The sequence below is a fragment of the Blautia sp. HCN-1074 genome, assembly GCF_037890165.1.
In the GTDB taxonomy this organism is placed as follows: Bacteria; Bacillota; Clostridia; order Lachnospirales; family Lachnospiraceae; genus Blautia_A.
Genome location: NZ_JBBKBP010000013.1, coordinates 1 through 57,671, shown reverse-complemented (window position 1 = coordinate 57,671; position 57,671 = coordinate 1). Strand labels below are relative to the sequence as shown.

The window sequence follows — 57,671 nt, the reverse complement described above, 5'->3', positions numbered from 1 at the left end:
TTGTTCTTTCAGTTCGTATCCGCTGAAAGTGTGGGAGAAAAGATCAGATGAGTACGTAGAAGCCCTTTGCAAAGAAGTAAGAGAAACGGCTCTTATGATGAAGGGCAGAAAACTGGATACCATTTATATAGGAGGTGGTACTCCGACCACATTACTTCCGCATCAGATCCGGAAACTTCTGGATACTGTTGGAGAAGCTTTTGGTTACGAGGGGCTGGCTGAATTTACTGTAGAAGCCGGCAGACCAGATAGTATCACACGAGAGAAACTGATGGCAATTCGGGAATATCCGGTGACCAGAATTTCTGTAAATCCGCAGACAATGAATCCGGAGACCTTGGAGATTATCGGGCGTAAACATACAGTAGACCAGACAAAGGAAGCCTTTCATCTGGCAAGAGAACTGGGATTTGATAACATTAATATGGATCTGATCGTAGGTCTTCCTGGAGAGGACATTCATATGGTAGAACGTACTCTTGAACAGATCCGTGAACTGGATCCGGACAGCATGACGGTACATTCTCTGGCAGTTAAGCGTGCAGCACGGTTAAATATTTTCAAAGAAAAATATCAGGAAATGTCTTTTGAGAACAATCAGGAGATCATGGATCTCACGATGAAAACAGCATATGAGATGGAAATGGGCCCTTATTATCTGTACAGACAGAAGAATATGAAGGGAAATTTTGAAAATGTTGGCTATGCAAAGGTTGACAAAGCTGGAATTTACAATATACTGATTATGGAGGAAAAACAGCCGATCATTGCACTGGGTGCAGGTGGTTCTTCCAAGCTGGTCTTTGACCATGGCAAAAGGATCGAACGTGTGGAGAATGTAAAGGATGTTTCCAATTATATTTCACGCATTGATGAGATGATTGAGAGAAAACGGACAGCAATAGCTACCTGGCTGTAGGATGTGGAGGTAACACTTTGAATACAGTACAAAAGACAGCAGTGGGTTCGCAGGAGAGGATTCTGGAGTTTGACCTTGCTTCTGAACTGCATCATGGGATGATGGTAAGTAATCTTGCTTATGCACTTGCGGAAGAGATGGGATTGCCGCATGAACAGTGCTATGAACTTGCGATTGCGGGAATGCTCCATGATATAGGAAAGCTGAAGCTGACAAGTTATATCAACGGACAGGAACAGGATCCTCTTGTGATTGAGGAACTGAAGTATGTCCGTATGCATTCAACATTGGGATATGAGGAACTGAAAGGACAGGGATATTCGGACTTTGTATTGGAGAGTATCCTGTACCATCATGAGAATTATGATGGCAGCGGATATCCGGCCAATAAGGCAGGGGAGGACATTCCGATAGGTGCCCGGATTCTCAGAGTCTGCGATGTATATGCGGCATTGATTTCAGACAGACCGTACAGAAAAGCCTTTGACATTTCTGCGGTTATGGAACTGATGATCGATGAGGTCAAGAATTTTGATATGCAGGTTTTTCTGGCATTTCAGAGAGTGGTTCATAATGGAGACGGACAGAGTTTCCGAAAATGAAACAGGGCTGATATATTACTGAGGAGATAAAGAAGGAATCAGTAATGTTGAATACGATAAAAGAGGAGGACAACATGGCATTAAAGAAGAAACCGGTAACCGGTATGAAAGACATTTTACCAAAAGAGATGGAGATTCGTAACTATGTGATGAACATGATTCGTGAGACATACGGAACTTTTGGATTTTCATCTATAGAGACACCATGTGTAGAACACATTGAGAATCTTTCCAGTAAACAGGGCGGAGAGAATGAAAAACTGATTTTCAAGATCCTGAAACGTGGAGAAAAACTAAAACTTACAGAAGCTGAGGCAGAGAGTGATCTGGTTGATTCCGGACTTCGCTATGACCTGACTGTACCGCTTTCCAGATACTATTCAAACAATGCAAACGAGCTTCCGGCTCCGTTTAAGGCACTTCAGATGGGAAATGTATGGAGAGCAGACAGACCGCAGAGAGGACGTTTCCGTCAGTTTATGCAGTGTGATATCGATATTCTGGGGGAGCCTACTTACCTGGCTGAGATTGAACTGGTTCTGGCTACTACAACTTTGCTTGGAAAGCTGGATTTCCACAACTTTACCATCCGTATCAATGACAGAAAGATTTTAAAGGCAATGGCCCAGTACAGTGGATTCCCGCAGGAGAGCTTTGACACAGTATTTATCATTTTGGACAAGATGGATAAGATTGGTATTGAAGGTGTTGCAGAAGAACTGGAGAAAGAAGGATTTGCCAAAGAAAGTATTGACACTTATCTTGGACTTTTCAAAGAAATCACTTCTGATATCGAAGGTGTTCGCTACTGTAAAGAGAAATTAAAAGATGTTCTGGATTCAAAGGTAGCTGAGGACCTTGAAACAATCATTTCTACTGTAGATTCTGTCAAGACAGCAGATTTTAAGATGTCTTTCGATCCGACTTTGGTACGTGGAATGTCTTATTATACAGGACCGATTTTTGAAATCTCTATGGATGAGTTTGGCGGCAGCGTAGGCGGCGGTGGACGCTATGATGAGATGATCGGTAAATTTACAGGAAACAATACATCTGCCTGCGGATTTTCAATTGGATTCGAGAGAATCGTAATGCTTCTTCTTGAGAGAAATTATGAAATCCCGACAAAGAATGGTAAGAAAGCATATCTTATCGAGAAGAATATGCCGGCAGACAAGATGCTGACGATTCTGAAACAGGCTCAGGAAGAGCGTAATGTCGGAACACAGATCAATATTTCTATTATGAAGAAGAATAAGAAATTCCAGAAAGATCAGATGACAGCAGAGGGCTATACAGAGTTTGTAGAATTCTTTAAAGACAGAATGTAATAATTCGTAACTGTTCAGCAACATTGCGGGATAGCAGACTGCTGGATAGTTACAACAATTCTTATAATATAGAAAGCATGAAAAGAGGAAAGAAACATGGCTGAAAGTATGCAGGGACTGCACAGAACATGCCGATGTGCAGAAGTAACAAAGGAAATGATCGGCAAAGAAGTTGTCCTTATGGGATGGGTTCAGAAAGCCCGCGATAAAGGCGGAATTATTTTCGTAGATTTAAGAGACCGTTCCGGTATCATGCAGCTGATTTTTGAAAATGGCAGCATTGATGAAGAAGGTTTTGCAAAAGCAGGTAAACTGAGAAGTGAATTCGTAATCGCTGTTACCGGTGTGGTAGAAGAAAGAGGCGGCGCTGTTAATAAGAATCTTGCAACAGGTGAAATTGAGCTTCGCGTAAAATCCCTTCGTGTTCTGTCTGAAGCAGAGGTACCTCCGTTCCCAATTGAAGAGAACAGCAAGACAAAAGATGAAATCCGTCTGAAATATCGTTATCTTGACTTAAGAAGACCTGACCTTCAGAAGAACATTATGCTTAAGAGCAAAGTCATGATGCTTACAAGACAGTTCTTCGCAAAAGAAGGATTCCTTGAAATTGAAACTCCGATGCTTGGTAAGAGTACACCGGAAGGTGCAAGAGATTATCTGGTACCGTCTCGTGTTCATCCGGGACATTTCTATGGTCTGCCACAGTCTCCGCAGCTGTACAAACAGCTTCTGATGTGCTCTGGTTATGACCGTTATATCCAGATTGCAAGATGTTTCCGTGACGAAGACCTTCGTGCGGACAGACAGCCGGAATTTACTCAGATCGATATGGAACTCTCTTTTGTAGATGTTGATGACGTAATCGATGTAAATGAGAGATTCCTTGCTTATCTGTTCAAGGAAGTACTTGATATTGATGTAAAACTTCCAATCCAGCGTATCACATGGCAGGAAGCTATGGACAGATTTGGTTCTGATAAACCGGATATGCGTTTCGGAATGGAACTTCATGATGTAAGTGATGTAGTTAAAAACTGTGGATTCAGCGTGTTTACTTCTGCGTTGGAAAATGGCGGCAGTGTTCGTGGTATCAATGCAGAAGGACAGGGCGCTATGCCACGTAAGAAAATTGACAAACTGGTTGAGTTTGCTAAAGGTTACGGTGCAAAAGGCCTTGCATACATTGCAATCGCTGAAGATGGCACAAGAAAATCTTCTTTTGCTAAATTCATGACAGATGAAGAAATGGATGCTCTGGTAACAGCTATGGATGGTAAAGCAGGAGACTTACTTCTGTTTGCAGCAGATAAGAAGAAACTGGTTTATGATGTACTTGGCGCACTTCGTCTGGAACTTGCAAAGCAGATGGATCTTCTTGATAAGAATGAGTATCGTTTCGTATGGGTAACAGAGTTCCCGCTTCTTGAATGGAGTGAAGAAGAGAATCGTTTCACAGCAATGCATCATCCATTTACCATGCTTATGGAAGAGGACCTTCCACTTCTGGATACAGATCCTGGAAAAGTTCGTGCAAAAGCATATGATATCGTATTAAACGGTAATGAAATTGGTGGAGGAAGTGTCAGAATCCATCAGGATGATATTCAGGAGAGAATGTTTGAAGCACTTGGATTCACAAAAGAAGCTGCTCACGAGCAGTTCGGATTCCTTCTGGACGCATTCAAATATGGAGTTCCGCCTCACGCCGGACTGGCATACGGACTTGACCGTCTGGTAATGCTTATGGCGAAAGTTGACAGCATCCGTGACGTAATCGCATTCCCGAAAGTTAAAGATGCTTCCTGTCTGATGACTCAGTCTCCGAGCCGCGTAAGCGAGGAGCAGTTAAAAGAACTGGAACTGGAAGTAAGACCGGAGGAAGTAACTGAATAAGGATGGAGCTTACAATTCAGACGTTTTTGATTGTATGCCCGTTGGTATTCCTTGCAGGATTAGTTGATTCTATCGCAGGCGGGGGTGGTTTGATCTCCCTGCCTGCGTATCTGCTTGCAGGGGTTCCGATGCACAATGCGATAGCAACGAATAAATTATCCTCGGCAACTGGGACAGCGATTTCAACAGCACGTTTATGTAAGAATAAATTTGTGGACTGGGGAGTTGCACTGCCATGTATTTCCATGGCTCTTGTCGGTTCTTTTGCAGGCGCTCATATTGCGCTTCTTGCCAGTGATAAGATATTAAAATGGATGCTGATTCCGGTACTTCCTATTGTTGCGTTTTATGTAATGAAGAAGAAAAATCTGGATGATAACAGCAATGTAGAGATTTCCAGAAAGAAACAGTGGATTTTGTGTGCGGTGTGTTCTCTGGCTGTTGGCTGCTACGATGGCTTTTATGGGCCGGGAACTGGTACGTTTCTGCTTATTTTATATACAGGAGTAGCAAAACTTCCCGTAGCGAAAGCTTCCGGAACTATGAAACTTGCAAATCTTTCTTCTAATATAATGGCATTAGTTGTTTTTTTATTTAGTGGAAAGATTGTCATATATCTTGGACTTGCAGCTTCTGTTTTTTCCATTGCAGGGCATTATGTAGGATCTGGAATGGTAATGAAAAATGGAAATAAAATCGTAAGACCGATTATTCTGATAGTTCTGGTTTTACTGTTTATCAAAATTATAACGGGGATGTAAAAAGAATAAGACAAAGATTAAAAAGACCACCATATCATAGAATGATTCAGAAAAGGAATATTTCTGTGATATGATGGCCTTTTTAGTTATTTGGTGTAGAGCCACGTAGCGAAAGCGGATTGCGAATATCCGATTGACTAATCGTTAATTGGAACTGCTTTCAGTAGAAGTATTATCATCTGTCTGCTTATCTGTATCGGCAGAAATATTTTCATCCTCAGAATCAGAAGTCTCGAGAGGAGAATCTGTCAAAGTACCGAAAATAGCATTTCCCAAAGTATTTCCCTCATCCTGAAGTTTCCAGGATACCCCATCATTGATTAGAACAAAATCTACATCGTTGACGGTAGTAACGGTATTATCATTGATGCTGTTCAGAAGAATTTCGAAAGATTTTTCGTATCGTTTCTGAGAGCCATCGATAACTGCTTCAGCAGAAGCCAGATATTTATCAAGCTTTTCCTGATAATCAGCCAGGATCGAATCACTGTCAAAGGTTGTAATTTCAGTTGTAACAGTGGCATTGTATCCATTTTCACTGCTGGATTTAATGACATAATTAAAATTTTTATGAATCTGTTCGGCAAGTGCTGAGGCAATGGAATTTTTTGCAGTATCGGATGTATTCATGATATTTACTACACCCAGATAAGATGTCATTTCTTTCAGATTCAGTTTCTGTAGAGTGTCAAGATAGACAGTCAGGGTATCTTCCGGTGAAAGAATATCCGGATCAGCCAGATTGGCTATGAGACCGCCGACGAGCTCATCTTCAAGGGAACTTGTACGCTGAATCTCCCATTTTTCTTTTTTATCACTGCCGGTATTAATAAGCTGAATGGAACAGTCTGTTTCAGTTGAATCATATTTGTTCGTATCCAAAAGATGATTCAGAATCAGATAATGTGCCTCAAGTGATTTGGAAGAATCTTTGATATTTCCAGTCTGGGCCTGTGCAGCTTCTGTGATTTCGGTCCGAAGCAGTTCTGCTGCGAAATCTCTGGCAAGAGGCTTGGCATCGATTGTAGTAAGTTTCACAGAAGCAGTGGCTGAATTATTTGCCGTGTCGACGCTGATATCCAGAATTTTGTAATCAAATTTCTGGAAAAAGAGAGAAAATACTTCATTGATTTCATCGGATAATGCAGTGTTTTCTGTAGCATCGGGGAACAGCTCTTTATACGGTATATATTTTTGAGTTGTTTCTGAATTAAGATTCTTTAACTGATCCAACTCATTTCTGACAACATTTTTTACATTTGACCCGCTTTTATGTGAACAGCCGCTGTTCATAAATACAGCGAAAAAAACAAATAAAATATAAAGCAAAGGAGCCAGACGTTTCTTTGTGTTCATGCGTATTCTTTCCTTTCACAATACTTTCTGAGTATTTTACCAGATTTTGCGGTGACTGTCAAAAAAACGAAAAACATGAACGAATTTCATAAAATAAACGTGAAAAAATTGTGAAAAATGACATCATTTAGATGCAAAGCTTTTTTTTTAAGATAGAATCTGATATGATAGGGAAGTGAAAGTTACAGGAAAACGTAACTATATAAATACGAAGTAAAAAAATAGTAGTGTATAATAGATGTCGACATCAAAAATGCGATAATATCAAGGAGGCAACTATGAAAAAACGTATTATCATCGTTTTGGGAATCCTGATTGCTGCGGGTGGTATTGGAAGTGGCGTATGGTATCATTTTAATGGAAGTGGTCAGAGTGGCTCCGGGGATACAGTAGTTTATGTATCTAAAGTGAGTGTGATCACAGGAGCTGAAACAGCTGCGACCAACCGCTTTGCAGGTGTAGTGGAACCACAGGAAACTGTAAACGTTAAGATAGAAAGCGGACGTAAAGTAAAAGAGGTTCAGGTAAAGACCGGTGAAGAGGTAAAAAAAGGTCAGCTTCTTTTTGAATATGATCTTAGCAGTATCGAGGATGACTTAAAGCAGGCACAGCTTGATCTGGATAGATTAAAGAATGAGCAGATCAGCCTGACAGAACAGATTTCTACTTTGGAAGCTGAGAAGAAAAAGGCAAAAGCGGAAGATCAGCTTTCATACACGATTGAGATTGAAACAAATAAAATGAATCTCAAGAAAAATGAATATAGCCAGAAGAGTAAACAGTCTGAAATTGATAAGCTTCAGAGTGCCACACAGAATACAGAAGTCAGAAGTGAGATTGATGGTGTGATTCAGAAAATTGACACCTCCAAGATGACAAGTGATGACGGAGATTCTGTGGATGACAGTAGCGCAATGGATAGCACCTCATCAAGTGACAGCAGTTCAGACAGCTCTGCATTTATTACAATTCTCAGTACCGGGGCTTATCGGGTAAAGGGAAAAGTTAATGAACAGAATAGAGATTCGATTGTGCCTGGTGAAGCTGTAATTATCAGATCCAGAGTAGATAGCAGTAAGACGTGGAAGGGAACAATGGGATCTATTGATGTTAATAATGGAACATCAGATGATAGCAGCAATGATATGTATTTTGGAATGTCGAGCACAAGTTCTGATGATCAGACGACATCTACTTCATATCCTTTTTATGTTGAACTGGATTCTTCAGAGAATCTGATGCTTGGACAGCATGTATACATAGAGCGTGATATCGGGCAGGATGATCAGAAAGATGGACTGTGGCTCAGTGACTATTATATTCTGGACACAGACACCAATGAGCCGTATGTATGGGCTGCCAATGACAAGAACAGACTGGAGAAGCGTTATGTAACTTTAGGAAAGCATGATGATGATCTGGGCGAATATGAAATTGTTGATGGTCTGACAAAGAAAGACGCGATTGCATTCCCGACAGAAGCTTTGGAAGAAGGGGAGAAAACAGAAGTTGGAGATCTGGCACAGACAATGAGCGGTGGTGCTGACGGAATTACAGATATGGATGATGATTCCTATGGAGCGGATGGATCTGTCAGTGATATGACAGATATGGAATCATCTGCGGATGATTTTACAGAGCCGGATATGGATGAAAGCTCAACAGACACAACAGACAATAGTTCTGATACAGATGATGTAATTGATCCGAATGAAGAACTTGTACCAATCGATGAGGCACCGGGTATGAGCGCAGACGGAGATGTGGAGGGGATTGAATGATACTGGAATTAAAAGGTATTTATAAAGAATATCTGCAGGGTAAAATGAAAGTCCCGGTATTAAAAGACGTAAATTTTTCTATGGAAGAAGGAGAATATGTAGCAATCATGGGTCCTTCCGGTTCCGGAAAAACTACATTGATGAATATTATCGGATGCCTGGATAAACAGACAGAGGGGACTTTCTTTCTGGATGGTCAGGATATTAAAGCATGTTCGGAGAACGCAATGTCAGATATCCGGCTCAATAAAATAGGATTTGTATTTCAGAGTTTTCATCTGCTTCCGAAACAGAGTGCATTGGCAAATGTGGAAATGCCGTTAAATTATGCGAAGGTGCCAAAGAAAGAAAGAAGGGAAAGAGCTCTGAGAGCTCTTGACAGAGTGGGCTTGTCAGACCGAGTTGATTTTAAACCCAATCAGTTATCTGGTGGTCAGATGCAGCGAGTTGCCATTGCGAGAGCTATTGTCAATAACCCAAAGCTTCTTCTGGCAGATGAGCCAACAGGTGCTCTTGACAGTAAGTCCGGGGCACAGGTTATGGAACTTTTCCAGAAACTGAACGATGAAGGTGTATCCGTATTAATGATCACTCATGATGCAGATATCGCAGCACATGCAAAGAGAGTGGTTACGATCAAAGATGGAATCCTTCAGGAAAAGAGGTGATCTTCATGGGTAAAGTAAAGAAAATCCTCGCCGGAGTGTTGGTGGTGGCAGTTGCCGGATGTGGAATCTCCGCCGGTCTGATGCAGCTGCGAAAAAGCAGCCAGAAGACGGTAAATGTCACACCTGTCAGTGGATTATTACAGGAATTCTATACTCCGACCACCACACTTGACGGAACGGTGACATCCAGTGCGACGCAGACAGTAAATGGAGATAAAGATCTGATCATAGATCAGATTTATGTAACAAAAGGTGATACTGTAAATAAAGGTGATCCGTTGATTTCATTTGACACCACTTTGGTGGAGATGGAATTAAATATAGCAAAACTGAAAAAGCAGAAACAGGAACAGGATTTGAATAAGGCTGTAAACCGACTTACCAGCCTCCAAAACGGTGGTCCGATAGAAGAGTCGGATGCCAGTACAGATGCCGATGACCTGAGTACTACGAAGAGAAGCCGTGATACCGGTACAGGCGATGATGATATGACTCCGGATGATACCATGTCATCAGCCGCAGATATGTCAGGCAGTTATCTGGCTGCGGCAATACATCCGCTTCTGTTGTCTGCATTTACGGATGGTGGAGCAGCAGACAATAGTTCAGGTGCTGCTTCAACAGATACTGAAAATACAGCTGACAAAAAGAATCAGAGTGCAGATAACACTTCTGATACAACTGAAACCGACAATACTGCCAATGCTCCGGTGTATACAGATTCTTCTGCAAACGATTTTGGTGACGGCAGTGATGATTCTTTTAATCCGGGAAAAGATGATACCCCGGAGTTATCGCCGACACCAACTCCATCACTGGATGACCATACCACATATTTTGATCCTTATTATCAGAAAGGTGATCCGAATATTACAGACGGTGATGAGCCATTTTATCAGAAGCTGGATGCGAATTCGATTCCATTTACAGGAAGTGGTACAAAGGATGATCCATATGTATATTTGTGCAGCAGTGCAAAAGAAAAGGTAACAGTTATGGGTTCATTCTTTAATAAACTTGCCGGATACAGCGCTGATGGAACAAAAGTTGTGCATCAGGGTGGATACTGGTATCAGCTTGAATTTCACCAGAATGATACCATATCAGATTATGAGGATCGAAAAAGCTCTTGTACAGGATATTATCTGATAAATGGAAGCCTTCTGGAGAAACCGGTATATGAATTTGTGGAGATGGAATTTACTCTGGCAGATGCAGATAAATATGATATACTTCCAGATGATGGAGGTGACACAGACGGAGGAGATGATGCAGAGCCGACAGGACCACCAGTTTCCAGGGAGGATGCGATTAAGTATCAGAAGAGAAAGATCTCAAGTCTGAAACTGGATATTCAGGAAAGTGATATTAAAATATCCCAGCTTGAAAAGAAGGCGAATAAAAAACTTATCAGCGCAAAATTGTCAGGTACGGTTACATACGTTGGAGATGGCGGCAGCGGTGAGACAACCGATGGCAAAGCCTTGCTTAAGGTAAAGAGCAGTGATGGTTTTTATGTAGTAGGTTCTGTCAACGAACTGATGCTGGATGATATCAAAGAGGGAACAATTCTTAACTGTACAAGCTATACAAGTGGTTCATTTGAAGCAGAAGTTATGGATGTTTCTGAATATCCTGTAAGTGGTAACAGCTACTATGGAAGCAGTAATCCTAACGTTTCTTACTATGCATTTACCGCGGTAGTGACAGATAAGACGCTTCAGCTTGAGGATCAGGACTGGGTTACGATTAACTACGAAGCTTCTTCTTCCGAGGGCAGTATGGTCATTCAGAAAGCGTTTGTCAGAAGTGACAGCAGCACGAATTATGTTTATAAAGATGACAATGGAATTCTGAAGAAACAGGAAATTTCTGTGGGAGCAACGGTAGACAGCGGTTATAGTGTAATTGTTAAGGGCGGACTTAGTGAAGATGATTTGATTGCTTTCCCTTATGGAAAAGATGTCAAAGAGGGAGCAAAAACAAGAGAAGTTACCTTAGACCAGATGTATGGATCTTGATAAGAAAGGAGACATTTTATGCTTGAGAATATACGCCTGGCATTTCAGGGAATATGGTCACATATGATGCGATCCTTCCTGACAATGCTTGGTATCATCATTGGTATTGCATCTATCATTGCGATTGTTTCTACGATCAAGGGAACCAGTGAGCAGATTAAAGAGGATCTGATCGGTGCCGGATCCAATACAGTAAATATTTATCTTTATGACGGAGATAATCGGTATGATTCAGAATACGGAAATTCTTCAAAGGCACCGGTTCTGACAGATGATGTCAAAGAAGAAGTACGCGACCTTGATCATGTGGAGAATGCAACTTTTTATTATAACAGCACAAGTGCTTCCATTTATAACAATAACAACAGCCTTGAAGGCGGAAGCGTTTATGGGATTGATGTAAATTATCTGGCTACCTGTGGGTATGTGATTCAGTCAGGCAGAGGCTTTGTAAGTGATGATTACAAAAACTATAACAAAGTTGCCCTGATTGATGACAATGCAGCACAGAATCTGTTTCCGTCACAGAATCCGGTGGGACAGACAGTAGAGATTAATCAGGAACCATATACGATAGTTGGTGTGATTCGTCAGGATGAGAATTATCAGCCAACGATTAACAGTATTGATGAGTATTATACTTATTACCAGTCAATTGTGGGAAGCGTGATGATTCCGGACAGCTGTTGGCCGATATCCTTTAGATTTGATGTGCCGCAGAATGTGATCGTAAAAGCGGACAGTACAGATACGATGAGTTCTGTGGGAAATTCTACGGCAGATGCGTTGAATAATTCCATCACATCGTTGAATACAAACGGTAGTACCACTATGAAATATAAAGCAGAAGATATCATGGAGCAGGTTAAGAGCATGCAGAAACTCAGTGAGAGTACAAATAATCAGCTGATCTGGATTGCAAGTATCTCCCTGCTTGTAGGTGGTATCGGTGTTATGAACATCATGCTGGTTTCCGTTACAGAGCGTACCAAGGAGATCGGTCTGAAAAAGGCAATCGGAGCCCGTAAGAAGACGATTCTTGGACAGTTTCTGACGGAAGCTTCAGTGCTTACCAGCATTGGAGGTATTATCGGTGTAGTAACCGGTATTGGTTTGTCGAAAGTTGTGGGAAAAGTAACCGGATCTCCTACCGCGATCAGTGTACCGTCAATTGTGATTGCAGTACTGTTTTCGACAGTAATCGGTGTGGTATTTGGTTTGCTTCCATCTGTGAAAGCGGCTAATCTGAATCCAATCGATGCACTTAGAAGCGAATAAAGAATAAACAGAAATAGAAAAATAAGAAGAAAACAAAAAGTGGGCACTGAATCTGACGAGAGATTAGATTCAGTGCTCATTTACATGTGTATAAAATCTGATAATGAAAGACTGTGTTTTAGTAGATTTTGACATAGGATAGAACTTAAGACGGTGAAAATGTCAAAAAAAGTGCTTAAATTTTGTACAAAAAGTAAAAAAGGATGGAAGTATGGAGACGGATTGTGCTATAATGGGTTATCTCAAAAAGAAGTATGTATACAGGAGGAGGTTTGTGGATGGTATCATTTACGTATGTTATCAAAGATAAACTTGGAATACATGCAAGGCCTGGTCTGCTTCTTGTGCAGGAAGCTGGCAAGCTCACAAGCGACATTACCATTTTTAAAGGCACAAAGAGTGGTGATGCGAAGCACATGTTCTGTGTTATGAATCTTGCGGCAAAGCAAGGCGACCAGATTATGGTGCAGGTGGAAGGCGACAATGAAGTGGCAGATGCCGAAGTGATGAGGAACTTTTTGGAAGATAATCTGTAATAAGGAGAGTTGGAGTAATGAGAGTATTAGAAGGTAAGTCCGTATTTTCCGGAATCGCAATTGGAAAGATTTCTATTTTGCAGAAGGCAGATACAAGCGTGAAGCGTACAAGGGTAGAAGATCCAGAAGCTGAGATCGCCCGCGTGCAGGAAGCAAAGGAGAAAGCAGTTGCCCAGCTTCAGAAACTGTATGATAAGGCACTTCAGGAAGTTGGAGAGTCAGGTGCAGCTATTTTTGAAGTACATCAGATGATGCTGGACGATGAGGACTATCTTGATTCTATTGACAATATTATCCGCACAGAGAATGTAAATGCAGAGTATGCAGTGGCAACAACAGGTGATAACTTTGCAGATATGTTTGCACAGATGGATGATGACTATATGAAGGCAAGAGCTGCTGACGTAAAAGATATCTCAGATCGTCTGGTACGTGTATTATCTGGACATGACGATGGGGATATGGATGCAGCAGAACCATCTATTATCGTGGCAGAGGATCTGGCTCCAAGTGAGACAGTACAGATGGATAAGAGCAGAGTACTTGCATTTGTTACAAGAAAAGGTTCTTCTAATTCCCATACAGCGATTCTTGCAAGAACAATGAATATTCCGGCACTGATCAACATTGAATATGATGACAGCATGGATGGAAAGATGGCAATCGTGGATGGTAAGTCGGGTTCTCTTATTGTAGAGCCGGATGCAGATACACTTAAGAAATATCAGGATCAGAAAGATGAAGAACTGCATCAGAGAGCAATGCTCAAAGAATTAAAAGGTAAAACAACCGAGACAAAGAGCGGACATAAGATTCATCTTTATGCGAACATCGGAAGCACAGGAGATGTTGCAAGTGTTCTGGCTAATGATGCAGAAGGTATTGGTCTTTTCAGAAGTGAATTTATTTATCTGGAGAAGGAAAACTATCCGACAGAGGAAGAACAGTTCCAGATTTATAAAGCAGTAGCACAGAACATGGCCGGCAAGAAAGTAATCATCCGTACTTTGGATATCGGTGCAGATAAGCAGATTGATTATTTTGATATGGCACATGAAGAGAACCCGGCAATGGGCTATCGTGCGATTCGTATCTGTCTCGACAGACCGGAAGTGTTTAAAACACAGCTTCGTGCGCTCTTCAGAGCAAGTATGTATGGAAACATTTCCATTATGTACCCGATGATTATCTCTGTGACAGAAGTAAAACAGATCAAAGCTATTGTTGCAGAAGTAAAGAAAGAGTTGACAGAGCAGGGTGTACCGTTTAAGGATGACGTAGAGCAGGGTGTGATGATTGAGACACCGGCAGCCGTTATGATTAGTGATCTTCTTGCAAAAGAAGTTGACTTCTTTAGTATTGGTACAAATGATCTGACTCAGTATACACTGGCAATTGACCGTCAGAATGCAAAACTGGATAATATTTATGACTCTCATCATGAAGCAGTAATCCGTATGATCCAGATGGTAATCGACAATGCACATAAAGAAGGTATCTGGGCAGGTATCTGCGGTGAGCTTGGAGCAGATACAAGTATGACAGAGCGTTTCGTACAGATGGGCATTGATGAACTGTCCGTATCTCCGACATTTGTTCTTCAGGTTCGTAAGATTGTAAGAGAAATGGAATAAGTTTAATCCGATTGAGAAGATCTGTGTGGCTATAAGAGAAAAAGATACTCTCTTCACAGAAAACGGGATTGTGAAAAAGCCTGTTTTCTGGAAGGGAGTATCTTTATGTGGGAAAATGATAAGGGATTTATGAGAGATAACTTTGAGAAGTTAAATCAGCTGTTAGAGCAGGAACAGTGTGAATTTACAGGTATTCCTGATGGATTCTTTTAGGTGAACTCCTTGACGATATAAAATTATTCTATGGAGTTTTGTCAGATATTAAGTGACCAGTACACTGGATTTTAAGATAGAAATGGAAAAATTTATATTCTGGATTGAGATACAAAGAAAAATATGCTACACTAAAGACTGAATGATTACGATGAAATGATATCAGAGTCAAAAGGTCTTATCGGGCAAGTAAGAATGACTTTCAGGTCTTTTGCCTCTGATATCATGAAATTATAATAAAGGAGATATGAATATGGGAAAAATTGCCATTGTCACAGACAGTAACAGCGGCATAACACAGGATCAGGCAAGAGAACTTGGTGTCAGCGTGATTCCGATGCCTTTTTATATTAATGAGAAGCTTTATCTTGAAGGAATCACTCTTTCACAGGAAGATTTTTATGAGCGACTTAAGAATGATGAGACTATTTCCACTTCCCAGCCGGGACCGGCAGATGTGTGCGGGCTTTGGAATACACTTCTTGAAGAGTATGATGAAGTAGTGCATATTCCTATGTCAAGCGGTCTGAGTGCATCCTGTGATACAGCTATGGGACTTGCTCAGGAATATGATGGGAGAGTGCAAGTGGTAGACAATCAGAGAATTTCTGTTACACAGAGACAGTCTGTATTGGATGCACTTACCTTAAGAGATGCAGGCAGAAATGCAGCACAGATCAAACAGGTTCTTGAAGAGCAGAAATTTGATTCCAGTATCTATATTACTCTGGAAACATTGAAGTATCTTAAAAAAGGTGGAAGAATTACTCCGGCGGCAGCAGCAATCGGAACAGTTCTGAACTTAAAACCTGTACTCCAGATTCAGGGAGAGAAATTGGATGCATATTCCAAGACAAGAGGCAAGAAGCAGGCAAAGCGTGTCATGCTTAAGGCTATGCAGAATGACTGGGAGAACCGCTTCGCTGAATATGTGAAACGTGGCGAGATGTGTCTGCAGTCTGCTTATACAGGAAACGAAGAAGAAGCTCTGGAATTTAAGAAAGAGATTGCAGAAGCTTTCCCTGGAATTGAGATTGTACAGAATCCGTTATCATTAAGTGTTGCATGCCATATCGGACATGGTGCTATCGCTGTTGCATGTTCAAGAAAAGTGGTAGTGGATTAATCAGAATATGCCGGATACAGGCAGGGACTTTTGTCTGTCTGATTATAAAAATATAGGAACTGTTTGGCACTTTTGCAGAATAGCAGACTGCTGAATAGTTACAAAGTAAAACAATTTGAGGAGTTAGAGAATGAAGAAACTGATGGAACAGATGGCGGAAGAACTTTCCGCAGCATTTGAAAAAGCAGGATACGATCCGTCCTACGGAAAGGTAACCGTATCCAACAGACCGGACCTTTGCGAATTTCAGTGCAATGGTGCCATGGCGGGTGCAAAAGCATATAAAAAAGCGCCATTTATGATTGCAGATGATGTAGTAGCTTATTTAAAAGACAGCCAGGTTTTCTCTATGGCAGAAGTTGTAAAACCAGGATTCATCAACCTGAAAGTAAAAGGTGAATTTCTTGCAGACTATTTAAAAGAAATGGCAGCAGATGAGAAACTTTCCGTATCTGCAGCAAAAGAGCCAAAGACAATTATCATTGATTACGGCGGACCAAACGTTGCAAAACCTCTCCATGTAGGTCATCTCCGCTCTGCAATCATCGGAGAAAGTATTAAAAGAATCGGCCGTTTTGTAGGTCATAAAGTGATCGGTGATGTACATCTTGGAGACTGGGGTCTGCAGATGGGACTTATCATCACAGAACTGAGACACAGAAAACCAGAGCTTGTCTACTTTGATGATTCTTATACAGGAGAATATCCGGAAGAAGCACCATTTACAATCAGCGAGCTGGAAGAGATTTATCCTTGCGCAAGTGGCAAGTCCAAAGAGGACGAGGCATACAGAAATGAGGCACTGGAGGCAACTCATCTTCTTCAGCAGGGCAAACCGGGATATATGGCTCTCTGGAATCATATCATGAATGTATCTGTTACAGACCTGAAACGCAACTATGACAAGTTAAATGTTTCTTTCGACCTCTGGAAAAAAGAATCTGATGCCCAGCCATATATTCCTGGAATGGTTGAAGAGATGAAAGAAAAAGGATTTGCCTATGTAGATCAGGGTGCTCTTGTAGTAGATGTAAAAGAAGAAAACGATACAAAAGAGATTCCGCCATGTATGCTTTTAAAATCAGACGGTGCTTCTCTTTATACAACTACAGACCTTGCAACGATCGTTGAGCGTATGAAACTGTTCAACCCGGATGAGATTTTATATGTAGTTGATAAACGTCAGGAACTTCATTTCATTCAGGTATTCCGTTGCGCAAGAAAGACAGGTCTTGTAAATGATGATACAAAGCTTTCTTTCCTTGGATTTGGAACAATGAATGGCAAAGACGGCAAACCGTTTAAGACAAGAGAGGGCGGCGTTATGCGTCTGGAAACTCTTATCAAAGACATCAATGAAGAGATGTTTACCAAGATCGTTGAAAACCGCAGCGTAAAGGATAAAGATGCAAGAGAGACTGCTGAGATCGTAGGACTTTCTGCGATTAAATATGGTGATCTTTCCAACCAGGCTACCAAGGATTACATTTTTGATATTGACAGATTTACTTCATTTGAAGGAAATACAGGTCCGTATATTCTTTATACGATCGTTCGTATCAAATCTATCCTGAACCGTTTTACAGAAGAAGGCGGTGACCTTGATGCAGGTGCAATCCTTGACCCTGTAAACGACAGCCAGAAGAATCTGATGCTTCAGCTGACAGGATTCGGCGCAATTGTAGAGAATGCTTTCGAAGAAAAAGCACCACATAAGATCTGTGCATATATTTACGAAGTATCCAATGCATTTAACAGCTTCTACCACGAGACAAAGATTCTCAGTGAAGAAAACGAAGCACAGAAAGCTTCTTTCATTCAGCTGCTGAAACTCACAAAGAAAGTTCTGGAAACATGCATCGATCTTCTTGGATTCTCTGCACCGGACAGAATGTAAAGAGATATCAGTCGATTAAAATTAAGCAGATATTCGAATCTGCTTTAAAAACCGAAACATTAGAGGACAGTATACAAATATTGTACTGTCCTCTGTTTGTTACTGTTCACTGGTAATATCCCGCGAGGTGTTTTGTGTGAGCGAAGGTCACAGAAAACCCGAGACATACCGCGCGAATTTATGCGATTAGCATAAATTCTGTGCATCGCGAAGCGTGTTGCTGTGAACGGAGTGAACAGTAACCTCTGTTTATATTAATGTTCTGAATATAAAAACAGGGCTTTTCAAAAAGAACGAGATGTGCTATTCTATATTTATCTGTTAGCGGTGAAGTTCTTTCATCGTATTTTTCCAATTTTTAAATTTAACCGAATCAAGTAAGTTCCCTGCTTCAATTGCGAATATCCGATTGACTGTAGAATCATGCAACGAAAGTGGATGATTTTATCTGTTTGATAACTGAATAAGGAGGTGCGCCGGTGAATTTATCTGGAACTGTATTAAAAGGGCGTTATTGTATTCTGGAGCCTCTTGGAAAAGGCGGTGGTGGGAAAGTCTATCTTGCCAGAGACCTGGAACTGGGAGTATTGTGGGCGGTAAAAGAAATCCCTGTTTCCGGCAGAAATGAAGCCAGAATGCTTTTGAAGTTGTCTCATCCATCTCTTCCAAAGATGGTAGATTATATAGAAGATGATCAGAAATGTTATCTTGTTATGGAATATGTAAAAGGAAAATCTCTGGGTGAATATATACGAAGCGGGGAACGATTTTCCATAAAAGAGATTATCAAATATGGAATAGAGATTACAGAAATATTTGTATATTTTCATAACCAAAAACCACCGGTATACTATGGTGATCTGAAACCTGATAATCTGATGCTTGGTGAAAACGGCAGATTGTATCTGATCGATCTGGGTGGCGCGGTGAATGGCTATAAATATCAGCATAAAGTATGTACAGGCACAAATGGATTTGCAGCGCCGGAACAGTATGAAGGCAGGATCAATGCGGCAACGGATATCTATACATTTGGAAAAACACTATCTGCCCTGTGTCAAAAATCTGATTTTTTGCTGTTTATACAAAATATGTCACTGTTCTGTCTTATTTTTCGATGTTGTCAGAAAAAGCCGGAAATGCGTTTTCAGAATATGGAGACTGTACAGAAGAAATTAAGCAGAATTCAAAAGAGACAAAGTCAGAGCAAGATAAAAAATATTCTGGCCTTGTCAGGAAGCAGTATTGCATTTGCCATGATCATGATATTTCTTTTATTTGGCTCGAGGTTGGTGTCTGGTTCAAAATCAGATGATTTTTATGAAAAACTGACGGCAATTACTGATCTGTATTATCAGGAAGATTTTCAAAATGGCAGCAGCAAGGTCAAAAAGAAAATATGTGAACAGGCAGACAGAAGGTTAAGAAAATTACAGGGAAAATATACTAAGAAAGAAGAAACCCGAAAAATATTACAGCTTCTTGCGACAAACAGTGAATATCAGGAGAGTTATGAAGATGTCAGGCTATATTATGAACAGATGCTTCATTATGATGAGGCTTATAGAGCCGGATACGGTGAATACGGAATGTTTCTGCTGCGCACCGGACAACAGAAAGCCAGTCAGACACTATGGAGAGAATATGAGTCAAAAGAAGCAATATTGGATAATACAGACAGCAGAAATCTGGAATTATGGAAAACGGAGATGATCAGAATTGAAGAAAAATCATAAATATTTTTTAATGATAGCATCAGTATTTTTGTGTTTGTGTCTGACTGCAACAATCTCTGCCATGCAGATGGGAGGATTTGACATTGATGTGGGAAATGGAGAAAACAGTAGCTGGCAATGGCAGGAAGAACAGTGGTGGAATCAGAGCAGCTGGGAGAATACGTGGGAAAACAGCTGGCAGACGGATAGCAGCACAACAGAAAATACAACTCAGAATAGCCATGTACAGGATAATGAATATCAGTATAATAATGGTACAGGAAACGGAACACAGGATAATATGCAGGACAGTACACAGCCATGGGACAACAACCCGCAGCAGAATAATATTGGAGGGAATGGCAATACTCAATGGGATAACAACTCTCAGCAGAATAATAATTTTCAAGGTAACAATAGTATCCAAGGCGATAATTCACAGTGGAATAGTCAATATCAAATAGATAACAATACACAAAACATATCTCAGACAGATAACGGACTTACTGTTAAAAGACCAGAAGAAATCTCGCCAACGTCAACATCAACACCGATACCGACGCCCAAGCCTGCCAAACACCAGAAGCCAACAAAAACGCCAAAACCAACCCGTATACCGACACCTAAATCAGTAAAGAAAAATAAGAGAACACAAAATAGCACAAAGAAGGAAAGCAAGAACGCAGGTGACTTTAAAAATTCTAAAAATGAAGATGTTCAGGTGTATACAGGTAAATATGCACATACAAAAAATGAACCTGTAGAATTTCAATGTATACAAACCCCAGACAATTCCCATACTCCGCAAATCAAGATAGTATCTCAGGGTTCTGTTCAGATTCTTTCCGTTCGATTTAATGGAATGGAGTGTCCCTGGTATTGGGAAGAGGATAAAATCATCCTGGATATAAAGAAAGATGCTAAGATAAACAAAATAGAATTACTTGTTATTTCTCAGGGAGGGAGACTGATAAAAATGAATTCCTGAATTTTTTCCTCATAGACGTGTCAGAAAAACAATGATATAATCTACCATATTATATCGATATTTACTGAAACAGGAGGAAAACATGTACAAAGTTATTTTGTTTGATTTAGATGGAACATTGACAGAATCCGGAGAGGGTATTACCAAATCTGTCCAGTATGCGCTGGAGAGAATCGGAAAACCGGAAGCTGATCTTGAGAAGTTGAAAGTTTTTGTAGGGCCACCGCTTACGGAGATGTTTATGAAATATGCGCAGGTTGATGAGGAGACTGCAAAGAAAGCAGTAGAAATTTACAGGGAACGCTACTCCGTAACAGGAATCTTCGAGAATGCCGTATATCCTGGAATCGAAGATATGCTGGCACAGTTAAAGAAAAAGGGATATATTCTTGCAGTTGCCTCTTCTAAGCCGGAACTATATGTAAGACAGATTCTGGATCATTTCGGGCTTACCCAGTATTTCACAGAAATTGGCGGAAGTGAGATGGATGGTCGCAGAACTAATAAAACAGAAGTCATTGAGGATGTTCTTTGCCGCCTTAATATGGACAAACACAGAGAACAGGTAATCATGATCGGTGATAAAGAACATGACGTATATGGAGCGCGCAAGGCAGGACTGGAATGTATCGCTGTTTCTTTCGGATATGGAACAAAAGAAGAACTTACCAATGCAGAACCTCTGAAAATCGTTGATTCTGCGGAAGAAATTGTAAATTTTTTCGCCTGAGCCCTCTGCGAAAACAAAGTATTGTTTCTAAAATCTGGAGGGCAGGATATCCCGTAGGAATTCATTTTCTGATTTCGCAGATCGTTGCAGGAACTGCGCTGGCTGTTTTTGCAAGGATATCTGCGAATGCCGCGGAAACCTATTATAATTATACAATTTTCCTTACAGGACTGACAGGAATCCTGGCGATGATATCTGCATTGATTTTTTATCACAGAGATAAGGTAAGAAGAATTGCGGGCGGATTGATACCTGTACAGAAAAAAGTCAGGCTTTCTTTGCCACAGATACTTCTTTTGCTTCTGGCAGGAGCAGGACTGGCGCAGTATGGAAACTTTCTTATGGCAATGTTGCAGTCATTTATCAGCAGCACAACTTATCAGGATAGCATGACCAGGATTACAGAGGGAAAATCCCTTCTTATGATGATTTTCTGGATGGGAATTGTTGCACCGGCAGCAGAGGAAATGATTTTCAGGTGGCTGATCTATCTGCGTTTGCGTGACTGGCTTAAAATGCCTGTGGCAGCAGTGATATCGGGACTGATATTTGGCATTTATCATGGAAACATTGTGCAGGGAATTTATGCAAGTATTCTGGGAACTGCATTTGCATATATTCTGGAAATGAGCGGGAATATCTACAGTAGTATGCTGCTTCATATGGGAGCTAACATCTGGTCGCTGCTGATTACAGAATATGCACTGGATCTGTTTTCGACAAAGTATGGCATGCAGATTTTGATACTGATTTATCTGATTCTGCTATTTAGCGTAGTATATTGCTTTATTCATTTTGAGAAAATGAGCAGCACACGGGAAAAGAAGAGAATGATATGAGTATTAACCGGACGTAAGAGAGATTTCACTTTAAAAATAGATTTTACAGCCGACAGAGTGAAAATAGAACAATAATAGTATGTGGATTGACAGGAGAAAAGAATGGGGAAAGCGATACGTCTCGACAAATTCCTTGCAGATGCAGGAAGCGGCACAAGAAGTGAGGTAAAAAAATATATTCAAAAGGGAAAAGTTCAGGTCAACGGTATAACAGCAAAGAAGCCAGAACTAAAGGTCAGTGAAACAGACGAAGTAATTCTGGATGGAACGGTAGTCTCCAAAGCGCCGGAGTTTGTTTACTATCTTCTGCATAAACCCGCAGGTTATGTCAGTGCAACAGAAGACAAGTGTGACAGAACAGTAATGGAGCTGGTTCCGTCAGACAGAAAAGGTCTGTTCCCGGTAGGAAGACTGGATAAAGACACAGAAGGTCTGCTTCTGATCACAGATGACGGAGCACTGGCACATGAACTTCTTTCTCCGAAGAAACACGTGGACAAAACTTATTATGCTGTCACAGACGGATGCATGACAGATGAGGATGTACAGCAATTTGCACAGGGACTTGAAATTGGAGAAAAAAATCCAACTATGCCCGCAAAACTTGAAATCCTCAGCACAAGAAAAGCTGAAGATACAGAATTGGAACAATATCCGTCCGGCTGGGTTTCAGAAATCCAGCTTACTATCAAAGAGGGTAAGTTCCATCAGGTTAAACGAATGACTGAGGCAGTGGGAAAAAAAGTTACTTATCTGAAAAGAATTTCCATGGGTGTTTTGAGCCTGCCGGATGACTTGGACATAGGCGAATGCCGCCAGTTAACGGTCGAAGAAGAGAAAAAACTAAAAGACAGTGTTGCGGCAAAATAATAGAAAATTTGCAAAAAACCCTCTTTACATGGAGGGTTTTTGTATGCTATACTACAGAAGTTGCGAGTCATGCGCATCTATTGCGTGTGCAAAATATACACGTTCGGAGATTCCCGCGGATGGTGCCCTGCGGTGTGAGGCTGGGTCCCCAGGAAAAAGAACCGGGCGGAAGAAATTAACCAAAAAGGAGAACAAACATGAGCGTTATTTCAATGAAACAGCTTTTAGAAGCAGGCGTACATTTCGGACATCAGACAAGAAGATGGAACCCTAAAATGGCTCCATACATCTACACAGAGAGAAACGGTATCTACATCATCGACTTACAGCAGTCTGTAGGTATGGTTGACGATGCTTACAATGCAATCGCTGATATCGTAGCAGACGGCGGAAGCATCTTATTCGTAGGAACAAAGAAACAGGCTCAGGATGCTATCAAAACAGAAGCAGAGCGTTGCGGACAGTTCTATGTAAACGAGAGATGGTTAGGTGGTATGCTTACAAACTTCAAAACTATCCAGAGCCGTATTGCAAGACTGAAACAGATCGAAGCTATGGAAGCTGATGGAACATTTGACGTTCTTCCTAAAAAAGAAGTTATCGAACTGAAAAAAGAACTCGTTAAGTTACAGAAAAACTTAGGTGGTATCAAAGAAATGAAGAGACTTCCGGATGCAATCTTCATCGTAGATCCTAAGAAAGAAAGAATCTGCGTACAGGAAGCTCATACATTAGGAATCCCGCTTATCGGTATCTGTGATACTAACTGCGATCCAGAAGAACTGGATTATGTAATCCCAGGTAACGATGACGCTATCCGTGCAGTAAAATTAATCGTTTCCAAAATGGCAGACGCTGTTATCGAAGCAAAACAGGGTACTACAGATGTAGACGGTGAAATCGAATCTGAATCTGAAGAGTTCGCAGCTACAGAAGAATAATTTTTTGAACCAGTACAGGAAAGCTGACAGGCTTTCCTGTCATTGAAAAGGAAAAGCCCCTCCGGGCGATTTACGAATATTATTCAGGAGGAAAATGAAATGGCTATCACAGCAGCACAGGTAAAAGAATTAAGAGAAATGACCGGCGCCGGAATGATGGATTGTAAGAAAGCTCTTACAGCTACAGAAGGTGATATGGATAAAGCAGTAGAATTCCTTCGCGAGAAAGGTCTTGCTACAGCACAGAAGAAAGCAAGCCGTGTAGCAGCAGAAGGTCTTTGCAAAACTTTAGTTTCTGAAGACGGAAAGAAAGCAGTTGTTGTAGAAGTTAACGCTGAGACAGACTTCGTAGCTAAGAATGAGAAATTCCAGAACTACGTAGCAGATGTTGCAGCTCAGGCTATGAACACAACAGCAGCAGATATCGACGCTTTCCTTGCAGAAGCATGGGCACTTGACACAACTAAGACTGTTAAAGAAGCTCTTGCAGCTCAGATCGCAGTTATCGGCGAGAACATGAACATCAGAAGATTTGCTCAGGTTACAGAAGAGAACGGTTTCGTTGCTTCTTACACACATATGGGCGGTAAGATCGGTGTTCTTGTAGATGTTGAAACAGACGTAGTTAATGACGCTGTTAAAGAAATGGCTAAGAACGTTGCAATGCAGATTGCAGCTCTGAAACCACAGTACACAAGCGACAGCGAAGTAAGCGCAGAATACATTGAGCATGAGAAAGAAATCCTTATGGCTCAGATCCAGAACGATCCGAAAGAATCCCAGAAACCGGCTAAGGTTATCAAAGGAATGATCACAGGACGTATCAAAAAAGAGCTTAAAGAAATCTGCCTTCTTGACCAGACATACGTTAAAGCTGAAGATGGAAAACAGTCTGTAGCTAAATACGTAGAGCAGGTTGCTAAAGAAAACGGCGCTAAGATTGCAATCAAAGGTTTCGTACGTTACGAGACAGGTGATGGTATCGAAAAGAAAGAAGAGAACTTCGCAGAAGAAGTTGCAAAACAGATGGGAAACTAATTTATCAATCGTAGGACTGGTAAAAAGCGAATTAAATAGCGTATTTAAGCGGTTTCTAGCTATTTTGACAAGTGTTATAAACTACTGTAAAATCTCACAAAATATCGTGCTATTTTGGGTACAGATTGGGTAGGGTATTGGGTAAAGAAATTTACCCAACCTCTTAACGAGGAATTTGTTTGTTGTTTAAAATAGAAAGGGAACGCTGTGAGTGATGAGAGTATATTGCGGAAGTGATATGCTCTCATTTTTTAGAATATTAAAAAGTTGACTTTGAAAAGAATAGATTGGGAGTGACATTAATAGTGAAAAGGATAATAGCAGAAATAATATTTTGGATAGTAAATATCGTATTGATTATAATGTCTTTTATGACGGATAGACCTTTGGCATCATTTGTTACTACGATTATTTGTAGTACACCAATGAATCCTTTGTTATTAAATCGTATACAAAGAAAAATTGATGGCAATAAATTTGATTTTTGGTATTTATTAAAATTGATATTACCATTTTTCACGATTATGTTTGTCTTGTACATTTGTGCTGTGTTTTCCTTAAAAAATAATGCGATACTCAGAGGAATGGAAGATATTAAAGCGTTCATGAGTATTACAATGTATTTATTATTTATAGTGGTGTTATTTTTTTATCGTAAAAATGATAAAAGTAAAAAATATATTGTGTTTGGTGTGTTTTATATTCTTTGCGTTGCTTTAAACTTTTGTTCTGAATCAATGGTGAATATGATAGTATCTTTTTTGAATAGAGTTTCAACACAAAATATATGCTTAGAGTCGTATGAGATGTTATATTTCAATGTATTAACACCAATTAAAGAGGCAATACTTACATATATTATTTTTGATGTAGTGTTTGAAAAAAAAGAGAAGAAAATATTTTCGGTGGATGTAATAGATAAACAATCATTAAAAAAGGAAAATTATGAAATTATTGTGCAGAAATAATTTGAAAGAAAATCTCACAACAGAATAAAGTGCTTGGAAATATTGAAAAGTTCGTTTGAAATCAAGGTTTACAGACATTTTTCTTCAAAGAAAAGGTATCGTAGAATACCGCAAAATATCGTAACAGATTTTTAGAATGGAGTAAAGATTGAAAGAAAATGGAGTAAATATTTCAAAGATGTAATGAGAAATGGCGTAGGTAGTGGAAACATTATTTGCGTCATTTCTCATTTGTAAAATTAAGGGCGGTTTTATTGAATTTGTGATAAAATAGAAAAAACATCTTGACTCTCTAGTAACGTAACGGTTTACGATGAAAGGGAAAGGAGGACTTATGAAAACAGTTAAAGAAGTATCAGAATTGACTGGAATTAGCATAAGAACATTACGATATTATGATGAAATTGATTTGTTAAAACCTGCTAAAGTAACAGAAGCAGGATACCGTTTATATGATGAAAGCTCATTGAAAAAATTACGTCAGATTATGTTTTTTCGAGAACTGGAAGTTCCATTGTCAGAAATAAAAGCAATTATGAAGAATTCTGAAAGTGATAATCGTAAGATTCTTGAAACACAGAAAATGATGCTAGAAATGAAACGGAATCGTTTGAATGGTATTATCGAATTGATTTCTGATGTGTTGAAAGGAGAGGACAAGATGAGTTTTGAAACATTTAATAAAGATGATATTCAAAAAATAATACAACATTCTTTAAAAATTATGAGTGAAGAAGACAAGAAAATAATTATCGAGCATTATGGAGATATTGAGAAGTTTAAAGAATCTGTTGCGGAAGGCTTTAAAGATGAAAAGGCATGTGAGCATTTAATTAAGATATATGGAAGTAAAGAAAAAGCAGTAGAAGCAAGTCTGAAGTCAACAGGAACTAGAGAAGAAGTTACAGAGCAAAAAAATGAGATGGACTTGATTTATAAACAGTTTGCTTGTGCAATGGAAAATTCAGATGAAGATATGTCAATGAAAGCAGTAAAAAGATTGGGGAAAAGTTGTAAAAATCTTTTTAAAATGGATAATGCAAGAGTATTATTATTAGAAATGGCTAAAGATTATTTGAATCATTCTCAGTTGGAAGAAGACACAGATAAACAATACGGAAAAGGTGTTACAAAATACATTGGTTCAGCGATATATCGGTATTATGGTGTAGAAAACTTAGAATAAACAGATGTTACCAAAATGGAAACACAGGAAATACATACTGGTACTTTTATTTTGGGTTCTATCGTTATATGATGTGAATGAAAGAGAGGTATGGAGTATGGCATTAAATGATAACATCAAAAAATTCAGAGAAGAAAAAAATCTCACTCAGCAACAACTTGCAGATAAGTTATATGTTTCAAGGCAGACAGTTTGTCGTTGGGAAAATGGTTCAAGATGTCCAGATTTGATTACGGCAAAAAAACTGGCGTTAGAACTAGATGTAAGTATGGACGAACTTATATCAGATGAAGATGTAAATGATATGCAAGTAAATTATGGAATATGGAAATCTGAAAGAATAAAAGAGAAAAAGCATTTACAGACACTTCAAAAAAAAATATTAGACTTTATACAAATTGTGGGAGCTGTATTTTTAGCAATCACGATTTTGTTACGAGTGCAATTAGATATGAGAGTACCTGGATGGTGTACAATCATTTGCTTTATTATTGTAGCGGTAGCATTTCTTTGTAATTTCATAGTTTCTAAAAAGTTGAGAGAAATGTAGTGAGGTCAAGGAACAAGGCGAAGCCGATACGCCGTAGGGCAGTCCTTGACAGAACGGACACAGCTAACAGCACCATGATACAGCAGAGGACTTGAAAGGTCGGAAACCTTGCAAGTCCTCTTGTTTGTTACTGGGCGTTATGTTTTAAGTAAAGTGCTTCTTTCATCAGTTCTTTTTCAAATGCTTTTATGTGACCGCTCTGTATTCCATTGTCGATATAAAAACAATCGTCAGCCTGTGAGTAGGACAGCGTGGTAACTTTCGGTTCATAAGTCTTTGTATCAATTCCATAATAATAGACGGTGGCAGTCGAAAGTTCCACATTGATACTGTCAAAATCTCTTGTAAAAACGCTGTGCCTGTCTGCGTGGAAAAAATCAGACGGACATTCGTAGAACTCGGAACTATCTTCTCTTAAAAATAAAGGCAGTATATGTACTTCATTTCCGCTTCGGTTGACAAGGACATAAAAGCGTGGAATGAGGGCGGAATACTGTGTTTTCATTGCGATATACATATCATCTAAATCATCAAGAAGATACTCGGAGCAGGAGTTGTTGTAAAAGACGTATTGCAGGGCAGTATCATATTTTTGAGCATTTTCCATAGGTACATTTTCCCCGTAAAGCCAACGCAAATCTACATCTAAAGAGTCGGCAATCAGTTCTAGTTTGTCGGCTTTCGGATTGTACTGTCCCGAAAGATAGGAACTGAACGCTCCTTTGCTGATACCAGTATCTTTGACTATATCTACTTGTTTTTTGTTTTTTGCTTTCATGGCAAATTTAATCCGTTCTGCGATTGTATTCATCTGAAAACCCTCTCTTTCCATATCCTGTTATAACTTTTCATATCTTATCGTCTAAGGACACTATACCACAAGTTCAGAAAAAAGAAAACAAAAAGTTTATAAAAAACTAAACTCCCTATTGCAAAACGAATGTGTCTGTGCTAATATACAATTAAGTTCAGAAATAACTGAACTTAAAACAACGTCGTAATAGGAAAATGAAAATATGAGAAACTGACCTATCGGTTCAACGGGGAGAAAGGAACGTGTATGCAGATTACATTGACAAAAGAACAGGTAAAAGAAGCATTTGGAGAACTTCGTTTTATGGGTGCGGATAACTGCTACCGCTATGATAAAGACAGTAAGAAGAAAACAGAGGAAGTGGAAGCCTTAAAACTTCATCTTGGAAGCATGAAACTTGGGAACAGCGTGGATATTCGCTTGGAAGCAACGGAACTTCCGAAGATTGAGCCTTATGCGGTAGTGGAACTGGAAGAACCAGTTTATGCTCCTTATGTGCAGAGAGGGAATTTCCCTGTATTAGTGGAGAAGATTACCTGTAAGGGTATCCACTCTGTTCCAAATAAAAATATGTAGGCAGTCAAAGTTCCTGTCCTCGTTCTGACGTACCAAACGTCAGGTTGAGGGCAGGGCAATGGCAACGCCGTTGCAGATTGGAGGTTTGATAAATTTGGAAGAAAGAAGCGGAAGTTTTCTTCCAGAACTCCCCTACACTAACAGGGGAGTAATACGGCAGAAAGAAGCATTAAGTGCCTTGATAGACTGGTGTCAGATAACCATTAAGGAAGTTCCGTTAGAAGCAGTTATAGAAGATGTGCTGAGAATACCTTTGGAACTTATGACGGTAACAGGCTATGAAAAAGGGATTGCAGGGCATGAGGTTGTGGCAATATTCGATAATATCAAGGTGCTAAAGCCGACAGGACATTCACAGTATCAAGGCTTTCAGATTTTGATGAGTGGGAAAGGCTGTCGCAACTATGAGAATTTTTTACAACTCAATGAGGAAACATGGTTTGATTTCTTAAACAGAGTTTGTCAGTATCACATCAATTTTCCTCGGATTGATTTGGCGATTGACGACAGAAAACCGTATTTGAGTATTCCCGATTTGATTGTACGGACAAAAGAGGGATTGCTTTCTTCAAAGTTACGGGAGATAGATTTTCACGACTCGGGAGAACTGAAAGAGGAAGTGTTTCAGAGTAAAGGTGGAAGTCTTTATCTCGGCAGTTCAGCCAGTAATTTGAGATTGGTATTTTATGAAAAGGGATATGAACAGAATAAAAAGTATGGAACAGAATTAGACGAAAATTGGAACAGATATGAATTGAGATTTCGGCAGGAAATGGCAGTAAGTGTAGTACAGGAATTATTGAGATATAGAGATGTGGCAGGATTGGCAATGGAAGTATTGAACAGCAAAATACGATTTTTAGAAAAGCCGACAGATAGCATGACAACACGAAAAAGACTTTATCCAACCTATCAAGCGTGGGCAGAACTGATGAAAGACATAGGCACGGTCAAACTTACTATGCAACCACAGAAGAAGAGTTTACAAAAGGTGTGGGAGTGGTTGGAAAAGTATGTTGCTCCGTCTTTGAAACTGTTTGCAGAGGTTGGAAAGATAGAGCAGAGAGATTATATTGGTAATCTTGTAGCAAATGGAGAAATGAATATTACACAGAAACAGTTGTATGATGATTACATAAAAGCAAGAAGATTAGAGGAAAGGGGATAATCGTATAGAAAAAGCATTATTAAATTTAAAGGAAGTAAGTGAGTATCTTGGACTTGGAGAAACAAAGACAAGAGAACTCTTGAAAAGTAGAAACTGTCCGTTTTCCATGAAGATTGGGTATCGGTGGTATGCGAACAGACGATTATTAGATACATGGTTAGAGCAACAGACAAAAAGTTATTGAAGTTCTGATTGAAAAGGAGGCGAACTTATAGTAGTATATGGTTAAAATCACAGAAGTTCCCTTTTTATTTATCAAGATATTTGATTGATAGAAAGGGTAGAGATTATGGGTAAAGATTTAAAAGGAAAAGAATTAGGAACAGGTTTACGTCAAAGAAAGGACGGTAGATACGAAGCAAGAGCAAAGATAAACGGAATAGACATTAACTTGTATGACGTTGATTTGAAGAAATTAAAAGTATTGTTTGAAAAGGCAAAGGAAGAAGCAAGAAACAACATTGATATAAAACGTCAGAAAGTAACGCTGAACGAATGGTTTGAGGAATGGTTTACAAATTATAAAATTCCTAACATCAAGGAAACAAGCGTGTTCCCTATGCGTAGCAAATATTATAATACATTTGGAAAAGCAATAGGAGATATGAAAGTGACAGATATACGGAACTTGGATATTCAGCGTGTCATTAACGATATGAATAAACAGGGGAGAGCGTCTTCCAGTATGCGAGATGCTTTAGGCAGAGTTCGGGAGTGTTTGGAGTCTGCAAAGAATAATCGTATTATAGACATCAATCCATGTTTTGAAATCAATGTACCTTGGGAAAATAAAACAGCAGAAAGACGTTTCTTATCAATGGCAGAGCAAACAAGGTTTTTGCAGGAAGTAGAGCATAACTGGTATAAAGAGATGTTTTACATTATGTTTCTAACAGGTATGCGAATTGGAGAAGTTGGTGGTCTGAAATGGGAAGATATAGACTGGAATAAGAAATGTATTAACATTCAAAGGTCTTTATCCTGCCAATATGAAAATGGAGTAAAGACTATGCGACTAACAAAGCCTAAAACACATAATTCATACAGAAGTATTCCGTTTATGGCAGAAACAGAAGAAACTCTGTTATCTCAAAAAGAAAAACAGAACAGGCAGAAAAAAGCCTATGGAAATCGTTGGCGTTCAAGTGGAGAATTTGATAACTTGGTGTTTACCACTTCTTTAGGAAGTCCAGTTATTCGGAATGTAGCAGAAAAAGAAATTAAGAAAGTAGTAAAAGCAATCAATTTTCAAGAAGCAATAGAAGCGGTAAAGGAAAACAGAGAGCCGATAGAATTTAAAGACCTTTATCCTCATGCAATCCGACATACATTTTGTAGCAGGTGCTTTGAAAAAGGAATGGACGCTAAAGTAGTGCAAATGCTAATGGGACATCAGCATTACAGTACAACGATTGACATATATACTCATGTGACAGAAACAAAATTTGAAGAAGAAATAGCAAAGTTTGGTAGCGTGAGTGAAAAACAGAAAGTTCAGAAAAATAAAAACTCTACCCAGTGTGCATAAAAGAGTACCCAACATAGCAAAATAAGAGAAATTTGCTTTCAACGGGAATGAAAAGTTTCTACCCAAAGGGAAATTAGGTAAAATGGAAGAGCAGAATTGAGGAAAGCGTAGAAAGCCTTATAAAATGGGCATTTGAGAAAACAGTAAGGAAAAGTTGGCAAAGCAGATGGGTAAATAATCTGTAAAGATTAATTTTCTATTTAAATTTAAGTATTTATAGGCCCTGAGAGTCTTATAAACACTCAATGTCATTAACTTAAAGCAGAAGATATTTATTCCAAAAGGATTAGATATCTTCTGCTTTTTTTGATATGCTTATATTGTAAAGAGAAACCATGAACCTGCCGCAGAAAAGGATGTGATGCTCATGAAACATTCTCAAAAACGTACATTCATGGATATAGAAAAAATGAATTCTAATGAATTTAGGGCATTTTGTCGGTCTGGTAACCAAAATCATTTTACCAGAACCAGAAAAATGCCTCTTCAGGATCTTCCTTTCACAATGATAAACAGAAAGGGGCTGACATTGGCATTGGAACTGAGAAATTATATGAAAATTGCTCATCCAGGAACTTTCATTTCCAAACCAGGATATCTGAAACAGCGTATGAAACTTAATCCAGATGCTTTTTTAGAGCTGTATAAATATCATAACCGCAACTTCTATGCGGATTCTTCTTTTTCAACTTATAAAGGTCATTTAATATTAGCAGCAGACGGCTCAGACATTAATATTCCTACCACTGCTGAAACGCTGGAACTGTATGGTTCTGCAAGCCGAAAAAATACAAAACCCCAGGCTCAAATAGGATTAGGCTGTATCTATGATGTAATGAATCGCATGATACTAGAAAGTGATTGTAACAAAGTAAAATTTGATGAGATGCGCCTGGCAGAAAAGCAATTAGAGCGAATACCGGAAACAATAGGAAATATTCCATTTATCATTATCATGGACCGAGGATATCCTTCTACACCTGCGTTTATACATATGATGGATAAAGGTATTAAATTTATCGTACGTTTAAAAAGCAGTGATTATAAAAAAGAACAAAGCAGTCTGTCGGAAAATGATCAATTGGTTAAAATAAAACTTGATAAGTCAAGAATCAGACATTATGAAGGGACGATAGATGGAGAACGTATGAAAGAACTGGGAGAAATTTCATTACGTATGATAAAAATCCCATTAGAAAATGAAAGCTTAGAAGTGTTAGCCACGAATCTCTCAGAAATTGAATTCTCTACAAACGAAATTAAAGAATTATATCATATGAGATGGAATATTATGCCGATATCTGCATAATATTCCATATGCCGATATTTTAGAAATGCCGATAAATTTTCTATAAGATTCCATGCCTGACCTAATGTCAGGCACGGGTAATAAACTATCGGCATTTATTTCAATCCACAAAGCCGCTTGATAGTATCTTCGTCATTGGCATACTTGAACACCACATCATCCTTAAAGATGGAACTGTCACTATCGCTAAGTTTATACCGTGCTTTCATCATCAACATCGCTTATCTCACAGATTGTCTCATCCTCATCAAAGGAAATACTATAATAATGACTGATTACGTCTCTATAGTAAGAAATGCCGATACATTTATAAAGTCCTATAAATCCAATATTTCAGAAAGTTAAAAATCGGCATTTCTAAAATATCGGCATATGGGGAATAGAAACTGCATACGAAACCTTAAAAAGTCGGCTACAATTAGAAAATTTCACAGGGACAAAAGCGATTCTGTTATTACAGGATATATACAGTACCATATATCTGAGTAATTTAGCTGAAGATATCATATTAGACGCAGAACGTGAACTGGATCAGAAAGAGACAGAGAAAAAGCATAAAATGATGATCAATCAGACAGTTAGTATTGGAATCTTAAAAAATGATCTGATCTATATTCTTCTTGAGACGAATGAGAAAAAGAAAAGTATCTTGTTTCAACAGATATATGAAGATATCAGTAAGAATCTTGTTCCGATTCGTCCTGACCGTCATTACAAAAGAACGAAAGGCCAGTTAGCAGGAAAATATTCAAATACTCATAAAAGAGCGTATTAGCTAAAAAGATATGAATAGTAGAAACAAGGGATAAGTATGCCCATATCAAAAGTAAAAAAGCAGGAATCATAATTTATAATAATTACGATTTCTGCTTTTGCTAAAGTTAATGACATTGAATAAAATCAAGGCTTTTGCCGGTTTTTAAAGACACGGTCACTTTTATATAAACGGCGGTATTTTCCTCTGGTAAGTCTTTACGGTGTTTGTTATACTGAGAGTAGTGAAACAATTTACCGATCATATGAAGCATATAGATTATGCAGGAGGTGAGAAATCTATGGGCTTTTACTTGAACAGTGTTCTTCCTTATAAACGATATGAAAAAATGTCAGCTACCAGCTATTTTGTAGATAAAACCAATATCTTAAGGGATCTTTTTGACTGTATTGAGGAGGAAACACAGTATATCTGCATTACCAGACCGCGACGTTTTGGAAAAACAATCATGGCAAATATGATAGGGGCTTTTCTTGGAAAAGGCTGGGACAGTGCTGATGTGTTTGACAATCTGTATATTTCTGACGAAAGCAGATACAGAAAATACCTGAACCATTACAATGTGATCTATATTGATTTTAGCCGTCTTCCGGAAAACTGCACTTCCTATCAGCAGTATATCAGACGTATTTCTGAAGGTCTGAAACATGATTTGCTAGCCGCTTTTCCGGATATTTCCACTACCAATAAAACTGCTGTCTGGGATCTCCTGGCTATAATTTCTGCGAAATATGATACACAGTTTGTATTTGTCATGGATGAATGGGATGCAGTATTTCATCTTTCGTTTATCACGGATGGGGAAAAGGAAGAATATATCCTTTTCCTGAAATCGCTGTTAAAAGATCAGGAATATGTTGCCTTGGCATATATTACTGGAATTCTTCCCATCGCAAAATATTCCAGCGGTTCAGAACTGAATATGTTCACGGAGTTTAAAATGACTTCTATGGAAATGTTCGGGGAATATTTTGGCTTCACGGATGAGGAAGTAGATGTTCTCTATGATAAATATCTCCATCTATGCAAAGATCCGCAGGTTTCCAGAGAGGGGTTACGTGAGTGGTATGATGGATATTTTACTGCCTCCGGCAGGCGTCTCTACAATCCAAGATCTGTGGTAATGGCGCTACGGTTCAATCAGCTGTCGAATTATTGGACAAGCTCCGGACCTTATGATGAAATTTTTTATTATATACGAAATGATATAGAGCACATACGGGATGACCTGGCGCTGATGATTTCAGGAGAGGGAATCGATGCCCGGGTGGAGGAGTTTGCAGCTTCTGCCATGGATCTGCGAACCAAAAACCAGATTTATTCGGCTATGGTGGTCTATGGACTGCTGACTTATACAAAGGGAAAAGTATTTATTCCCAACAGGGAATTAATGTTCAAATACGAAGAACTTCTGCGTAGTGAGAAAAGTCTGGGTTATGTCTATCGTCTGGCTAATATTTCTGACCAGATGCTAAAAGCAACCCTTTCTGGTGACACAGACCGGATGGCTGAGATCCTGCAGCTGGCACACAATACAGAAACACCGATTCTTTCGTATAATAACGAAACGGAACTGGCTGCGGTAGTAAATCTGGTATATTTATCTGCCAGAGACCGATACCGGGTAGAACGTGAAGATAAAGCAGGTAAAGGATTTGTAGATTTTATTTTTTATCCGGAAAACCCGGCAGATACAGGGCTGATCCTGGAATTAAAGGCAGGTCACTCACCGGAAGAAGCAATCCGGCAGATCAGGGAAAAACAGTATGCGCTCCGCTTTAAGGGAAAGCCTGGGGAAAAGGAAAGATACACCGGACAAATCCTGGGTGTGGGAATCAGTTATAGTAAAGACACAAAAGAACATCATTGTAAAATAGAACAACTGTAATAGCAACCATTCATGATACAAACCATCCTGACTATGTACATTATTCATATAGCTGGGATGGTTTTATATGTGGGTAAGGAATTCTATGTTATACAAATTTTAGAATTATTTTATGTGGAGATTATTATCTTTCCGGTTATTTTCGATGGTCAGACCCCTCTAGGCGCTGGGAATGGAATCCGCAAAGAGCCTGGGCTATACCATCGACGGAAAGGATTACCGGATGGTTTATGCAGCACCGTGGATGCCAACGATCACGTTAGACAATATTTTTGAACGCTTTAACATTGACCGCCCGGAAGATTTCCGTGGCCATTCCTTATCGGTAAGTGATGTGATCGTGATAAACAGGGGTGCAGAGATCACAGCCTATTATGTAGATTCTTTTGGATTTCAGGAACTTCCGGAGTTTGTTCAGCAGAGAATGAACATGCTGGAACATAATTCCGTCAGGGCATATCCGCCAGTTTATAAAGGAACATTGGAACAGGCAATGGGAGAACGGGATGTGGATGCTTATCTGGATTCCAGAAAGTTAAACCTGGACTGTAAGAAAGCAATCGAAGAAAGCATCCGGGAGAATTTTGACGGGCTGCACTTAAAGCAAGATGCGGCAAAAGAAGTCGTGGAACGCTTTGGGGAAGAACGTATGAATTTTGTTATGGCAAATACCATCCGGGAACTTTCCAATGATGGAAGATTTTCCAGACAGAACAAAGACTGGGCAGAGCGTATTGAGGTTCCGGAAAATATCAGTCGGGGAAGAAATTTGAATCTGGATTATGTGATCGAAAGCCACCCGGCAGTTTTAGATGGGTTTATCGACATGGCAAGAGCTGAGATCCGGATGCAGAGGATAGAACAGGCGATAGGAGAAAACGAAGTGACGATCACGGCAGAGACAAGAGGGTATGAAGCAGAAGGACATAACGGGACATGGCATACGGTTGCTGAAAAGGAATATGCTGGGGAGAAGTTTTTCTTAATGGAACATGATGAATTTGGCTCCGATGTGGCAGGAATTGTTGTATCGGAAAATGGTCAGCTTGTTGCAGAAGATTTGTGGAATGGGTTTGATGCAGGAGCATTGGAGGCAGTTTCAGAATATTTGCAGGAGAAAGAGGGTGTTGTTGATAATTCCGTACCAGAAATAGAATCAGATGAACTGGCTTATAAGATTGATAATACATATTTTGCAATTCAAAAAACAGAAGGCGGGTATGATTATACGCTTTATGACGTGGATTTTGTTGAGATTGATGGGGGTGTTTATGAAAATCCAGATATTTCTATAAAGCAGGCAATGGAAGATATTCTGGAAGATGAAGACATTTTTATGGAAAATGCAGTCCCATTTGATTATGAAAATTTAATGGAAGAGGTAGAAAAAATAAATGAACGGCAAATGCGAAAACAGCCAGAAGCTACGATTAGTTTTTATGTCGCAGAGTGCATGGAGTTTCCGGTCATGGGAGAGTACCATAACAATCTCACTTTAGAAGAAGCCATTAAAATATATGAGGACATCCCAGCGGAACGGATGCATGGAATCAAAGGAATCGGATTTGATCTGCAAGACGGTGACCAAGATTATTCTGGGGAATATGAGCTGATGAGTGCGGGTAGGATAAATCGTGATCTGATAGATATGATTCCACATTATAAAGAAAGCTCTCTGGTGCAGAAAGCAATCGCAGATATGGAAAAGTATCTGGATGAAAAGAAAGGAAAAGTACAGGAAACAGAACAGCAGACTTCGGAAGTCTATTCTGAGAAAAAATCTGCAAAGCCCAAAAAGGGAGAAATAAAGAAATCTGTGTTGAAATCTTTAAAGGATTTTCAGTTAAAATCAAAAGTACAAGAGCAAAATAGGACAGAGGAGAAGGTTAAGTCATATGAAAAGATAACTGTGGAATTATAAAAAATATCAATAATTTAGATGTAAAAAACTTGAATTAATAAGTGATTAGAATATATAATAAATTCGAGTAACTGAAAATAACGCACAGAAGGAAGATGAATGGAATATACAACAAAACAATTTATTGAAAGTAATCGCTTTCCGCAGATTAAAGTGGTTTATGGCGAAGGGTATCTTGACAAGAGAATTTCTGGAATCCGAATTATAGAAATTCCAGAGATGGTCAAATATCTTGAGGGAGGGGAAATTCTCCTGACCAGTTTGTGGGTCTACAAAGAATGTAGGAATGAAACATTTATAAAATATTTAGAACAATACTCGGAAAAAAAGCTCAGTGGCATTATATTAAAGAAGAGAACATCTGAAAAAGATCTGGAATTAAAAAGAGATCTGTTAAGAAAGTATTGTGCGGATCAGAGAATTCCTTTACTAGAAATGCCGGAAGAATTAGAGTATTGGCCTGTGATTAAGTATGTAATGAATCAGGTATTTGATAAAGACATAGCAAGGCTGAAATATTTTAAATTAACCCATGATAATTTTAATATGTTATCATTTTCACCTAGAAAAATATCGAATCAGGCATCGGAAGTTTTGGATCTTCTTGGTAGTATGATTGAAAATCCAGTCGCTTTGTATTACACAAATGGTAATTGTTGTGCCTCAACAGGAGATAATAGTGATAAACTGGTATTACTTAATAACCTTGAAGATTATACCCCGGACATACTTACTCGATTTTCATATAGCAGACAGCAAGGCGAATTTATTCAATATGTTGTTCGGATTGATATATTTGGAGAAGCAGAAGTCTTTCTTGTAATAACTGAAAAAAATCGAGAACTGTCTGCTCTTGATTATATGGCACTGGAAAATGCAATTATTACGTTGATGTATGGCTTTGTAAGTGAATTTGCCCAGCAGGAAATTGAGAAAAAATATGACCATGATATTGTTCATGCACTCCTTACGAATACTTTAAGCCGTAAAGGGATGGAATCAGCAGTAAGACTGCTTGGACTAAATTATGAGCAGAAATATCAGATTATTGTCTTTCAGACAAAGATGGATGCACATGGACGATATGATAAGGAGTTTCTGCATGAAGTAGGAGTCATAGAAGGCGAACTGAGAGCGTTGTTTCCTGGTGAAATGATATTTCGTAATATGGAACGAATTGTAGCATTACATAGAGTATCTGAAAAGGAAACGCAGATAGCTTTGCAAACAAAATTAGAAGAGTTGCAGCACACGATTCAAAGAGCTATTCAACGCAGAAAATCAGGAAGCAGATTGTTGATCGGAATCGGAAAAGTTGTAAACGGAGTGGAACGTTTAAGCGAATCATATCAGGAAGCTAAAAAGGCACTTACATATATTGATGTAATAAGAGTGGTTTCTGGAAATTCAAATAGAATGGTGGTGAGATATTCCAATCTTGGATTTTTTCAGCTCTTGGGCGATATTGAAGATCCATCAAAACTGTTACAGTATATTCCAGAATCGTTGCGGATTCTACATGATTCAGATTCAAAAAATGAATTAATACAAACTCTTCAAGTATATCTTGATAATAACCAGAGCACAAAGCAGACTTCTGAAACTATGTTTGTCCATTATCAAACAGTAGTACATCGGCTTGGTAAAATAAAAAAAATGACAGGAATGGATTTTAAAAATGCTAATGAAATGTTAGCAGTACGAATAGGTATTGTAATTTATAAAATTATAGATGAGCTAGAATAAAATATAAAAGGGTATCGTGATTTGTGCGGTATCCTTTTTTATGGAACACTTTTTATAAAACGGGGGGGGGTAAAGCATATAAAAATGTTACATTGTTTTTTGCTCAAAAATGGATAGAATAATAGAAAAAGGGATTAAACAAGAAGGTTTCAGTCCTATTTATTGACAATGAAAATAATATAATGAAAAACATCATTGCATTATTATATGTTGCGATATTTTAAAATATATGTGCTGTGCTAGCAGCAAGACGTCCGTATATCTTACGATTACCGTAGATTTTCTCATATCTTGATGAAATTGATGGAAGATTTTTTGTTAGATCAATTTCATAGTCTTATAGAATCTTATAAATAACCAGATGAACAAGTGAAAATGAAACACTGCGGAAAGAAGCAATCTATTATTCTGCCGTGTTTTTTACAGAAATAAAGTAAAACCAATCCAGGTTTAGTTTCAAATCCCAATAATTTTTATCATGCAAATGATAGAACAAAGATAAATAAAGTTTCACGTATTTTTAAATGCGTGCCAAGAAAGCAGAGGAAAAAGTATGCGGTTGACAATTACAACGGATTATGCGATCCGGATTGTTTGTTTTCTTGCGGAACATCAGCAAATGACATCGACAGCAGAATTGGCTAATGAACTTGGTGTACCTGTAAACTATATTCCCAAAATTACAAAACAGTTAAAAAAAGCAAATTTAATAAGCTCGCTGGAAGGAATTAAAGGTGGATATGTACTGGCAAAAAGTCCGGAAAATATTTCACTTATGGATGTAATGTCTTGTACAGAAAGCACTATGGCGATAAATCGGTGTCTGGAAAAGGATGGATATTGCTCTGGAAATCGGATTAACCATTGCAGAGTACATCAGATTCTTCTGGGTATGCAAAATAGTTATAACAGTAAATTGGAACAGATTAAGATCTCCGATATTGTTGGAAAAGATAAAAAAGAGGACTGCGGTGATTACTATTCTGTTTTTAAATTAGAACTGAATACTGGAAAACTGGAATGTCTGTATAGCTACAATAGAGAAATTGAAATTGCATTAAGTGAAAAAACAGAGTTTAAGGTCTTTATAAAAAAATATGTAGAAGATTATGTTGCTCTGGAAGATCGTGAAAAAGTCGGTGAATTTTTGAAACTTGAAGCAATGAAAATATTACCGAATAGCGAAGTGTATGAGGAAAATATCCAATATCGCAGAAAAAATAATGACAAACAGGTATGGATGGAAATAAAAAAATATAAAAATCCTGAAAAAGATATTGTAATCTTATCCGAACATAGATCGAAACTTGTTTCAAGAGCAATGGTTAATATGGAACAGGAATTGCGGAAAAAGGAAGGGGCAGTAACCAGACAATACTGGGATATGGTTCATCTTTTGGTGACGGTATTAAATCATAATAACCTTTCAGAACCTGAAAACCAGGAAAATATATGTTTCTATACCGAACAGGTATATAGAAAACTTTCAGAATTATATCCGAGTCTTGGAATTTCAGAATATGAAATTCAGAATGTTGCCAAATTAGCTCCGATTCATGATATAGGAAAAATTCGAGTTCCTATTGAAATTTTGAATAAAAAAGGAAAGTTAACGCCGGAAGAAATGGAAAAAGTAAAGATTCATCCAATCGCAGGTGCAGAAATGACACTTCGGTTTCCTAAAGGCGTTACGACAGAGCAGCTAAATCAATATAGTTATGATATCTGCCATTGCCACCATGAAAGATACGATGGAAATGGATATCCAGATGGGTTAAAAGGAGATGAAATTCCATTATGTGCACAGGTGATCGGGCTGGTAGATGCTTATGATGCGTTAATAAGCAAACGGCCATATAAAGGAAAATATGAACACGAGGAAGCAATCCGAATGATTATTAACGGGGAATGTGGAGCATTTTCAAAACCACTGATTCGTTGCTTCCTGGCAGCGGCCATGCAGCCGGAATGGATTAAGAAAGCAGAAAGTTAAACGTGGCATAAGATTAGGGGCAGTTATGAGTAAAAAATTTAAGGTTCTTAAACAGATTACAGCAATTATATTGTGTATTTCGCTTTTATCATCGCAGATGACGATTACATATGCAGATGAAACAGAAAATTCTGATATGGAAAATGGTGTAGATGCGTATGAGCAGTCTTATGAAGAGTTTAGCAGCGAAAGCGAAAACAGCGATCCTGCTGAAACAACAGGCTCTACTGAGGTTGATTCAGAGATAGAATCATCCGACAGTGAAGTACCGGATTCTTTTGACGGAGCATCAGAAGAAATTAATGATATTTCGGAAGACGAAGAAACAGGAGATTTTGAGTCTTCGGAAGATCAGGGATTTTCAGACGGAGAAGAATCGAAAGATAATACAGAGGATGTTAAAGAAGATGTCACAGATACATTGGAAGAAACAAAATCTGATTATGCAGATGGAAAAATCTGTATCTACAATTACAGCCAGCTTTTATTAGTCGGAACAGGTACACAAATGTTTACCGGAGATAAAGATGGTAACATTGGAGAGGGTGAAGCAGTCCTTTCAGATAATACAGAGTTAACCTATGCTGCAGATGCGTCTTATTATCTAATGAATGATATTCTTATGGATATGTCAAATGTCTGGAACTTTCCGGAAGGATTTTCCGGAAGTATTTTATCAGCTGCGGAACGGGCTGATAATACTATTTATAATGCCGAAACAGACACTATTTATATTTACAATCGCTATCAGCTTGCTTTACTTGGTCAAGAGGACTCCGATAAGGAACCTGTTATGAATGAGGATTATGTGGCAGAAAAAGTTGGTATGGGTCAGGTGTTTAATCTGGAAGATGGTTCTTATCTTACTTACAGTAAAACACATAATTATATGCTTGCCTCTACATTTACTACCGATACACCGGAATTGCTGGCAAACAAGGCTGTTGCGACAGAAACAACACAAAATATCAGCAGTGCATACCCATCTGATTATGAAGGAAGAAATTATTTCGGACAGGTTGTAAAGAAAATCGGAGATACCGATTATATTCTGATTGGTAATGAAGCCCAGCTTCGTGCGATTGGAACAGATACAGCAGTGACAGAGCCAATCTGGAGAGTGTATGAAACAAGAGAAAAAAAGACTATTGGGCATACAGCCTGGACACCAGCAGAAGATGCGGGAGAGTATAAAACAGAATTGTATTATCCGGGAGATGCAGATGTCGTAAAATTTGATGATACTTATAACTGGTCTGGAACAGAATTGTATGGTAATACGACCGGAGATCATAAATTAAATGATACAGAATATCTGGATGCAGGAAAGTTTGATCCAGCTGGAACGCAGGCTTTAAAGAGATATGTCTATGTGAGCAGTACCATCCAGGATTCAGCTGATATGACAGTTGTTTCGACAGAGAGTGCGAATGATGGATTTACAGCTGTTGAAAGTACTGATGCAGTTGTTTCCAGTGAGAATGAAGAAAATCAGGATACTGCTGATGTGATAGATATGATACCGGCAGAATCCAATGATGTATCAGATGTGGGAAGCAATGATTTTGGATCTGAGACGGAAGTACAAGATGTTGCGGCTCCAGAAGATAGCAGTGATGCAGAAGAGTTTTACAGTGCAGATTCTGAAGAAGATGCAGGAGATGGTTTTACCAGTGATAATGGCGATTCATCTGGAGGACCAGATCTGGCGAGTGTAACAGTTGAGGATGAAAAGACATATGTTCTGACTTATGATGTATCAAAACACAGCAATACGAATATTGCAGGATCAGGATATAAATATAGTAAAGATGCAAACTATATCATATTTAGAGATATTGACCTTTCAAAAGATGGAATAAACTCCAATGGCGAAGATGATAACTGGAATCCGATCAATAACTTCCAGGGAGATATGGAAGGCCGTAAAGGAATGGTCGAAGGACAAAATGTAACAATCAGCAATGTGAAAATTGTGCAGGATGCAAAGATCGACCAGAGTGGAAACTCTAATAATTCATCGAATGCGGAATACGGTGTAGGTTTCTTTAGGAGTTTATCAACACCTTATGACAGCAAACTCCAGATTGCAACAGATCCGGTTGTAGTGAAAAACCTTACATTATCGAATGTGGATGTTTCTACAACGACAAATTCAATCAAAAAAGATTTCAGTTTGATTGCTACGCTTTTGACTCCGGTTTTAGCTCTGCTGGGGTTGTCCAGTGGACTGCAGGATGATCCGAAATCTTTTTCAACAGGTACGTTTGCCGGAGTTATCAAAGGCAATGTGCAGATATCCGGATGTCATGTGGAAAATATTTCCGGCGTATCCAATGTAAATAACTGGACAGGCGGATTTGTAGGATATATTTCCGGTGTCACAAAGTATGAGGTGTTATCAGGACTTCTTGGGGCGGTAACAGATGCACTAAGTACTTTGCTGAATTTAATACCATTGCTGGGACTGGGTGATCTGATCACGATTCTGTTAAATGGCGGAGTTCTTAAAGTTGAGAGCCTGATTCCAATCGGATATGTGAATCCGATTCTTACAGATTGCTCTGCATCTGGTAATGTCATTGTTTCCGGGCAGAAATATACAGGAGGATTTGCCGGAGAGTCCATCGGTGCAGTTATGAAGAACTGCTCCGTAGAAGGAACGGATTCTGTTTCCGGAATTGATTATTCCGGAGGTTTTGCCGGACGTTCTTCCAATGCAGTTGTGGTTGGCCTTCTGAGCAGTCTTGGTATCGAAGTAATGGGAAATTTCCCGGTTAATACTGTAATGCTCGGATGCAAGATCAATGGCCGTGCAAATGTGTCATCCACAGGTGACAGTGCAACGAAAAGTGGCTATGCAGGCGGTTTCATTGGAGAAATGCGAAACAGCTATGCAGTGGATTGTGGCATAGCAGATTTAGGGGCTGTCAATGGAAAAGATTATGTCGGCGGTTTTGCTGGGATGGCAACACTTGGTGATGTGGCAGACATCAATGAGAGTCAGGGACTTCTTGTTATTGTAAAAGATCTTCTTACAGGAATTTTAAATGGTAGTTTTACGAATATGGATATTCTGAATCTGGTTGGTCTGCGTCCTTCCGTTATTACCGGATGCAGCATAGGTGGAACTGATATTTCAATTACAGCCAGTGGAGAGAATGCAGGAGGTCTTGTGGGATATGCAGGAGCAGTTCAGATTTCCAATACGTCAGAACTGGCGGATACATCAAAATCAACAACAACTGCCATTAACCGTATGCTGACAAAAATAGGAGTTTCTTATGAATTTGGAGATCATTCTAACAGCGTGGCAGCAGCTTCATCCATGAATGTTTCAGCAGTAAATTATGCAGGAGGTCTTCTTGGTCAGGCAAAAATGACCAGTGTCAGTGATGTGCTTGGAGGAACTGTAACAGCAGCAGACTATATGCGTTTTGAATTAAAAGACAGTTCTGTAAATGGAGGTACCGACGGACTTACTGTAACGGCTTCAGATAAAGATGCAAGTTATGCAGGTGGAGCTATTGGCCAGGGTACAGGTGGTGAAGTAAGAAAGACCAGTGTTACAAATCTGAATTCCGCAAGTGCAGTAAAGAGAGCAGGGGGATTTGCAGGATATTTTGGAAGTGGAACACTTGCAAATGTAGGTGGAATCAATCTCCTTGGACTGAAACTTCTTAAAATTGACGGGCTTCTTTCCGTAGGCCAGATGATCGAAACATTTACGGTTGACAGTATTGTTTCCGGAATTTCAGCAGGTTTTACAGTAGGAACCAGTGATGAAAGCGGAATCAGCGGAGGATTTATTGGTGAGTGTATCAGTGGAAGAGCCAGAAATACAAAAATCAGTAACCTGAAGTCAGTTACTGCATCCGAAACATCTGGAAAAGCCGGAGGTTTTGTGGGATATGCAAAAGCAGGTGATGCACTTGCCAATGCAGGAGATTCAGTTACTTCATCCGGACTGCCGGCAGGTATTGAAATTGAAAACCTTTTAGGTGTGGTCAGTGCGCTGCGACCGGAATTTAATAATACATCTATTGATTATGTTTCAGCAGGAAAAGATCCACAGGTATCCGCAGATATGGCAGGAGGCTTTGTTGGAGACGGACAGGCAGTAGATGTCAATTATGGAAATAATAATTCCGGATTTACAGAGGATGCAGTTGATTCAACGGATACAGAAGCATTTACCAGTGATACAGATAGTGAGAGTGAAGGCTTTTCTTCTGGAGAGACGTATGCTTCTGATGAATCAGATGGGGTAAAGACAGGTGATGTTGCAACAACTGCGATCACAGGGCTTTCTTATGTTAAGGGAAACAGTTATGCCGGAGGATTTGCCGGAAGGTTGATGCCAGGTGATGTAGCGCAGACTGGCTCTGTGAAACTTCTCGGACTTTTGAATGTGACACAGCTTTTGAGTGTTATGGATGTAGCTTATCCGAGGATTTCCGATTCAGGCATTGAAGGCAATGACCTGAAAGTGACTGCATCTGGAAAGAATGGAGATGTGGCCATTGGAGATGCTGGTGGCTATATTGGTAATGGAAAAGCAGTGATCGTTAAAAATTCTAATGTCACGAATGTGAAAGAAATTACTGCACCTTATCATGCCGGTGGATATATTGGAATCATGTGGTCCGGAAGTGCAGTAGAAGCTGGTGATGCCACAGGAGATCTGTTGAACAGTGTTCTTGGAAAAATATTAAATCTGAAAGAGCTGGCAAGCGTTTTGCAGGCAGCTTCCAGTAAGATCACAAACTGTAAGGTTTCTGGAATAACAAATGGAATGACTGTGACAGCAGAGAGTGGTATGGCGAATGCAGAAGGCTATGCCGGTGGTTTTGCGGGAGAGATGCAAAGCGGCCATGTGGACAATGAAGCAAATGCAGATGGTTCTGGAAAAGGAACGGCCGTAGAAAATCTTCTGAAAGTAGAAGGACTTCGATATGCTGGAGGCTTTGGTGGTTTCGTAAGAGCCGGATCCGTTGCTGAGATTGGAGAAAAATCTTCTATTCTTACAAAAGTGGTAGATCTGACTGGCTTGGTATCTCTTGTAAATGCTTTTGTTCCGGTGATCAGCAATGCAAGTGTTCGTTCTGTTCCGGATGGATTTACAGTAACAGTAACAGGAACACTGGAAAAAGACAGCACGAATGATGCGGATACAGGAAGTGCCGGAGGATTTATCGGATGTGGAACTGGTGTGCAGATCAGTAAATCGGATGTAAATAAACTGAAGCATACCGGTGTCAGCGAACCGAAGAATCTTCAACAGGAAGACGGAAGCAGCTATTACGGAAAAGACAGTACCTATGCAGTAAGCGCATACCGTTATGCTGGCGGCTATATAGGAAAAGCGGCTATGGGAAGTACGGCTGCTATTGGAGGGGCAAGTATTTTGGATAAAGTACTTTCTGCTTCCAATCTGGCATCTGCCTTGACCGTAGTTGCTTCTATCATAGACAGTTCTGATGTATATGGTGCCACAGGAGGTTTTAATATCCTGTCCACCGATGGAGATGGAGATACCGGTAAAGCCGGTGGTTACGCAGGATATCTTCTTGGCGTACAGATCCAGAACAGTAATTCTTATAATTTTGCACATATCATCGGACGGGAAAGTGCCGGAGGATATGTAGGAACCATGGAACCGGGAAGTGCCGCAGATGTTGTTAGTGGATTAAGTGTTCTCGGTGGTCTGGTCAGTGCAGATAATCTTCTTGGAGTATTACAGGCGTTTGTACCTACGATAAAAAACAGCGAAACAACCTGCATCCCATGTGGTGGTGCAGTAAGAGCACAGGCAGACAGCGGCGATAGTGTTTATCGTGGACTGGCCGGAGGTTATGCAGGATATAACTATGGCGGTCAGATATGGGGAAATAATTCCGATAACTGGAAAGGCTCTGCATATGCGGGAACATTGCGGGAATGTGCAGCGTATCGTATTCGTTCCGTATATGGCACTGAATATGCTGGAGGTTATACAGGATTGATGAGGTGTGCCAATGTAGCAGATACCGGAAACCTGAAAGTCCTGTTTGGACTGATTAAACTGGACAATCCACTGACGATTCTTCAGGCTGTATATCCAACCGAAAAAAATACAGCGGTATATGGCCCTTTACGTGGTCTGGATACAGATACATGGAATAAATGGGTCGGAGCTGTTGGTTCCTATGGAAGTTATGGAAATAAATTACAGGCTCTTGGCACTGTCACAGATCAGGGACAGTTAAATGATATCATTTCCCAGTATGCTTATGGATATGCAGTTACTGCCGGAAGAAGTATCTTAGCAAGCCAGGCTACGCAGGGCGGTTCTGCCGGAGGATATGTGGGGCGTATGGAAGGTGGAACGGTTGCAAATGGATATGCCAAAGATCTCCAGCTGGTAGAAGCACTGCGAAGCAGCGGCGGTTTTGCCGGAGAAATGCTGACAGGTTCGGTCGCAAATACAGGAGATGTTTCTCTTGCAGGACTGAAACTTGTTGGAACAGACAGCTTATCTGCGTTAAATACTTTCGTACCGGCGGTAAAACAGTCTTATGTAGAAGGATATCGTTCAGGTGCCAGAATTAAGGCAACAGGAATTGCAGATCAGGATCCGGCAGGACTGGCCGGAGGTTTTGTGGGAAGAATGATCGGTGGTCAGATATGGGGCGATGAAAATACGTCATGTAAGATCACGAATCTTAGAAGGGTTGATGGAACTTCTTATGTAGGAGGTTTTGCAGGAAAAGTAGATTCCGGAAGTGAAGTTGCTGTGGATACAGCGACAAAACAGGGACTTTTAAATAAGTTGCTGGATGCACTGATGGTAAATGCCCCGACAGAAATCATCAAAGTCTTAGGTGCAACTGTTTCTACCATTCGTTATGCAGGAGTTTCCGCATGGGACGACTGGGGAGTGATCATTAATGGAACCTATGCAAATGGAAATAATACCGGATATGCAAAAGCAGCGGGAGGCTTTGCAGGAAGCGTCTGTGGTGCAGTTTTAGGCAAGAAAGATACGGCAGGAAGTGGCATAAGTGCAGAAAAGATTCGTTCGGTAGTTGCAGGTGAATATGCCGGAGGATGTTTTGGAATTGCAGATGTTGCCGGTGCAGCACAGATCAGTGCCGATGGAGAAACTTCTGTTGTTAAGTATCTGCTGAAACTTGGCAGAACCGATGTACTGGATGCTTTTCGAAGCTATGTATATTACGGCAATGTCAGTGGAAGTCCGGACGCAGGTCTTACGATTCGGGCCAATACGGCGGTGAAATTCGGACAGAATAATGAGGTCACTTACAGTGGTACGGCAGGTGGTTTTGGCGGATCACTGTTAAATGGTTCGGTAAAGGACAGCAATGTAACCGGATTAAACAGTGTGACCGGGTTAAACAGTGTCGGAGGCTTCGTAGGTTATTCAGGAAAGAGTGGAGTTGTTGGTGTAGAGAAACTGGATGTTCTAGGTGATAACTTTGGTCAGCTTCTTGGCGGTGCTCTTGGTGTGCTGGATGTATTCGGCTCTCACATTGAGGATAGTGCGGTAACAGGTGTGGATGGTGGCTATACCGTCCAAAGTAAAGGCGGGGAAGAACAGATTTCCGGTGGTTTTATCGGATATGCAAACCTTGCCAGAATTTCCGGATGCAGAGCCGGTAACAGTGCAAATCAGGCAGATGGATTGAAACTGGTGAATTCCGAAGGCACTGCCGGAGGATTTGCAGGAAGAACAAGTTTTGCTTATCTTGCAGATGTAAAACTGGATTCTACATTGGTGGATGCTTTGCTGGCGGTTCTGGATCAGCTTGTACAGGCGTTATATCTGGATAAGATTCAGGATTCTCAGCTTCTGCACATCAACCTTGGGATTATTCAGGTGGATGCTTTATGTGACGGAAATCTGCTCCACGTAAATTTGCTGGGACTGGACATATCGGTAGCCCTTTCAAAAGCATCTTCAGACAATGACCAGCAGACAGACTTTGCGATTATAACCATTGGAGATTCTTCCATTAAGCTGCCATGTGACAGTAATGGAATTATAAGAGATGATGATACAAAATCAAATATCAGCATCAGCCTGATTAAAGCAAACCGGACAAAGATTGCAGACAGTGCAGTTTATGGTATCAGTAATGGATACGATGTATATGCCGGTGGTGCAACAAATGATGAAGATGGAACTGCAAAATATGGACGAAGCGGTGGGTTTGTCGGATACAACGATGAAGGACTTCTGCAGAACAACAATATGTATTATTGTGACGTAGTCCGTGGAAGCGCTGGTTTGGTAGGACCTTTTAGTGGAAAGAGTGATCTGAGTTCTGTATATGATTTTAACACCAAGAAAAATGTGGAAGGTGATAACAATATTTACCGTATTTATCGAAAAGTGGACGTAGCATTTAACGAAATCAAAAAGAACTCCGATATCCTGAATAGCACTTATGCGAAGGAAAATGGATGGAGCATCTTTTCAGTGGAGCACATGCAGAAGGTAGATACTTATGACAAATTGAAAGATGCAGTTATGACAGATGAAGGTTCGTCCGTAACAGCAGAACTGAATGCTTATGTTTCAGATGCAAAGGCAGTTTTGATGTCAGATGCAAAAACAACATTAAATACGGATGATAATACATCACCGGAACCTTCAGATGCACAGGATCCCTGTGATGAATATGTGAATCTGACTGTAAATAAGGTTTGGAAAGACTTTCGGAACATGGATGAGATCAGACCAGATGCTATTACCATTACGATTTCAAGAACCTGGACGGACGCTGATGGAACAGAGCATACGGAAACAGTTCCGGGATATGAAAATTATGAAATTACAGGCAATATATCAAAATCCACATGGCAGAAAGTCTTAGAAGGATTTCCGGCTTATGTGAAAGATGAGGATGGAACAACACATTATTATAAATATTCTGTTACCGAAACAGAGGTAACTGGATATACAACTACCATAAGTACTTCCGATGATGGATTTACCTTTACGGTGACAAACCGGCATTTTGCACTTCTTCCGGATACAGGTGGAAAAGGCATGATGATCGTTATAACGGCAGGAGGTTTGTTATTAGCATTTCTGCTTTATACCGGGTACAGAAAAAAGAGGAAGCAGGCAAAGCCGGAGAGGAGGAGCGTAGGAGTATGAAACAGATATGGCTGCGTGGAGAACTTTCGCCATAAAAATGGCATGTAACCAGAAAACAAAACAATCATTAGAAAGCGAGAAAAAAGACATGAAAAAGATGATTTCAAGATGTTTAGCAGTTCTGATGGCAGTAGCCATGGTACTGACCATGAGCATGACAGCATTTGCAGCAGAAGCTCCAAAAGGCACCCTGACAGTCAACAATACAGTAGCAGGAAAGACTCTGGATCTGTATCAGATTTTTACAGCAACAAAAAGCGGCGAGAATGTAGCATATACACTGAACAGTGCATATGAAGGATTCTTCCAGAGCAAAATTTCTGGTGCTTCTACATTAACAGGTGAAGCATTAAGTGAAAAAGCATATACATATGTTAAAGAACAGGTCGGAACAAATGGAGATGCTGAGACAGCGAAAACATTTGCAAAAGATGTGCTTGGATGGATTTTAGATTCAAATAACAATATTACAGCAACAAAAACAGTTAATACAACAGCAACTTCTACAGTAGTTTCTGATTTAGCATATGGATACTATTTAGTTTATCCAAAAGGAGCAACAGATACCCCCACAGCACCAGGAAATCAGACTTATACATCTGCAGCATCTTTAGTTAGCATTACAGCTGAGACAGCTACAATTAACATGAAGAGCAATTACCCGACAGTAGACAAGAAAATCATTCCGGCACAGAGTGGAAGCGGCATTAAGGTTGATGCGATTGTGGATGGTTCATGGGAAGGCAGTCACCAGATGGAATTAGATGACGAAAATGAGTCTGAGGACGCCATCGCACCACATGGCGCAGCAGATGAAAAGAAAGCCGGAGATTTTGGAATTGGTGATACTGTTACTTACCAGCTGACATCTAAAGTACCGGATATGACAGGATATACTTCTTATACTTTTAAATTTACCGATACATTATCCAAAGGGCTGGATTTAAAAGCAATTTTGTCTGTAAAAGTTGAAAGTACGGAACTTAAAGCGGGTAAAACAGGAGCAAATACATACTCACTTTCTTATGACAAGACTAACCGTATTTTAACAGTTACTTTAAATGATTTCTATAATTCCTATAAGAATCACGTAGGTGATACAATTACAGTTGTCTATACAGCAACCTTGAATAAAGACGCCGTCATCGGTATGAATCCAAATACCAACAAGGCGGTAGTTGAGTACAGTAATAACCCGTCAACAGGTGGAACAGGTACATCCGAACCAAGCATCGTAGATGTACATACTTTCAATTTCACAATCTTCAAATACTATTTAAAAGATGAGACTAAGACTGCACTTGCAAATGCAGAATTTGAGCTTTACAAGGCAAACGCTGCGGGTGATGCAGCAGATACAGATGCTAAGATTAATATTGTAGACGAAGGAAAAGGCGTATACCGTCAGGCAACAGCCGATGAAGCTAAAGCAACAGACTTTACTTCTGCAAAAATTGTATCTGATGCTGATGGTAAAGTTCTTGTAAAAGGTCTTGATGCCGGAACTTACTACTTAAGAGAGACAAAAGCTCCAGATGGCTATAATCTGCTTCTCGACGATGTTAAAGTAGAAATCAAGGCAGTTTATGATGATACAACTGGAAAACTGACAAGCTATTCTGTTGACTATACTTATAATGGAAAGACGACAACAGGTACTGCAATTACAGCAGCAGATAACTCTCCAGAAGTAGCAGTAGAAAATAAGACAGGTGCAGAGCTTCCTTCCACTGGTAGCAAAGGTGCCCTTATGGTAACACTTGCAGGTATTGTTCTTTTTGGAGCATTAACAGCAAGCAAGGCTTTTGGAAAAAAGAAAGCAAACTAAAGAGATCATTCTGAACCCTCAGAATAGATAAAAAGCTCATCTTCCCGGTATCCTGCCGGGAGGATGTCTGCTTTTTCTGAAATATTCAGGGAGACTGGATATTTCAGAAGAAACAGACAGAAGGTGAAGGACATCATGAAGAAAATAATTAAAGTGATAAGAGCGATTGGTTATTTAATAGCATTTTCTCTGATTTTATATCCAGTGGTCAGCAACTATATAAATCAGATGCACAGTACAACCATTGCAACAGATTATGAACAGGAGGTATCTCATTTATCGGAAGAACAGGAAAATGAGATGATCGAAAAAGCTCAGGAATATAATAAGAGTCTGGTTGGAATTAATTCTATTGTAGACCCGTTTTCAGAGAATGGGGAACCCCAGACAGAAGACGATGTTTATAATAATCTTCTTAAAATAGATGATACCGGAATGATGGGCTATATTGATATTCCGAAGATTGATATTGTACTTCCCATCTATCATGGAACATCTGAAAAAGTGCTGCAATCCGGTGTTGGACATCTTAAGAATACATCTCTTCCAGTTGGAGGAGAGAGCAGCCATGCGGTTTTATCCGGACACAGAGGACTGGCAAATGCAAAGATATTCACAGATCTGAATAAGATGGAAATAGGGGATGTTTTCTACATCAAGGTTCTGCATCATACATTTGCTTACCAGGTGGATCAGATTCTTACAGTAGAACCAAGCGATACAGAGGCTTTGCAGATAGAAAAAGGAAAAGACTATGTAACACTGGTAACCTGTACTCCATTTGCAATCAATACGCATCGTTTACTGGTACGTGGAATCCGGATTCCATATAAAGAAGCTAAGAAAGTGGATAATGAAATTGGACTGCATAGAACAATTCCATTCTATATGATTGTATTGATCGGCGGAATCATTGCCGTGATTGTTATTTGGATAATTATTAAGGTACATAGCAGGAGAAAGGAGAACGCACATGAAAAAGAAGAATAAATATAAAACCCTATATGTGTTCATGTTGTGTGTGCTTCTTCTTAGCATATCCGACAATGCTTTTGCACAAAGCAAAGGGAGTGTTCAGTTAAAAGCATCCGTAGATAATAATGGAAATGATTATAAGTTGAGTAACACAAAATTTATTATGTATCAGGTAGGAGTTTATAAAAATGGTACATGGAATTTACAAGCCGATTTTGCAGACTCAGGTGTTACTTTCGATTTTGAAGATTCCTCAATACAGGGAAGTGATGCCCAAAAACTGGAAGAATATGCCGAGGAGAATCAAATACAGGGGACTGCAGAAACAACAAATAGCAATGGCGAAATACTTTTTGATAATTTAGACAGAGGAATTTATCTTTTTGTGCAGCCGGAGAAAACCTATCTGGGAAATCAGGCGTATCAAAGTGAGGCATTTATAGTCTCTGTGCCAGGATATTATGATGGACAGATTATCTGGAATGTTGTTGCTGAACCGAAATTTAAAAATGAATCTATTCCTGTTATTGTAACAAGAACACCACCGGTTTCAGAAGAACCGCCATCCAACGACGAGCCAGAGAATCATACATCAACTGATCATAGTCACACAGGAAAGGTAAAAACAGGAGATGATACAAATATTTTCCAGTGGTTCTTGTTAATGGGAACATCTGCATTAACAGTTCTTCTATATACAAGTCAGAAGAAAAAACAAAAAAATGGCAAAATGTTATGAACAGAGAGGGTCGATGACTGATATTAAAAAAATTGAGATTATTGAGAGAATTACAGATTTTAATGGTGCTGTTATAGAAAATACATTAACGAGCTGGGATCATTTTTATGTAAAAGAATCTGTTGAAGATATTTTTGCATATGAATTGGAAATATATCCCAGAGAAAGAAGAATCAGAAAAAAGCAGAAGGATATTTACTTAACATATTGTGAATTTGAGATCTTATATTTATTAGCCAGAAATCCAGGAAGAGTTTTTGGAAAAGAGCAAATATATGACTGGGTTTGGAGAGAGCCATATACTGGGGATTATAGCGTGATTATGAGACATATCAGAAACATCAGAGAAAAGATTGAAGATAATCCTGGAAAACCGGTATATATTCAAACTTTGCGAAGTGTAGGATATCGTTTTAATCGAGAAATGATAAATAAGAGTAGTAAAATTTAGGAAAAACACTTTCATATCAGTCATACTAACGATATGAAAGTGTTTTTTCTTTAACGTCCTTTTTCCGGTTTAAGCGAATGGGCTATTTCAGAATTTATTGAGGTTTCGTGTGATAGATACCTGTTCATATTATTTTGAAGATATATAAGGTGTTTTTGTTCATTTTGTGAATGATTATATTGAGCAAGCAGTTCTGTTTTCTGCTTAAGCAATGTAGCATACTTTTTTTTGAGCTGGCTGGTTTTCAGAGCATGAATATCAATACCATTTTCGTGAAGAATATGTTCAGCACCAGAGAAAAGGATAATTCTCGATTCATATTTGCGAAAATATCTTTCGGGATCTTTGGATGCTTGATAATGTTCGTATATTCATAATAAGAATACATACCTGAAATCTGAAATTGATAATAAATATACTCCAAGCCGTACTACACCATTATCATATAGTGAGTGAGAGTATGTTGAAAAATTAAAATCTCAACTCAGGAATGAAGCACCAATTGATAAACTTATGGAATCTCTGGAATCTAAAGAAAGTCAATGGGGAGAATCTGATCCACTGGATATGGATGAGAACTTAGTTCACGAAAAAACAACATTTGGAAAGTCTGATACTATCAGTGCATAACTTCTGTTAATTAGAAACATGAACGGAGGTCTTTTTATAAGACTTCCGTACAACCACCTCTCATAGAATCAATTTTATGCTGAGAATCCTTATATATAGCCTTAAATTTCCAACGAAAACCATGCACCCTAACAACTTTACCCTGAAAACATTTGCGTTGAAATTTGATGGTTATTTCATTAATATATTGTGAAGAAACGAGTATAAGATGACTGCTGCCTATTGTATTTTTATACTGATTAGAAAACGAGGATTATTTCATTATCAAAATTTAATAAAATAGGTTGTATTCTAGCTAGAATAAGTATATACTATAGGCAAAGCTATAGATGAAACTATATTATCTTTAGAAAGAGGTGGAGATTATGACAATAGATACAAACACAATGGTATCAATAACAGAAGCTAACCAAAATTTTTCGAAGGTAACAAGAGTTGTAGATGAACATGGAACGGCAGTAATCCTAAAGAATAATGTCCCAAGATATCTTGTAATTGATTTCAGCAAGGCAGAAGCACAGAAAATAGCAGACATAGAAGATGTGACAGCAATTTCAGAACGATTAATTAAACAGAATATGGATGCATATAAGGAGCTTGCTAAATGATAATTCTCAGCAAAGAACAAGTACTGATGATGCACAGGCAGTTAATAACTGCAACTGGTGGAAGTGATGGAATCAGAGATGAAGGAATGCTAGATTCTGCATTGTTGAATCCTTTTCAGTCATTTGGAGGAGAAGAACTTTATCCAAGTATTCAAGCTAAGGCAGCACAATTATGTTTTGGTTTGGTAAAAAATCATGCGATGCTTGATGGAAACAAGAGATTAGGTGCTCATGTAATGCTTGTGTTTTTGATGCTGAATGGTTATGAACTAGCATATGAGCAGAAAGAATTAGTTGACATAATTCTGAAACTGGCAGCGGGCGAAAAAAATGTAGAAGATATTCTGCGGTGGATTATCTCACATCAGAAAGAATAATAATTTGAGGAAATCATATGAACGAATATTTTCCGACAGTAGTACAGGTGATACCATTGGATAACTTTCATGTACAGGTATTCTTTGATGATGGCAAGATTGTAGACTATGATGCTACAGAAGATTTAAAAGCAGAAACATTTAAGCCATTAAGAGATATTAATGCATTTAAAGAAGCTTGTACCGTTATGAATGGTACTCTTGCATGGGATCTTTCTGGGAACAGAGATGAATCCAGTTGTATTGACATTGATCCGTTTACTGTATATGAGTTAGAATCAATTAATAATCTGATTGCTTGAATGACCGCGCGTCGCATTCTCGTTACTTCAGTGATGAGTGATGAGTTAGACGCGCAAATTTTTTACCAAAAGAAAGAACACATGTTTACTTCTGGCACTATATGTGCTAAAATATAGCCATGGGTAATAGAAAAAAACAACAGAATCTGAGAAAAGAGTTATCAGGGAGAAATAAAAATGCAGATAATATCCAGTTATGGTGTAGAATTACGAAAACAGAATATCCCGGTCCACCAGACACTGGAGATCTACCGTTCTGCTGTCAGTTATCTGATTGGGATTTATGTGCAGGTATGGGAAAAATTAGCAGAAATCCCGGATGCAAAGAGGCGTTTTAATGCTGCAGAACATCTGGTACATACTACGAAGAAAAACCATGCCTGTTTTGATTTTGATATCCGGTTCCCAAAGATGCCTTCCTATCTGCGTAGATCTGCCATCCAGCATGCACTGGGGACAGTATCCTCTTATAAAACACGGTTGGATCTATGGGAAAAGACAGACGGAAAGAGTGGGAAACCAAAGCTTGTATATGAAAACCATGCTATGCCGGTCTTCTACCGTGATGTCATGTACCGTGAGGGAGCGGAAAGGAAAGACGAAGCATACCTGAAACTCTATGACGGCCATGACTGGAAATGGTTCTGTGTACGTCTGGAGCATACGGATATGGAATATCTGAGAAAATACTGGTCAGGAAAAAAAGCATCTGCCCCGACACTGGAGAAAAGACACCATAAATATTTCCTGCGTTTTACCTATACAGAAGAAGTAACACTTACCAAAATACCTGTGAAAGAACAGGTCATCTGCAGCGTGGACCTGGGGATCAATACCGATGCAGTCTGTACCATCATGCGGGCAGACGGAACTGTCCTGGGAAGAAAATTCATAGATCATCCCAGTGAAAAAGACCGGATGTACCGCGCACTGGGACGGATCCGCAGATTCCAGAGGAAACATGGTTCTGCGCAGACACAGGGAAGATGGACGTATACGAAACGTCTGAACACAGAACTGGGTAAAAAGATTGCAG

42 protein-coding genes and 2 pseudogenes (1 of these 44 running past the window's edge) are annotated in these 57,671 nt (G+C 39.3%); 42 read left to right on the top strand and 2 right to left on the bottom strand.

Annotation, left to right across the window (positions count from 1 at the left end):
• The 5 genes from hemZ to WKT11_RS11845 all read left to right on the top strand — a co-directional run.
• A protein-coding gene (hemZ, locus tag WKT11_RS11865; RefSeq protein ID WP_340284474.1) for a coproporphyrinogen dehydrogenase HemZ crosses the window boundary here: on the top strand, positions 1 to 919 show its 3' portion. 605 nt of this gene lie to the left of the window's left edge; only the last 919 of its 1,524 coding nucleotides appear in the window; the start codon falls outside the window, past its left edge; the stop codon is at positions 917 to 919.
• Positions 920 to 936: 17 nt separating this feature from the next.
• Positions 937 to 1,521: an HD-GYP domain-containing protein gene (locus WKT11_RS11860; protein ID WP_330489911.1), complete on the top strand. Its 585-nt coding sequence runs from the start codon at positions 937 to 939 to the stop codon at positions 1,519 to 1,521.
• 74 nt (positions 1,522 to 1,595) lie between these two features.
• Positions 1,596 to 2,852, top strand: a complete 1,257-nt coding sequence (hisS, locus tag WKT11_RS11855; RefSeq protein ID WP_117675430.1) for a histidine--tRNA ligase — start codon at positions 1,596 to 1,598, stop codon at positions 2,850 to 2,852.
• Between the two features lie 96 nt (positions 2,853 to 2,948).
• Complete coding sequence (gene aspS / locus WKT11_RS11850) at positions 2,949 to 4,745, top strand: aspartate--tRNA ligase (protein WP_117675428.1); 1,797 nt, start codon at positions 2,949 to 2,951, stop codon at positions 4,743 to 4,745.
• A gap of 2 nt (positions 4,746 to 4,747) precedes the next feature.
• Positions 4,748 to 5,506 carry a sulfite exporter TauE/SafE family protein gene (locus WKT11_RS11845; protein ID WP_008703716.1) on the top strand — a complete coding sequence of 253 codons (759 nt, stop codon included), beginning with the start codon at positions 4,748 to 4,750 and terminating at the stop codon, positions 5,504 to 5,506.
• A gap of 144 nt (positions 5,507 to 5,650) precedes the next feature.
• Here WKT11_RS11845 and WKT11_RS11840 read toward each other — a convergent pair whose 3' ends face one another.
• A complete protein-coding gene (locus WKT11_RS11840) occupies positions 5,651 to 6,862 on the bottom strand; it encodes a hypothetical protein (RefSeq protein ID WP_117675426.1) in 1,212 nt (403 codons plus the stop codon).
• A 278-nt stretch (positions 6,863 to 7,140) separates the two neighbouring features.
• Here WKT11_RS11840 and WKT11_RS11835 point away from each other — a divergent pair, with 278 nt between their 5' ends.
• The 18 genes from WKT11_RS11835 to WKT11_RS11750 all read left to right on the top strand — a co-directional run bounded on the left by WKT11_RS11835 (position 7,141) and on the right by WKT11_RS11750 (position 27,841).
• A complete protein-coding gene (locus WKT11_RS11835) occupies positions 7,141 to 8,643 on the top strand; it encodes an efflux RND transporter periplasmic adaptor subunit (protein ID WP_117675424.1) in 1,503 nt (500 codons plus the stop codon).
• Entirely contained in the window at positions 8,640 to 9,311 is a 672-nt protein-coding gene (locus tag WKT11_RS11830; RefSeq protein WP_117675422.1) for an ABC transporter ATP-binding protein, read from the top strand. The genes WKT11_RS11835 and WKT11_RS11830 overlap by 4 nt, the downstream gene beginning before the upstream one ends.
• Before the next feature lie 5 nt (positions 9,312 to 9,316).
• A complete protein-coding gene (locus tag WKT11_RS11825; RefSeq protein ID WP_117675420.1) occupies positions 9,317 to 11,332 on the top strand; it encodes an efflux RND transporter periplasmic adaptor subunit in 2,016 nt (671 codons plus the stop codon).
• A gap of 18 nt (positions 11,333 to 11,350) precedes the next feature.
• Positions 11,351 to 12,610 carry an ABC transporter permease gene (locus WKT11_RS11820; protein ID WP_117844290.1) on the top strand — a complete coding sequence of 420 codons (1,260 nt, stop codon included), beginning with the start codon at positions 11,351 to 11,353 and terminating at the stop codon, positions 12,608 to 12,610.
• 278 nt (positions 12,611 to 12,888) lie between these two features.
• The gene (locus WKT11_RS11815) at positions 12,889 to 13,146 is read left to right on the top strand and encodes an HPr family phosphocarrier protein (protein ID WP_117675416.1); all 258 of its coding nucleotides are present in this window, start codon (positions 12,889 to 12,891) and stop codon (positions 13,144 to 13,146) included.
• Between the two features lie 17 nt (positions 13,147 to 13,163).
• Positions 13,164 to 14,780, top strand: a complete 1,617-nt coding sequence (gene ptsP / locus WKT11_RS11810) for a phosphoenolpyruvate--protein phosphotransferase (protein WP_117675414.1) — start codon at positions 13,164 to 13,166, stop codon at positions 14,778 to 14,780.
• A 466-nt stretch (positions 14,781 to 15,246) separates the two neighbouring features.
• Positions 15,247 to 16,119, top strand: coding sequence for a DegV family protein (locus WKT11_RS11805; RefSeq protein ID WP_117675412.1), 873 nt, complete (start codon positions 15,247 to 15,249; stop codon positions 16,117 to 16,119).
• A 130-nt stretch (positions 16,120 to 16,249) separates the two neighbouring features.
• Positions 16,250 to 18,016 carry an arginine--tRNA ligase gene (argS, locus tag WKT11_RS11800; RefSeq protein ID WP_117844294.1) on the top strand — a complete coding sequence of 589 codons (1,767 nt, stop codon included), beginning with the start codon at positions 16,250 to 16,252 and terminating at the stop codon, positions 18,014 to 18,016.
• 479 nt (positions 18,017 to 18,495) lie between these two features.
• Positions 18,496 to 19,752, top strand: a complete 1,257-nt coding sequence (locus WKT11_RS11795) for a serine/threonine protein kinase (protein ID WP_118137481.1) — start codon at positions 18,496 to 18,498, stop codon at positions 19,750 to 19,752.
• Positions 19,753 to 19,762: 10 nt separating this feature from the next.
• Positions 19,763 to 20,719 (top strand): hypothetical protein, encoded by a 957-nt coding sequence (locus tag WKT11_RS11790; RefSeq protein WP_118137523.1) that lies wholly within the window; start codon positions 19,763 to 19,765, stop codon positions 20,717 to 20,719.
• 82 nt (positions 20,720 to 20,801) lie between these two features.
• Complete coding sequence (locus tag WKT11_RS11785) at positions 20,802 to 21,449, top strand: HAD family hydrolase (protein WP_117675406.1); 648 nt, start codon at positions 20,802 to 20,804, stop codon at positions 21,447 to 21,449.
• A 188-nt stretch (positions 21,450 to 21,637) separates the two neighbouring features.
• Positions 21,638 to 22,288: a CPBP family intramembrane glutamic endopeptidase gene (locus WKT11_RS11780; RefSeq protein WP_118137479.1), complete on the top strand. Its 651-nt coding sequence runs from the start codon at positions 21,638 to 21,640 to the stop codon at positions 22,286 to 22,288.
• A 102-nt stretch (positions 22,289 to 22,390) separates the two neighbouring features.
• Entirely contained in the window at positions 22,391 to 23,158 is a 768-nt protein-coding gene (locus WKT11_RS11775) for a pseudouridine synthase (RefSeq protein ID WP_117675402.1), read from the top strand.
• A gap of 197 nt (positions 23,159 to 23,355) precedes the next feature.
• Complete coding sequence (gene rpsB, locus WKT11_RS11770) at positions 23,356 to 24,099, top strand: 30S ribosomal protein S2 (RefSeq protein ID WP_118137477.1); 744 nt, start codon at positions 23,356 to 23,358, stop codon at positions 24,097 to 24,099.
• A gap of 99 nt (positions 24,100 to 24,198) precedes the next feature.
• A complete protein-coding gene (gene tsf, locus WKT11_RS11765) occupies positions 24,199 to 25,137 on the top strand; it encodes a translation elongation factor Ts (RefSeq protein ID WP_340284452.1) in 939 nt (312 codons plus the stop codon).
• Between the two features lie 305 nt (positions 25,138 to 25,442).
• Positions 25,443 to 26,105, top strand: a complete 663-nt coding sequence (locus WKT11_RS11760) for a hypothetical protein (RefSeq protein WP_340284450.1) — start codon at positions 25,443 to 25,445, stop codon at positions 26,103 to 26,105.
• A 334-nt stretch (positions 26,106 to 26,439) separates the two neighbouring features.
• On the top strand, positions 26,440 to 27,291 hold the full coding sequence (locus WKT11_RS11755) for a MerR family transcriptional regulator (protein ID WP_117675395.1): 852 nt from the start codon (positions 26,440 to 26,442) through the stop codon (positions 27,289 to 27,291).
• A gap of 97 nt (positions 27,292 to 27,388) precedes the next feature.
• Positions 27,389 to 27,841, top strand: a complete 453-nt coding sequence (locus WKT11_RS11750) for a helix-turn-helix domain-containing protein (RefSeq protein ID WP_117675393.1) — start codon at positions 27,389 to 27,391, stop codon at positions 27,839 to 27,841.
• Between the two features lie 127 nt (positions 27,842 to 27,968).
• On the opposite strand, the gene WKT11_RS11745 is transcribed toward WKT11_RS11750, so the two are convergent.
• Positions 27,969 to 28,652: a helix-turn-helix domain-containing protein gene (locus WKT11_RS11745; protein ID WP_117675391.1), complete on the bottom strand. Its 684-nt coding sequence runs from the start codon at positions 28,650 to 28,652 to the stop codon at positions 27,969 to 27,971.
• 249 nt (positions 28,653 to 28,901) lie between these two features.
• On the opposite strand from WKT11_RS11745, the gene WKT11_RS11740 reads away from it, so the two are divergent.
• From WKT11_RS11740 to WKT11_RS11650, 19 genes and pseudogenes are all read left to right on the top strand, one after another.
• A complete protein-coding gene (locus WKT11_RS11740) occupies positions 28,902 to 29,231 on the top strand; it encodes a hypothetical protein (RefSeq protein WP_117495356.1) in 330 nt (109 codons plus the stop codon).
• Positions 29,232 to 29,289: 58 nt separating this feature from the next.
• A complete protein-coding gene (locus WKT11_RS11735) occupies positions 29,290 to 30,399 on the top strand; it encodes a replication initiation factor domain-containing protein (protein ID WP_181977672.1) in 1,110 nt (369 codons plus the stop codon).
• Positions 30,400 to 30,403: 4 nt separating this feature from the next.
• A complete protein-coding gene (locus WKT11_RS11730) occupies positions 30,404 to 30,583 on the top strand; it encodes an excisionase (RefSeq protein WP_084414526.1) in 180 nt (59 codons plus the stop codon).
• A 105-nt stretch (positions 30,584 to 30,688) separates the two neighbouring features.
• Positions 30,689 to 31,927, top strand: a complete 1,239-nt coding sequence (locus WKT11_RS11725; RefSeq protein ID WP_117675389.1) for a tyrosine-type recombinase/integrase — start codon at positions 30,689 to 30,691, stop codon at positions 31,925 to 31,927.
• 394 nt (positions 31,928 to 32,321) lie between these two features.
• Entirely contained in the window at positions 32,322 to 33,236 is a 915-nt protein-coding gene (locus WKT11_RS11720) for a transposase (RefSeq protein ID WP_340284444.1), read from the top strand.
• Positions 33,237 to 33,795: 559 nt separating this feature from the next.
• Positions 33,796 to 34,011 (top strand): hypothetical protein, encoded by a 216-nt coding sequence (locus tag WKT11_RS11715; protein ID WP_181977671.1) that lies wholly within the window; start codon positions 33,796 to 33,798, stop codon positions 34,009 to 34,011.
• Positions 34,012 to 34,291: 280 nt separating this feature from the next.
• Entirely contained in the window at positions 34,292 to 35,899 is a 1,608-nt protein-coding gene (locus WKT11_RS11710; protein ID WP_117675387.1) for an AAA family ATPase, read from the top strand.
• A gap of 166 nt (positions 35,900 to 36,065) precedes the next feature.
• A pseudogene (locus WKT11_RS11705) lies at positions 36,066 to 37,820 on the top strand (DUF3849 domain-containing protein); the annotation flags it as partial.
• A 99-nt stretch (positions 37,821 to 37,919) separates the two neighbouring features.
• Complete coding sequence (locus tag WKT11_RS11700) at positions 37,920 to 39,566, top strand: helix-turn-helix domain-containing protein (protein ID WP_117846300.1); 1,647 nt, start codon at positions 37,920 to 37,922, stop codon at positions 39,564 to 39,566.
• Between the two features lie 553 nt (positions 39,567 to 40,119).
• Positions 40,120 to 41,559, top strand: a complete 1,440-nt coding sequence (locus tag WKT11_RS11695; protein ID WP_118138049.1) for an Rrf2 family transcriptional regulator — start codon at positions 40,120 to 40,122, stop codon at positions 41,557 to 41,559.
• A gap of 25 nt (positions 41,560 to 41,584) precedes the next feature.
• Positions 41,585 to 50,725, top strand: a complete 9,141-nt coding sequence (locus tag WKT11_RS11690; protein WP_117846298.1) for a Cna B-type domain-containing protein — start codon at positions 41,585 to 41,587, stop codon at positions 50,723 to 50,725.
• A 7-nt stretch (positions 50,726 to 50,732) separates the two neighbouring features.
• Entirely contained in the window at positions 50,733 to 52,553 is a 1,821-nt protein-coding gene (locus WKT11_RS11685) for a SpaH/EbpB family LPXTG-anchored major pilin (RefSeq protein WP_117846302.1), read from the top strand.
• Positions 52,554 to 52,688: 135 nt separating this feature from the next.
• Entirely contained in the window at positions 52,689 to 53,543 is an 855-nt protein-coding gene (locus tag WKT11_RS11680; RefSeq protein WP_181977670.1) for a class C sortase, read from the top strand.
• A complete protein-coding gene (locus WKT11_RS11675; RefSeq protein WP_117846297.1) occupies positions 53,527 to 54,267 on the top strand; it encodes a hypothetical protein in 741 nt (246 codons plus the stop codon). The genes WKT11_RS11680 and WKT11_RS11675 overlap by 17 nt, the downstream gene beginning before the upstream one ends.
• Entirely contained in the window at positions 54,251 to 54,718 is a 468-nt protein-coding gene (locus WKT11_RS11670; protein ID WP_340284434.1) for a winged helix-turn-helix domain-containing protein, read from the top strand. The genes WKT11_RS11675 and WKT11_RS11670 overlap by 17 nt, the downstream gene beginning before the upstream one ends.
• Before the next feature lie 995 nt (positions 54,719 to 55,713).
• Positions 55,714 to 55,956 carry a type II toxin-antitoxin system Phd/YefM family antitoxin gene (locus WKT11_RS11665; RefSeq protein ID WP_117846296.1) on the top strand — a complete coding sequence of 81 codons (243 nt, stop codon included), beginning with the start codon at positions 55,714 to 55,716 and terminating at the stop codon, positions 55,954 to 55,956.
• The gene (locus tag WKT11_RS11660) at positions 55,953 to 56,333 is read left to right on the top strand and encodes a type II toxin-antitoxin system death-on-curing family toxin (protein WP_117846295.1); all 381 of its coding nucleotides are present in this window, start codon (positions 55,953 to 55,955) and stop codon (positions 56,331 to 56,333) included. The genes WKT11_RS11665 and WKT11_RS11660 overlap by 4 nt, the downstream gene beginning before the upstream one ends.
• Positions 56,334 to 56,350: 17 nt before the next feature.
• Complete coding sequence (locus WKT11_RS11655) at positions 56,351 to 56,635, top strand: DUF2442 domain-containing protein (protein ID WP_117846294.1); 285 nt, start codon at positions 56,351 to 56,353, stop codon at positions 56,633 to 56,635.
• 177 nt (positions 56,636 to 56,812) lie between these two features.
• Positions 56,813 to 57,671, top strand: a pseudogene (locus WKT11_RS11650) (IS200/IS605 family accessory protein TnpB-related protein); the annotation flags it as partial.

Coding starts and splice junctions, on each gene's coding strand:
- hisS (WP_117675430.1), top strand. CDS start 1,596: ATGGCATTAAAGAAGAAACCGGTAACCGGTATGAAAGACATTTTACCA.
- aspS (WP_117675428.1), top strand. CDS start 2,949: ATGGCTGAAAGTATGCAGGGACTGCACAGAACATGCCGATGTGCAGAA.
- WKT11_RS11845 (WP_008703716.1), top strand. CDS start 4,748: ATGGAGCTTACAATTCAGACGTTTTTGATTGTATGCCCGTTGGTATTC.
- WKT11_RS11840 (WP_117675426.1), bottom strand. CDS start 6,862: ATGAACACAAAGAAACGTCTGGCTCCTTTGCTTTATATTTTATTTGTT.
- WKT11_RS11835 (WP_117675424.1), top strand. CDS start 7,141: ATGAAAAAACGTATTATCATCGTTTTGGGAATCCTGATTGCTGCGGGT.
- WKT11_RS11830 (WP_117675422.1), top strand. CDS start 8,640: ATGATACTGGAATTAAAAGGTATTTATAAAGAATATCTGCAGGGTAAA.
- WKT11_RS11825 (WP_117675420.1), top strand. CDS start 9,317: ATGGGTAAAGTAAAGAAAATCCTCGCCGGAGTGTTGGTGGTGGCAGTT.
- WKT11_RS11820 (WP_117844290.1), top strand. CDS start 11,351: ATGCTTGAGAATATACGCCTGGCATTTCAGGGAATATGGTCACATATG.
- WKT11_RS11815 (WP_117675416.1), top strand. CDS start 12,889: ATGGTATCATTTACGTATGTTATCAAAGATAAACTTGGAATACATGCA.
- ptsP (WP_117675414.1), top strand. CDS start 13,164: ATGAGAGTATTAGAAGGTAAGTCCGTATTTTCCGGAATCGCAATTGGA.
- WKT11_RS11805 (WP_117675412.1), top strand. CDS start 15,247: ATGGGAAAAATTGCCATTGTCACAGACAGTAACAGCGGCATAACACAG.
- argS (WP_117844294.1), top strand. CDS start 16,250: ATGAAGAAACTGATGGAACAGATGGCGGAAGAACTTTCCGCAGCATTT.
- WKT11_RS11790 (WP_118137523.1), top strand. CDS start 19,763: ATGATAGCATCAGTATTTTTGTGTTTGTGTCTGACTGCAACAATCTCT.
- WKT11_RS11785 (WP_117675406.1), top strand. CDS start 20,802: ATGTACAAAGTTATTTTGTTTGATTTAGATGGAACATTGACAGAATCC.
- WKT11_RS11780 (WP_118137479.1), top strand. CDS start 21,638: ATGATATCTGCATTGATTTTTTATCACAGAGATAAGGTAAGAAGAATT.
- WKT11_RS11775 (WP_117675402.1), top strand. CDS start 22,391: ATGGGGAAAGCGATACGTCTCGACAAATTCCTTGCAGATGCAGGAAGC.
- rpsB (WP_118137477.1), top strand. CDS start 23,356: ATGAGCGTTATTTCAATGAAACAGCTTTTAGAAGCAGGCGTACATTTC.
- tsf (WP_340284452.1), top strand. CDS start 24,199: ATGGCTATCACAGCAGCACAGGTAAAAGAATTAAGAGAAATGACCGGC.
- WKT11_RS11755 (WP_117675395.1), top strand. CDS start 26,440: ATGAAAACAGTTAAAGAAGTATCAGAATTGACTGGAATTAGCATAAGA.
- WKT11_RS11750 (WP_117675393.1), top strand. CDS start 27,389: ATGGCATTAAATGATAACATCAAAAAATTCAGAGAAGAAAAAAATCTC.
- WKT11_RS11745 (WP_117675391.1), bottom strand. CDS start 28,652: ATGAATACAATCGCAGAACGGATTAAATTTGCCATGAAAGCAAAAAAC.
- WKT11_RS11740 (WP_117495356.1), top strand. CDS start 28,902: ATGCAGATTACATTGACAAAAGAACAGGTAAAAGAAGCATTTGGAGAA.
- WKT11_RS11735 (WP_181977672.1), top strand. CDS start 29,290: ATGGCAACGCCGTTGCAGATTGGAGGTTTGATAAATTTGGAAGAAAGA.
- WKT11_RS11725 (WP_117675389.1), top strand. CDS start 30,689: ATGGGTAAAGATTTAAAAGGAAAAGAATTAGGAACAGGTTTACGTCAA.
- WKT11_RS11720 (WP_340284444.1), top strand. CDS start 32,322: ATGGATATAGAAAAAATGAATTCTAATGAATTTAGGGCATTTTGTCGG.
- WKT11_RS11715 (WP_181977671.1), top strand. CDS start 33,796: ATGATGATCAATCAGACAGTTAGTATTGGAATCTTAAAAAATGATCTG.
- WKT11_RS11710 (WP_117675387.1), top strand. CDS start 34,292: ATGGGCTTTTACTTGAACAGTGTTCTTCCTTATAAACGATATGAAAAA.
- WKT11_RS11700 (WP_117846300.1), top strand. CDS start 37,920: ATGGAATATACAACAAAACAATTTATTGAAAGTAATCGCTTTCCGCAG.
- WKT11_RS11695 (WP_118138049.1), top strand. CDS start 40,120: ATGCGGTTGACAATTACAACGGATTATGCGATCCGGATTGTTTGTTTT.
- WKT11_RS11690 (WP_117846298.1), top strand. CDS start 41,585: ATGAGTAAAAAATTTAAGGTTCTTAAACAGATTACAGCAATTATATTG.
- WKT11_RS11685 (WP_117846302.1), top strand. CDS start 50,733: ATGGCTGCGTGGAGAACTTTCGCCATAAAAATGGCATGTAACCAGAAA.
- WKT11_RS11680 (WP_181977670.1), top strand. CDS start 52,689: ATGAAGAAAATAATTAAAGTGATAAGAGCGATTGGTTATTTAATAGCA.
- WKT11_RS11675 (WP_117846297.1), top strand. CDS start 53,527: ATGAAAAAGAAGAATAAATATAAAACCCTATATGTGTTCATGTTGTGT.
- WKT11_RS11670 (WP_340284434.1), top strand. CDS start 54,251: ATGGCAAAATGTTATGAACAGAGAGGGTCGATGACTGATATTAAAAAA.
- WKT11_RS11665 (WP_117846296.1), top strand. CDS start 55,714: ATGACAATAGATACAAACACAATGGTATCAATAACAGAAGCTAACCAA.
- WKT11_RS11660 (WP_117846295.1), top strand. CDS start 55,953: ATGATAATTCTCAGCAAAGAACAAGTACTGATGATGCACAGGCAGTTA.
- WKT11_RS11655 (WP_117846294.1), top strand. CDS start 56,351: ATGAACGAATATTTTCCGACAGTAGTACAGGTGATACCATTGGATAAC.